Genomic DNA, 57,671 nt, shown 5'->3' with positions numbered 1-57,671 from the left:
TTGGCGTATTGTATTGCCTATGGCGAGCCCTGCAATCATCACTGGGCTGATCCTTGCAGTCGCGAGAGCCGCAGGAGAGGTTGCGCCTCTAATGTTGGTTGGGGTGGTAAAACTAGCATCAAGCTTGCCTATTGATTCGCAGTTTCCCTTTTTGCATCTAGAGCGTAAATTTATGCACCTTGGTTTTCATATCTATGACGTGGGCTTTCAAACCTCGAATATTGAAGCCGCACGACCGTTAGTCTATGCCACCTCTTTCTTGTTGGTAACGGTGGTCGTTGGGCTAAACTTAACAGCAATCGCCATACGAAATAACCTGCGCGAAAAATATCGAACATTAGGACAAGATTAATCATGTTTTCTATCAATCAAACGTTGGGCTATCCCACGCCTTTAGATGTTAACAATCTAAGTGATGAGCAAACCGCCATTGCGATAGAAAACTTGAATCTGTTTTATCGCGATAAACAAGCTCTAGACGACGTATCTATGCGGATTCCAAAAGGGCAAGTGACCGCATTTATCGGACCGTCTGGCTGTGGTAAATCGACTCTGCTTCGCTGTATCAACCGAATGAATGATCTAATTGAAGGTTGTACGGTGTCAGGTAAAGTGAAATTACATGGAGGTAATGTTTATCATCCGGATGTTGACGTCGCGACTTTGCGAAGACGAGTTGGGATGGTGTTTCAGCGTCCGAATCCATTTCCAAAGTCTATATATGAGAATGTGGTGTATGGATTGCGACTTCAAGGAATTAAGAACAGCCGTAATCTGGATGATGCGGTAGAGCGAGCATTGCGCTCAGCGGCGCTTTGGGATGAAGTGAAAGACAGGTTACACGAGAATGCATTTGGGCTTTCTGGTGGACAACAACAGCGGCTGGTGATTGCTCGAGCCATCGCCATCGAACCCGAAGTATTGCTGCTGGATGAGCCAACGTCGGCGCTTGATCCTATTTCAACATTAACCATCGAAGAACTTATTAATGATCTTAAAACCAAGTACACGGTTGTGATCGTAACGCATAACATGCAGCAGGCAGCGCGAGTTAGTGATCATACTGCCTTTATTCACCTCGGAAAATTGGTAGAGTATGCGGATACTGATACTATATTTACCTCACCGATTGAAAAACAAACCGAAGACTATATTACCGGTCGCTATGGTTAATTAAGGAAGTTGTTGGACATGCATTTTGGTCGTCATATCTCTGGTCAATTTAATGCCGAATTAGAATCGATACGTACTCACGTGTTAACAATGGGAGGACTGGTCGAGCAGCAGTTATCCTTTGCGATGCAGGCGTTGCACAAAGACGATCTTGAGTTAGCCAAAAAAGTGGTCAGGGACGATCACAAAGTGAATGCGATGGAAGTCTCCATTGACGAGGCATGTACGCGAATTATTGCTAAACGCCAGCCAACGGCTAAAGATCTCCGCTTAGTGATGGCAATCATCAAAACGATAACGGATCTTGAACGTATCGGCGATGTAGCGACTCGAATTGCTCGCGTGGCTATAGAGCAACCATCAACGAAACAACAGAAATTTCATGTCTCTTTAGAGCCGCTATGCCGACAAGCCATCACTATGTTGCATCAAGTGCTTGATGCATTTGCTCGTATGGATGTCGATGCTGCTGCCGAAGTCTATAAATTAGATGACAAGCTGGATGCAGAGTATGAAGCAGTGGTTCGTCAGTTGATGACTTATATGATGGAAGACCCGAAGAACATTCCTAACATTCTTCAGGTCATGTGGTCAGCTCGAGCCATTGAGCGGGTAGGTGATCGTTGCCAGAATATTTGTGAATACATCATTTATTTTGTGAAGGGTAAAGATGTTCGTCACCTAGACGAGAAAGCCATTAACGACATTCTTTAGTTGGGCAGTTTAAAAACGCCCAATCACACCGAAGTTTAAGGTCATATTCGAGCCTACTGGGATATAGGTGTCCTGTGAGTTGAATACGTCATAATCGAAACCTGTCTTTAAACCAAAGCTTGAGTTGAGCATATAAACATAACTTGCTCCAATGCTTAAGCCTAAGGAATTGCGACTGCTCGTTTCACTATCACGGCTATCACGACCGTAATAATCGGCTAGACCAAATTCAGCTTGCAAGCCATGGTCCTGTTTATGTCCAAACATGTGTTGCAAACCTAGGCGATAAGAGTCAATGCGCTCGTCGTAACGGTTAGTGTTATAGGTCTTGCGTCCATAGCTAAAAAACACAGCATCCATACCTAGTGTGTCCGCTACACCTAACTGAATACCAGCACCGTTGTATATGCCTATTTTCACATCAGGAGACACATGGAACGTTTGAGCTGATGTTGTGAAAGAAAGAGTAGCGATTAGAGGTAACAATAGCTTTTTCATCAAGCACCTTTATAGAACAGTAAAAGTGCGCTGATGTTAGCTGTCGCTAAGCCGTATGGCTAAGAAGAGTCGCTTATAGTTATCATTAGTCCTGATTATTGATATGTTGCAGTATCTTTTCGCGGAGTATTCCTTCTAGCCATTTGGCTTTTGGTGAATGGCGATTTTTATTATGGACATAGGCATACAGACCTTTGGTATAAGGCTGTTCGTTAAGTTCAACTCTTAATGCCCTTAGCTGCTTGCTGTGTTGACTTGGTAATAGGTTTGAATGTGGTAATAGCATATCTGTTGACGATACCACATCAATGATTGCTAACACGACCTCAGAACGAAAGCCTACTTTTGCTTCATATCCGTGCTGTTCTAGTATTTGAGCGGCAAAGCTAAAATTGTCATTCCACCCAGGAGAGATGAGTGATGCAATCTCATATTTAGCTGCATCATGAGGAGTTATGACAGTACTCTTGAGAGGGTGGTCTTGGCGCACATAAACCCGAGCTTCCATGTCGGCTAACTTCTCTCTAGCAATCTCTTTCGAGATACTATCTAAGTCATAGTGCATACCGAGAAACACATCACCATTACGAAGTTGCTCTGGGGTTTGCTGGGTCCAACTGGTGAGTTCTAAGTTTAGGTTTGGTGCTTGCTTTCTAAGTTCTATAAACAGAGAGCCCGCCAAACAAGATAATACTATCGGCGCCAAAGCGATTTTTATTGTTCCTTCAAGCTCACTTGGCGAAAAGTCGGAAAGCTGTTCTAAAGAGGCTTCGAGTCCATCTAAATAAGGGGCAATCTTTTCCTCTACTTGAAGAGCAAATGGTGTTGGCTCTAGCCCGCCATGTACTTTGACGAAGAGTTCATCATCTAAGTGAAATCGCAGCTTTTGCAGAGCTTGACTGATTGCAGGCTGAGTCACAAATAAGCGCTCGGCGGTTTTACGGGCATTGCGCTCTTGCAACAGAACTCGAAACGTTCTGAGTAGGTTCAAATCGAGCTTTTGAAATAAATTCGCTGACGTTTTCATAAATCCCTAGGAGAAAGTGGTGCGAGATTGAAAGAAGCCTGAAAACAGTCGGCTTCTTCTATGGAACTTTGGTTAAAAGCACAAGCTTTATAATGAGTTTAGCACTTTCGCTACCGCTCGAATTTTATCACTGCTTGTCACAGGAATGGCAAAGTCATCCACATCATCACTGCCCATTTTTGCATCGTCAGCAATGAAATGCATTTTGCTTTTTCTAGTTGATTTGCCTGAAAGGTGGACTTCAGAAACGTGACTGGTGGCGATGATCTTAGCGACATTATCAGCATTGACTCCAGCTCCGGCCATCAATTCTATGCGTCCATTTGCTAAAGCTGACAGCTTGGCGAGCATATTGCTACCGTCTGGTGCATTTGAGGCCAGCCCGGATGTGAGTATTCGCTCACACCCTAATGCGATCACATCCTCCAAAGCCTGTTCGGGATGTTTACATTGGTCGAACGCTCGATGGAAGGTGACGCCCAGCTGTAACTCATGAGCCAGTTTTACTAAGCGGATAGAACGAGGCATATCGATGTTGCCATCTTTATCAAGTAGACCTAAAACGATACCTTGAGCACCATATTTAGCGGCGGTGCGCACGTCTTCTGCCATGATTTCAACATCGTCACAATCATAGAGGAAATCACCTTGTCTAGGACGGATCATGACGTAGATAGGAATAGAAGAAGATTGGACAGCTTGTTTAATGAGGCCTGCGTTCGGGGTTAGTCCCCCTAACGCCAAAGATGAGCATAGCTCAATCCGCGTAGCACCACCTGCAATAGCCAGTGGCAGGGACTCGATATTGTCGATACAGACTTCAAGTTGGTAGTTCATAAGGTCTCTCAGTAACTATACTGGGTATCAATATATCTCTGCTTTTGAATTCTGAAAATAGAAAAAGCCCGAGTCGTGACTCGGGCTTTAATTTTTTGGCTAACTCGTTTCTTCTTCAATGATTGGCTGCGTTTTTCGCTTTATATTTATCCAACCATCAACCCTGATTGAGCGCAGGGTGAAGGCATCGAATTATTTAGACAGGTCGTCTGCGTGCTCAGATAGGAACGCTGCAACACCTTTTGGAGATGCGTCCATACCAGCTTTACCTTCTTCCCATTGTGCAGGACATACTTCGCCGTGCTTCTGGTGGAAGTTTAGAGCGTCAACCATACGTAGCATTTCGTCGATGTTACGGCCTAGAGGTAGGTCGTTAACTACTTGGTGACGTACAAGACCGTCTTCGTCGATTAGGAAAGAACCACGGAAAGCAACGCCTGCTTCTGGGTGTTCTACATCGTACGCTTGGCAGATTTCGTGTTTAACGTCTGCAACTAGAGGGTACTTAACTTGACCAATACCGCCATCTTCGATAGCAGTGTTACGCCATGCGTTGTGAGAGAACTGAGAATCGATAGAAACACCGATAACTTCACAACCTTTAGCTTGGAAATCAGCAAGACGGTTGTCGAATGCGATCAGTTCAGATGGGCAAACGAAAGTGAAGTCTAGTGGGTAGAAGAATACAACTGCTTTTTTACCTTTAGTGAACTCAGCAAAGTTAAAGTTCTCAACGATATCACCGTTACCTAGAACAGCTGCTGCAGTAAAGTCTGGGGCTTGACGACCAACTAGTACCATTTTTTTGCTCCTAAATAGAGTTTAATTCAAACCATTTTTGGTTTGGTCCGTGTTTGTGCGAGACAAACTATAGTACACATTGTAGTATTGAAAAAAGCGAAATTAATAGATTAATTCCATCGAAAAAAGCGATGAAGCAGTAATGCCGATTCCTTTTTTGATATTGGTCCAAAAACAGGCAGTTACCATGAATAAATGGCCCAGTTTAAAGCAGCTTCATTACTTGGTTACTCTGCATGAGACGCGACACTTTAGTGAAGCCGCAGAGCGCTGTTTCGTCAGTCAGTCTACGTTAAGCAAGGGGATTCAGAACCTAGAAGAACTGATAGGCTGTCCTCTCTATGAAAAGAAAGATAAGAAAAGTCCGTTAGTCTTTACCCAAGCTGGTGAAATGGTGGTTTCACAAGGACGAGAGCTCCTAGCAAAGGGACAAGACCTGATTGAGTTAGGCAACTTGTGTCAAGGTGATGCGATGCAGGGGCAGTTGAAGCTTGGTTGTATCCCTACAATAGCGCCATTCTTACTGTGTGATTTAGTTCAGGAAGTGAACGCGCGTTACCCTCAGCTTAATCTTTTACTCAGAGAAGATACTACCGCGAACTTACTCGCCGCGCTGAGACATGGTGAACTGGACGTTCTCATTTTGGCGCTCCCGATGGACATCGGCAATATGGACAGCTGCATTGTTGGACATGACCCGTTCAAGATGGTCATCAGCCGTAATCAAGCGGACAGAATTCGTGTCCCTATCAAATATGATGATCTACCGGATGAATCGGTTTTCTTGTTAGAAAATGAACACTGTTTAACAGAGCATGCGGTTTCTGCGTGCAAGCTGACTGAGAAAGAGAAAATCAATCCATTTAGCGCAACAAGCTTACATACTTTAGTTCAAATGGTTGCTAATGGATTGGGGACTACATTTATTCCTCAGATGGCGATCGAGCATGGTCTATTGGAGAATCAAAACCTTATTGTCGTTGAGCCTCCGGGGCAGCAAGCTTATCGTGATATTGGTTTAGTTTGGCGACCAAGTTCATCTCGACGTGACTCATTTCTTCAATTGGCGGATGTGGTTTCAGAATTACTTTAGTTTTCAAACTATTCTGCATAAAAGAGAACGGCTAGTGAAAGACACCACTTTTGGTGTCTTTTTTGTTAAATTACTCTAAATGCCTAGGTTAGTGTGTAAAAAAACACAGTTTAATTTTCACAAAATCTTTCAATCAAATCCTGCGCTTCACAGTGTCAATTTCACACTGTCAAATTGAAGAGGTGTGCGGTCGTTATCTAGACATCTTAATGATAACGAGGTGTACCTAGCAATGTTCCTACTTTCGCTATAACCATGTAAGAAACAATGGTTGCCATTTTATGTAATTAAATTACGTAATAAGCCACATTATTTGTACTTTATCAATGATTGTTATTAAGAGTACAAAGTGTCGAATTTTCGAAAAAGACATATTTAGAGTTGATACTCTAAGTTGGCTTAGGTATCGTATTTGTATGTTTTCAGTGGAAGATAAGACTTGGTAATGAATCATTTATTTGACTCATTTTGCCACAATGAACATAAAGTTTGTTGACCGTTTCTGTAACTACTTTTGTTTTAAACTTTCAAGTGAGATGAGAGTAAGTGCAGTCAGTGGCTTATCTTAGTGATAAAGAGCCCCAGCTGTGATCGTTTGATTGTCTCTCGTAGTGTTTAAGCGTTCTCATAATGAGTTATCACATCATTGAAAAACAGAAGCTTAACGCTTCGACTGGTTTTGAGCACTGCCTCAGTAGTTCAGTAATGGCTACTGAATGTCGGTAAGTTTGAGCGGCGCAAGCCGCTCCCTTTTTTTGACTGTTACGCGTCTAGTGCTTCCGAATCGCTACTCTCTTCAACTTCGTCCGGCTCGACTTCTTCTTGAAGTTCTAGCAAGTTAATCGCAATCGCGACAAAATCACTGTCAGTAATAATGCCAACGAGTTGTTTATTTTTCACAACAGGAAGGCATCCCACTTTGTGTTTTTGCATGTAGAGCGCACTTTCTTTTAATCCGGCTCTTGGTTCCACCGTCATAATATTGCTGTGCATGAGTTCACTCAATGGGGTGGATAATGTGTAAGACTGGTCGCTTGGGATTTTTTGTAGGATGGATTCTTGTGCCGCCAAAACATCACGTTGAGAAACAATGCCGAGTAAATGACGTTCTGCATCAACGATAGGTATATGCCTGATATCGAGTGCTTCCATCGTATGTTTAGCATCGGCTAGGGAGTGAGACCGCAATAGGGTGTGAGGGTTGCGAGTCATCATATCTTCGACCTTAATCATAGGGCCTCCAACTCGTTCTGATTGTGTACTTTAACTATAGAATTTTTCATGGATTAAGTCTGAGACAGGCGTCGTTTTTTGTAGCGCCAGTCACAAAATAAACTTACTGATATTAAGGTTAAATTGTGTGCCCTAAAAACACAGAGTTTACGTTGGACAATGACGGTTCAGCTTGCTATTCCAACGGGTCACTTTATACTATGCGGCTGCGAATTTTTTCGCCGTTTTTGTCGCTTAATATAGAAGATTGGTGTTATGCAAGTTTCAGATTTTCATTTTGATTTACCAGATGAGCTTATCGCTCGCTACCCTAAAGCCGAAAGAAGCTCAAGCCGACTGCTTCAGCTAACCGGAAATACTGGTGAAGTCGTAGATGGAAGCTTCACTGATATTGTTGACCAAGTACAGCCGGGCGATTTGCTCGTGTTCAATAATACTCGCGTGATTCCAGCACGAATGTTTGGACGTAAAGCGTCAGGCGGTAAAATTGAAGTACTTGTCGAACGTATGCTTGATGACAAGCGTGTCTTAGCTCATGTTCGATCTTCTAAAGCTCCAAAACCAGGTACAGAACTGTTCCTTGGAGAGAATGATGAATACCAAGCGTTGATGGTCGCTCGTCACGACGCACTTTTTGAGATTGAAATGCAGTCTGAGAAGACGGTTCTTGATATTCTTAATGATGTTGGCCACATGCCATTACCTCCTTATATCGATCGTCCAGATGAGGATGCCGATAAAGAACGTTACCAGACCGTTTACAACGAGAAACCTGGTGCGGTCGCAGCTCCTACCGCTGGTCTGCACTTTGATGATGCTGTACTTGAGAAAATCAAAGCCAAGGGCGTAAATTTTGCCTATGTGACTCTGCATGTTGGTGCAGGTACTTTCCAACCTGTGCGAGTTGAAAATATCAACGACCATCATATGCATGCGGAATACGTTGAAGTGCCGCAAGAGGTCGTAGACGCGATCAATGAAACCAAAGCAAACGGTGGCCGAATTATTGCGGTCGGTACAACATCCGTTCGTTCTCTAGAAAGCGCTGCGCAAGATGCGCTGAAAAACGGCACCGAGCTAGTGCCATTTTTTGGTGATACAGAAATCTTTATTTTCCCGGGATATGAGTATCAGCTGGTGGATTGCTTGGTAACAAATTTTCACCTTCCTGAGTCCACACTCATCATGCTGGTCAGTGCCTTTGCGGGTTACGATAATGTGATGAGTGCATACCACCATGCTGTAGAACAGAAGTACCGTTTCTTTAGCTACGGTGATGCGATGTTCATTACCAAAAAGACCGCTTAAGATTTTTATTTCACTCAAGGAGCCAGTGGAATACGGTAAGGATTACCAACTTCACTAGTCGCTTGGCTAGTGCATTCAAGTGCGACAAGCTACGCTTGTTAGTGCGTTTTAAGATTGAGTCAGACTGTGTCTCTGGCAATGTGGAGGCTTCGTGAAATTACAATACGAACTAAAAAAGAAAAATGGTCACGCTCGTCGTGGTCAATTGACGTTTGAACGCGGGACGGTACAAACGCCAGCGTTTATGCCTGTTGGTACTTACGGTACTGTGAAAGGTATGACACCAGAAGAAGTAAAAGGCACTGGAGCTGAAATTCTTCTAGGTAACACTTTCCACCTTTGGTTGCGCCCAGGTCAAGAAATCATGAAGATGCACGGCGACTTGCATGACTTCATGAACTGGCATGGCCCAATCCTTACCGATTCAGGCGGCTTCCAAGTATTTAGCCTTGGGGATATTCGCAAAATCACTGAAGAAGGTGTGCATTTCCGTAACCCAGTAAACGGTGACAAGATTTTCATGGATGCTGAAAAATCGATGGAAATCCAGAAAGATCTTGGCTCTGATGTGGTGATGATTTTTGACGAATGTACGCCATACCCAGCGACCCATGCTGAAGCGAAAAAATCGATGGAAATGTCATTGCGCTGGGCACAACGTTCTCGCGATCATTTCGACAAGCTTGAGAACCCTAACTCGTTGTTTGGTATTGTCCAAGGTAGTGTGTACGAAGATCTACGTGATGTGTCTGTTGAAGGCTTAACTAATATTGGCTTCGACGGTTATGCGGTTGGTGGTCTTGCTGTTGGTGAGCCAAAAGAAGACATGCATCGTGTATTAGAGCATACAACGCCTAAACTACCTGAAGACAAACCTCGCTATCTAATGGGTGTAGGTAAACCTGAAGATTTAGTTGAAGGTGTTCGCCGTGGTATCGATATGTTCGATTGCGTAATGCCGACTCGAAATGCACGTAATGGACATCTATTTGTAACCGGTGGCATTGTTAAGATCCGTAATGCAACGAACAAGACGGATACAGGTCCATTGGATGAGCATTGTGATTGCTACACCTGTAAAAATTACTCTAAAGCGTATCTGCATCATTTAGATCGCTGTAATGAGATCTTAGGCGCTCGCTTAAACACGATTCACAACCTACGCTACTACCAACGTCTGATGGAAAGCATCCGCACTGCGATTGATGAAGACCGTTTTGATGAGTTTGTAGAAGAGTTTTATGCACGACGCAATCGCGAAGTGCCGCCACTAGATATGAAATAGTTGGCTAAATAAACGGCTATCCCTGCAATTGGTACCAAATCCTAGCTCTCGGTCACATTTTTTATGTGTTTAAGTCGCTATGAAACATTGAGTTACCGTTTGCTTCTTGAAAAGATAGGGGGATAGCCCAATTTTGGATATGTATTTACATTAAAGAGGATGTTTTCCGATGAGTTTGATTTCTGCAGCTCACGCAGCTGAAGCGGCACCACAAGGTGGCGGTTTTGAAATGCTAATTATGCTTGGCATGTTTGCGGTAATTTTCTATTTCATGATTTACCGCCCACAAGCTAAGCGTGCTAAAGAGCATAAAAACCTAATGGCTTCTATGGGTAAGGGTGATGAAGTCCTAACTAATGGCGGTCTAATTGGTAAGATCACTAAAATTGCTGAAGACAACGACTACATTGCTATCGCTCTTAACGACAACAATGAAGTAGTTATTAAGAAAGACTTCGTTACTGCAGTGCTACCAAAAGGTACGCTAAAGTCTCTATAAAAACAGCTAAAGGATCCTCGCTGTGCTAAACCGTTATCCTTTGTGGAAGTACCTGATGGTGGTGTTTGCCATCGCCATTGCAGCTTTGTATGCACTTCCCAATCTATACGGTGAAGATCCGGCTATTCAAATTACAGGGGCGCGTGGCGCCTCTGTTGATATGTCGACGCTGGATACTGTCACCAAAGCTCTTGAAGAAGAGCAACTTTCTCGTAAGTCCATTGCTTTAGAAAATGGCTCCATTCTTGTTCGTTTCAACGATACTGATACTCAAATCAGTGCGCGTGACGTAATCAGCCAAGCTTTAGGTAAAGATTCCATTGTTGCATTGAACCTAGCGCCAGCTACGCCAAACTGGTTAGAGTCGATCGGTGCAAACCCAATGAAATTAGGCTTGGACCTTCGTGGTGGTGTTCATTTCTTGATGGAAGTGGATATGGACGCTGCGATGGAAAAGCTGGTGGGTCAGCAAGAAGAAGCATTTCGTAGTGAGCTTCGTGAAGACCGAATTCGCTACCGCTCCATTCGTCCATCGGGTAAAGATGGTGTTGAAGTACTACTTCGTGACGCTGAACAACTCGCGGAAGCAAAAGCGGTGCTAACCACGAAACACCCAGACATGGACTTCTTTGATTCTGACTCAAATGGTCGTTTCGCACTTGTAGCGCGTTTTAAAGAAACTCGTCTACAAGAGATTCGTAACTATGCTGTCGAGCAGAACATCACCATTTTACGTAACCGTGTAAACGAACTGGGTGTGGCTGAACCTCTGGTTCAACGTCAAGGTGCTAGCCGTATTGTAGTTGAACTTCCAGGTGTACAAGATACTGCTCGAGCTAAAGAGATTCTTGGTGCAACGGCAACGCTAGAGTTTCGTGAAGTAGACAGCTCAGCTGATCTTGCAGCGGCTGCTAATGGTCGAGCGCCAGCGGGTAGTGAAATCAAGCAAGACCGTGACGGTCGTCCTGTGGTGTTGAAGAAGCGCGTTATTCTCGGTGGTGCGAGCATTACCGATGCAAGTTCAAGTGCTGATGAATATGGTCGCCCACAAGTTAACATCTCGCTAGATAGCGAAGGTGGTAACAAAATGGCGGCGTTCTCACGTCAGAATATTGGTAAGCTGATGGCAACGGTTTTCGCTGAGTATAAAGACAGCGGCAAGCGCACACCGGAAGGCAAAGTTATTCTTGATAAGCATGAAGAAGTCATTAACCAAGCGACGATTCAATCGGCACTTGGTCGCAACTTCCGCATCACTGGTATCGATTCTGCTGCCGAAGCTCACAACTTAGCTCTGCTATTGCGTGCCGGTGCTCTGATTGCACCTATTTCGATCGTTGAAGAGCGTACCATCGGTCCATCAATGGGTCAGCAAAACATCGATATGGGCATTAAGGCATGTATTACAGGTATGATCGCCGTAATGCTATTTACCTTGGTCTATTACCGTCGATTTGGCCTATTTGCCAATATGGCACTAATGGCTAACATCGTATTGATCGTTGGTGTGATGTCCATGATACCGGGGGCAACGATGACGTTACCAGGTATTGCAGGTATCGTACTTACCGTAGGTATGGCGGTTGATGCAAACGTTCTGATATTTGAGCGGATACGTGAAGAGCTAAAAGAGGGACGTAATCCTCAACAAGCGATTCACCAAGGTTATGCCAATGCATTTAGTACCATCGCTGATGCGAACATTACCACGCTAATTACCGCGATTATTCTATTCGCAGTAGGTACCGGAGCAATCAAAGGCTTCGCGGTAACGCTGTCGATTGGTATTATCACTTCAATGTTTACTGCCATCATTGGTACACGATGCCTCGTGAACCTAGTGTACGGTGGTAAGCGTATCAACAAGTTGTCGATCTAAGGGTTAGTTATGTTTCAGATATTGAAAGCAGACAAAACGATCGACTTTATGCGTTGGTCTAAAGCGGCATTTGCCTTGTCGCTCGTGATGATAGGTGCTGCCATCTTTACTCTGTCAACCAAATGGTTGAACTGGGGTCTAGACTTTACTGGCGGTACGTTGATTGAAGTTGGCTTTGAGCAGCCGGCTAATCTTGAGCAAGTTCGTTCGGCTCTAGATGCGAAAGGCTTTGGTGATGCAACGGTTCAGAACTTTGGTTCATCTCGTGATGTCATGGTTCGTCTCCGTCCACGTGAAGATGTACAAGCGGAAGCACTAGGTAACCAGATTTTAGATGCGATTAAACAAGGTACGGGCGAAAGCGTTGAAATGCGCCGTATCGAGTTTGTTGGTCCGAACGTGGGTGATGAGCTGACCGAAGCGGGCGGTTTAGCGATCCTAGTATCGTTAATCTGTATCTTGATCTATGTATCTGTACGATTCGAATGGCGCTTAGCGGCAGGTGCGGTACTAGCACTCGCGCACGACGTTATAATTACGTTGGGTATTTTCTCTTTGATGCAAATCGAAGTCGACCTTACCATTGTTGCGGCACTGCTTACCGTAGTCGGTTACTCGCTCAATGATACGATCGTTGTTTTCGACCGTATTCGAGAAAACTTCCGTAAGATGCGTAATGGTGAGCCAGCTGACATTATGAACAGCTCAATCACTCAAACGTTAAGCCGTACTTTGATTACGTCTGGTACTACATTATTCGTAGTTATCGCACTCTTTACTCAAGGTGGTGCGATGATTCACGGGTTCGCAACAGCCTTGCTGTTAGGTATTACCGTTGGTACTTATTCTTCAATCTATGTTGCATCGGCTCTGGCTCTGAAACTGGGTATCCAGAAAGAGCACTTAATGCCACCGCAGATTGAGAAAGAAGGTGCAGAGTTTGATGAAATGCCTTAAGGCATCGAATTAGACTTCAAGTGCGTCGTCATCCCCACACAGGCGTGACTCACGGATGACGAAAGCATCGTCCTAAATTGCAAAAGCCACTCTATCGAGTGGCTTTTTTTGTCTGTCATAAATGGATGACAGTAACTGTCTCACTGCATCGAAAACGCTAAAAAAAATCCCGACCAATGGCCGGGATTTCAAATTCAGCTGTGACGGGCTGTGAGTCTTAAGCTAATTACTTAAGGATAGCTTCGTTACCATTCTCGCGAATGATTTTAAGCATGCTCTTAGCACCACGTGCACTTGCAGCAACAACGTTACCAGACTTCATGTACTCAGTACCGCCTGAAAAATCAGTCACGATAGCGCCAGCTTCACGTGCGATAAGTTCACCTGCAGCCATGTCCCATGGTTTTAGGCCTAGTTCGAAGAAGCCGTCTAGACGACCTGCACCTACGTAGCAAAGATCAAGAGCAGCAGAACCTGCGCGGCGGAAGTCTGCACATTCGACAAACATTGCTGACATGATCTTGAAATAGCTTTCAGAGTGCTGTTTCTGCTTCGAAGGAAAACCTGTACCGATAATAGTACCTTTTAGGTCTTTTAGTGTGTTAACACGGATTCGAGCGTTGTTTAATTGAGCGCCAGCACCGCGTTGTGCAGTGAATAGCTCGTTTAGCATTGGATCGTATACGCACGCAACTTCAGTTTTACCCTTAATGCGAACCGCAATAGATACTGAGAAGTGTGGAATACCTTTAACGAAGTTATTAGTGCCATCCAGTGGGTCGATGATCCATTGTACGTCGCTATCTTTACCTTCAATCATGCCACCTTCTTCAGCGATGATGCTGTGGTCAGGGTAAGATGTTTGAATAGTATGGATAATGAGTGCTTCAGCTTCTTTGTCTACGTTAGTAACAAAGTCATTAGTGCCTTTCTGTACCGACTCGATCTTGTCAGTGTTTTCTAGTGATTTAGCAATATGGTTGCCCGCTTTACGCGCAGCGCGTATAGCGATATTTAGCATTGGATGCATACGAATTTTCCCAACGGATGTTAAAGAACAAAAAGCGGCGGCGAGTATACCAAAGTTTTGGCAAAAAGGAAGTGGTTATTTTTTGTTCTGTCATTGGGGTGAATAAAAAGACCCTGACTATTTTAGTCGGGTTTATGTTATTATTCGTCGGTTTTGTAATCTCGGTGCAATTTGACAATGCTAGACAACGTGAAAATCGTCCTCGTCGGAACCTCTCACTCCGGTAATATCGGCTCAGCAGCAAGAGCGATGAAGGTGATGGGATTAAGCCAGATGGTCTTGGTTGACCCACAATGTGAGGTAGATGCTCAAGCGATTGCGCTTGCAGCGGGTGCTAGTGATATTGCGCTTGGTGCTCAAATTGTTGGTTCATTGCAAGATGCTATTGAAGATTGTGGTTTGGTTGTTGGCTCAAGTGCGCGGTCTCGTACATTGGATTGGCCTATGATTGAACCAAGAGAGTGTGGCGAGAAGTTTGCCATAGAAGGTGAGCAACACCCTGTTGCTTTGGTTTTTGGTCGTGAACGCACTGGCTTGACCAACGAAGAATTGCAGCTTTGCCATTTTCATACTTGTATTCCAGCAAACCCGGAATACAGCTCTCTTAACTTAGCGATGGCGGTTCAGACATTAAGTTATGAAGTACGTGTTGCACATTTGCAGCGTGTGGCCAACCAATTTCCTGAACAAGAGCAAGCTGAGTATCCACGTCACAAAGAGCTAGAATTATTCTACCAACACCTTGAAAAAGTCATCACCGATACCCAGTTTATCTCTAAGGATAAACCAGGGTTAGTAATGAACAAATTACGAAGAATGTTCAGCAGAGCTCGCCCTGAGTCACAGGAAATCAACACGTTGCGTGGTATTTTAACGTCAATAGAAAAAGGGCTAGGGGTTAAAAAATAACCACTTTTTCTGTTGGGTTAAATACCTGACTATTTTAGTCAAATAAATACTTGATTAAAATAGTCAGGTATGGAAAAATCGAAACCACATAATCAATGTGGAAACGTGTGATATGAGACTAACATCAAAAGGAAGATATGCAGTAACGGCGATGCTAGATGTCGCACTGCACTCACAGCAAAGCCCAGTACCTCTGGCAGATATCTCTGAACGTCAAGGGATCTCACTGTCATATTTAGAGCAACTGTTCTCAAAATTGCGCAAAGCTGGACTTGTAGCCAGTGTACGCGGTCCAGGTGGTGGTTACCGACTCGGCGCAGAAGCGTCTGATATTGCAATTGGAACGGTGATAGCTGCTGTTGATGAGTCTGTTGATGCAACCAAATGTGCTGGCAAAGGCGATTGCCAAGGTGGTACACGTTGCCTCACTCATACGCTTTGGAGAGATTTAAGCTCTCGCATTAGTGACTTCTTAAATAACATCACTCTCGGTGAGCTGATGGTAGATAATGAAGTATTAGAAATTTCAGACCGACAAGACGTAGATCTTGCGGTAAATCATGGGTTCTCAAGAAAAAGTACAAGCACCGCACCCATCGGAATTAATGTTCGCTCGTAAGTAGTGTTGCTTTTACATTGGAGTAAAGAATGAAACTGCCTATTTATCTAGACTACTCTGCCACATGTCCTGTTGACCCGAGGGTTGCAGAAAAGATGGTTCAATTTATGACGATGGACGGTACCTTTGGTAACCCAGCGTCACGATCACACCGTTTTGGTTGGCAAGCAGAAGAAGCAGTAGACAACGCGCGTGAGCAAATCGCCGATCTGTTGAACGCGGATCCTCGCGAAATTATTTTCACTTCGGGCGCGACAGAATCAGACAACCTTGCTATCAAGGGTGCTGCTCATTTTTACGCTAAAAAAGGTAAGCATGTTATTACCTGTAAAACAGAGCATAAAGCAGTACTTGACCCATGTCGTCAATTAGAGCGTGAAGGCTTTGAGGTAACGTATCTTGAGCCGGAAGCCAATGGTCTTATCGATTTAGCAAAGTTAGAAGCTGCAATGCGTGACGATACTGTGCTTGTTTCTATCATGCACGTAAACAACGAAATTGGTGTTGTTCAAGATATCGCCGCTATTGGTGAGCTATGCCGCAGCAAGAAAATCGTTTTCCACGTTGATGCTGCGCAATCGGCTGGCAAATTGCCAATTGATGTTCAAGAAATGAAAGTTGACTTAATTTCAATGTCAGCTCACAAAATTTATGGCCCTAAAGGTATCGGTGCACTTTACGTTCGTCGTAAACCACGTATCCGTTTAGAAGCACAAATGCACGGTGGTGGTCATGAGCGTGGTTTCCGTTCTGGTACGCTACCGACTCACCAAATTGTTGGTATGGGCGAGGCATTTGCTATTGCTAAGCAAGATATGCAAAAAGATTATGACCATGCAAAATCTCTGCGTGATCGCCTGTTAAACGGTGTTAAAGATCTTGAAGCCGTTACGATCAATGGTGACCTAGAGCAGCGTGTACCTCACAACCTAAACGTGAGCTTCGCATTTGTTGAAGGTGAATCGCTATTGATGTCATTGAAAGATCTTGCAGTATCATCCGGTTCAGCATGTACTTCAGCGAGCCTAGAACCATCTTATGTACTTCGTGCATTAGGTTTGAACGATGAACTGGCACACAGCTCTGTACGTTTCTCGTTTGGTCGCTTCACGACAGAAGAAGATATCGACTATGCGATTGAGCAAATTACAACAGCAGTGAACAAGTTACGTGACATGTCTCCTCTATGGGATATGTATAAAGAAGGGATTGACCTAGATACGGTCGAGTGGGCACACCACTAATCTCACGATAGTAGAGGATTCGAGGAATTTATTATGGCATATAGTGAAAAGGTTATTGACCACTATGAAAACCCACGTAATGTAGGGTCGTTTGATAAAAATGATCCAGCTGTGGGAAGTGGTATGGTAGGCGCGCCAGCTTGTGGCGACGTAATGAAGCTTCAGATTAAGGTAACACCAGAAGGTATTATCGAAGACGCGAAGTTCAAAACCTACGGTTGCGGTTCAGCTATCGCATCAAGCTCACTGGTTACAGAGTGGGTAAAAGGTAAATCAATTGAAGAAGCTGCGGCTATCAAAAATGCTGAAATTGCTGAAGAACTAGAGTTGCCGCCAGTGAAAGTTCACTGCTCAATTCTTGCGGAAGACGCAATTAAAGCCGCCGTAGCCGATTATAAGAAAAAGCACGACTAAATCGCTTGGATAACCAAGCCTTAATATATCATCAAGAGAAGCAAACAAAGGTTGTAGTATGGCCATCTCAATGACAGAAGCAGCAGCAAGCCGAGTAAGAACGTTTTTAGAAAACCGCGGTAAAGGTATTGGATTACGTTTAGGTGTAAAGACCACTGGGTGTTCTGGTATGGCCTATGTTCTTGAGTTTGTTGATGAACTTGATGATGGTGATGAAGTCTTTGAGCATGAAGGTGTGAAAGTCATCATCGATGCAAAGAGCTTGGTTTATCTCGATGGAACAGAGCTTGATTACGTGAAAGAGGGCTTGAACGAAGGGTTCGAATTCAACAACCCAAACGCAAAAGGCGAGTGCGGTTGTGGTGAGAGCTTTAATGTTTAACCTTTAATAGTCGTGGTGCAGTTGGTTTAGCCAGTTGCTCCACGATTCTTGTTTGCGAGTCTATGTTATGAACCATTTCGAACTATTTGGGCTACCTATTCAGTTTCAGCTGGACGGTAGCCTTCTTTCTTCTCAATTCAGAGAATTACAGCGACGCTTTCATCCCGATAACTTTGCTACCGCTTCCGAGCGTGACCGCATGCTTGCGGTTCAGAAAGCAGCGCAAATCAATGACGCATACGAAGTACTTCGTAAGCCAATTTCTCGAGCAGAGTATCTGCTGGCTGAGAATGGCGTAGATATTCGAGCTGAACAGCAAACCTTGCAAGACCCTATGTTCTTAATGGAACAGATGGAACTGCGTGAGACCCTCGAAGAAATAGAGACCTCAAGTGATGTTGAGTCAGAACTCTTTGACTTTGAGGCGAAGGTCAGCAAAATGTTCAAATCACAACTGCTTGAGTTACAACAGCTGCTCGAACAGAATCAGTGGCCACAAGCTGCAGATAGCGTCAGAAAACTAAAATTTATCGCCAAGTTGCAAAGTGAAATAGAACAGCTCGAAGATAAGCTGCTTGGTTAATGGAAGCTCCCAAGGATATTTGAATGGCATTACTTCAAATCGCAGAACCCGGTCAAAGCTCTGCGCCACACGAACATAAGTTGGCTGCAGGTATTGATCTAGGGACTACAAACTCTCTAGTTGCAACGGTAAGAAGTGGAGAAGCAGCCACGCTACCAGATTCGAATGGCAGAAATATCTTGCCTTCGGCCGTGCATTATACAGAAGAGTCGACCACGGTCGGTGTTGAGGCTCGTGATAACGCAGCTTCTGATCCAGTGAATACTATTATTTCGGTAAAACGCTTATTAGGTCGTTCACTTGCGGATGTTCAAAGCCGTTACCCATCTATGCCTTACTCTTTGACAGAAAGTGATAATGGTCTGCCAGTATTACAAACGCGTGGTGGGGCGAAGAATCCTATTCAAGTGTCCTCTGATATCTTAAAAGCACTTTCTCAACGTGCAGAAGAATCATTAGGTGGCGAATTAGCAGGGGTGGTTATCACGGTTCCTGCCTACTTTGATGATGCTCAGCGTCAAGGCACAAAGGACGCAGCGAGCTTAGCTGGTTTACATGTCTTACGACTACTCAATGAACCTACTGCGGCCGCGATTGCTTATGGTTTGGATAGTGGTCAAGAAGGTGTGATTGCTGTCTATGATCTTGGTGGCGGCACCTTTGATATATCTATTCTGCGATTATCTCGTGGCGTGTTTGAAGTACTCGCAACGGGCGGCGATTCAGCGCTGGGTGGCGATGACTTTGACCATTTGGTTGCAGAACATTTGCAGCAGCAAATTGGTAAGGCTGAACTAACGGTTCAAGAGCAGCGTGAATTACTGGACGCAGCAACGCAAGCTAAGATCGACTTGAGTCAATCTGATGTGGCAAGTGTGGATGTGCTAGGTTGGCAAGGCGAATTAGAGAAAGCTCAATTTGAAGATCTCATTCGTGCCCTAGTTAAGAAAACCCTTCTTTCTTGTCGCCGTGCTCTAAAAGATGCGGAAGTGGATGCTGAAGAGGTACTTGAAGTCGTCATGGTGGGTGGTTCAACCCGTACACCTTTGGTTCGCGACATGGTAGGCGAGTTCTTTGGGAAAACGCCTCTGACTAGCATTAACCCTGATGAAGTGGTTGCGATTGGTGCTGCCATTCAAGCGGATATTCTCGCAGGAAACAAACCAGACTCTGAAATGCTGCTACTCGACGTACTGCCTTTGTCTCTAGGTATTGAAACAATGGGTGGCCTAGTCGAGAAAATTGTTCCTCGAAATACAACCATCCCAGTCGCCCGTGCTCAAGAGTTTACCACTTTTAAAGACGGTCAAACGGCTATGTCGGTTCATATCGTTCAAGGTGAACGTGAAATGGTTGATGATTGTCGTTCTCTTGCTCGTTTTTCACTTAAAGGTATTCCTCCAATGGCGGCGGGTGCTGCGCATATTCGAGTCACCTATCAGGTTGATGCAGATGGTCTACTGTCTGTCACAGCGATGGAAAAGAGCACTGGTATTCAATCTGATATTCAAGTCAAACCATCATACGGACTAAGCGATGATGAAGTGACGAATATGCTCAAAGACTCGATGACTTACGCTAAAGACGACATGTTGGCTCGTGCCTTGGCTGAACAACGTGTGGAAGCCGATCGCGTTATCGAAGGGTTAATTGCAGCGATGCAAGCTGATGGCGATGCTTTACTAGATGAACAAGAAAAACAAACACTAGTAGAAGCCATTGAAGCACTAATTAAACTGCGCAATGGTGACGATGCCGACGCCATTGAACAAGGTATAAAAGATACTGATAAAGCGAGCCAAGAATTTGCTTCTCGTCGTATGGACAAGTCCATTCGCGAAGCTCTTGCCGGTCAATCAGTAGATAACATTTAAATTCGAGGACTAAGTAGTCATGCCAAAAATAGTTGTTCTGCCCCATGAAGATCTGTGCCCAGAAGGCGCAGTGTTAGAGGCTAACGAAGGCGAAACCGTATTAGATGTGGCACTAAAAAACGGTATTGGGATTGAGCACGCTTGTGAGAAATCGTGCGCTTGCACAACTTGTCACGTGATTATTCGTGAAGGTTTCGATTCACTTGAAGAGAGTGAAGAGCTTGAAGATGACATGCTAGATAAAGCGTGGGGCTTAGAACCAGAATCACGTTTGGGTTGCCAAGCCGTTGTTGCTGATGAAGACTTAGTGGTAGAAATTCCAAAATACACGTTAAACCACGCATCTGAAGATCACTAATAAGTGGAGGATACATGAGCTTAAAATGGACTGATTCTCGTGATATCGCTATTGAGTTGTGCGATCAATTTCCAGATATGGACCCTAAAACGGTTCGTTTTACCGACTTACATCAATGGATAACGGAACTAGAAGATTTTGACGATGATCCAAATCGTTCTAATGAGAAAATCCTTGAAGCAGTCATCTTATGCTGGATGGATGAGTACGATTGATAAATCGCTCTAACTTTACTTCTAAAAACGGACCTTTGGTCCGTTTTTTTGTCGCTACATGTTACATTGTTATTAATTCCCTTGGGCGGGTCATTGGTATTGTCTCTACATAGTGATAACATCATTTGAATCATAAGATACGACAACACAAAACAGAATTAAGACAAGGAGAGACCATGTCTAACACAATGTCGGTATTTCTTAGCCAAGAAGCGGCTGCTCCTCAATGGGGCGACAAAGCAATCATCTCTTTCACAGAAACTGGCGCGACAGTCCACTTAGGCGAGGGCCACGATTTAGGCGCTATTCAGCGCGCGGCTCGTAAATTAGACTCACAAGGTATTTCTAATGCAACACTGGCTGGTGAAGGCTGGGATCTAGAATCAACCTGGGCATTCTATCAAGGCTACCGTAACTCTAAGAAAAGCACGCAAGTAACGCTGCCGTCACTCGGTGAGCAAGATGAAAACGAGCTGAATGCACGTATCAAAGCCTCCAACTGGACTCGTGACATCATCAACAAGAGTGCGGAAGAAGTTGCGCCTCGTCAACTTGCGACTATGGCGGCTGAGTTCATTAAATCAACGGCACCTGAGCACGTTACTTACCGCATTGTAAAAGATAAAGATCTGCTGACTGAAGGATGGGAAGGTATTTTCGCTGTAGGTCGCGGTTCTGAACGTACATCGGCAATGCTGCAACTCGATTACAACCCAACTGGTGACGAAAATGCCCCAGTATTTGCGTGCCTAGTTGGTAAAGGCATCACATTCGATTCTGGTGGCTACAGCCTGAAGCCTTCTAACTTTATGTCGGCGATGAAAGCAGACATGGGTGGCGCTGGTACTATCACTGGCGGTTTGGGATTAGCGATCATGCGTGGTTTGAATAAACGTGTGAAGTTGATTCTCTGCTGTGCGGAAAACATGGTTTCTGGCCGAGCGCTTAAATTGGGTGACGTGATCACTTATAAAAATGGTAAGACGGTTGAGATCATGAATACCGATGCCGAGGGACGCTTGGTTCTAGCTGATGGTCTCATTTACGCGAGTGAACAAAACCCTGAGCTGATTATTGACTGTGCTACGCTCACCGGTGCAGCTAAGAATGCTCTAGGTAATGATTACCACGCTATCATGTCTTTTGATGATGAACTCACTCATCAAGCATTAACCAATGCAAACCAAGAAAAAGAAGGTTTGTGGCCACTACCGCTAGCAGATTTCCATCGAGGTATGCTGCCGTCAAACTTTGCTGATCTTTCAAATATCAGCAGTGGTGATTACTCACCAGGTGCAAGCACTGCAGCGGCATTTTTGTCTTACTTTGTTACCGATTATAAAAAAGGTTGGTTGCATTTCGATTGTGCCGGCACTTATCGCAAAGCGGGGACTGACAAGTGGTCTGCGGGGGCAACTGGCATGGGTATTCGTACTCTAGCTCGACTGCTTACTGAGCAAGCTCAAACCAAATAACAACAATATAAACAGAAAGATAAGGAACAATAATGGCCCTAGAAAGAACATTTTCAATCGTTAAGCCTGATGCTGTAGAACGTAATCTTATTGGTGAGATCTATCATCGTATTGAGAAAGCTGGTCTAAAAATTATCGCAGCTAAGATGGTTCACTTGACCGATGAGCAAGCGAAAGGGTTTTACGCTGAACACGAGGGTAAGCCATTCTTTGATGCACTGCGCGAGTTTATGACCTCTGGTCCTATCATGGTTCAAGTACTTGAAGGCGAAGATGCTATCGCTCGTTATCGTGAGCTTATGGGGAAGACTAACCCAGAAGAAGCTGCATGTGGAACCATTCGTGCAGATTACGCGTTAAGCATGCGTCATAACTCGGTACACGGCTCAGACAGTCCAGAGTCGGCAGCGCGTGAAATTGAATTTTTCTTCCCTACGTCGGAAATTTGTCCGCGATAATGATTGATACCGCTCAACACAAGGAGGCTTAAGCCTCCTTTTTTAATATTGAGTGTTTGTGCTGTTCAAAAAATGTTCACTTATAAATGAATACCTTATTATTTTAAGGTTTTGTAGCGCTTGTTGTAGTCGCCTAAAGGCTGTACAATTCGCGCCCTTAAGTAGAATCACCGTCATCGAAGAGGCAACATGACCGCACAAAAAGTCAATCTACTCGATTTTGATCGCAAAGGTATGCGTAAATTCTTCCAAGAGGAACTTGGCGAAAAAGCCTTCCGTGCAGATCAGGTTATGAAGTGGATCTATCATTTTGGTTGTGATGACTTTGAAAAGATGACCAACATCAACAAGAAGCTTCGTGAAAAGCTGATTCGTTTGGCTGAAATTAAAGCTCCGACAGTCTCTGAAGCGCAACACTCATCAGATGGCACCATTAAATGGGCGATGCGTGTAGGTGATCAAGATGTCGAAACGGTCTATATCCCAGATGATGACCGCGCAACGTTGTGTGTTTCATCTCAAGTAGGTTGTGCGTTGGAGTGTAAATTCTGTTCAACGGCACAGCAGGGCTTTAACCGTAACCTTAAAGTCTCGGAAATCATCGGTCAGGTTTGGCGCGCTGCGCGTGAAGTCGGCCTTGAAAAAGAGACTGGTCGTCGTCCAATAACAAACGTAGTGATGATGGGTATGGGCGAGCCTCTACTCAACATGAAAAATCTGATGCCTGCGTTAGAAATTATGCTAGACGATCTTGGCTTTGGTTTGTCCAAACGCCGCGTAACGGTATCGACTTCAGGTGTGGTGTCCGGTCTTGATCAAATGACGGGTGAAATTGATGTTGCATTGGCTATTTCTCTTCACGCTCCAAATGATAAGTTGCGTAGTGAAATCATGCCGATTAATGATCGTTGGGATATCGAAGATTTCTTAGCGTCAGTTCGTCGCTATATTGCGTCATCTAATGCTAATCGTGGCAAAGTAACGGTTGAATACGTACTTTTAGACCACGTCAACGATGATATGGATCATGCTCGTGAGCTTGCAGAATTGTTGAAAGACACGCCTGCGAAAATTAACTTGATTCCATTTAACCCTTATCCGGGCTCTCCTTACAAGAAACCGAGTAACTCGCGCATAGATCGTTTCATGAAGACGTTAATGCAGTATGACTACACTGTGACAGTCCGTAAGACTCGCGGTGACGACATTGATGCGGCGTGTGGCCAATTAGTCGGTGATGTAATTGACCGTACTAAACGCACCAAGCAGTTGGCTGAGCAAAAAGGTGAAGCCATTCCGGTAAAAACGGTATAAAACAGAAATAAATAAAGAAAAACCAAGTATTTGCTTGGTTTTTTTGTATCTATAGTGCTGTAATCGAAAATATCTGATCTTTGCCACAATTTACTGATAAAAAATTCAGTATTAATGGAACAAATATCGGTTTTGTTAATCAAATATTTCAAAACGTCGCTTGAACCTTATAGATAGTGTCAATTTTTTATCAAAAATGACTCTATTTACGTCGTTTTACGTTTGCCGATTTTAACTCGTGGTTAGAATCGACTATGATGGTCACATTCAGCCGCTGTCTTGGCCCATTATGGGGCGACATTGCGCGAAAATCATAATGAAATCGAGCACTTTGCACTAGATTGAGGTGCAGAAGTAGGCAATTTGGGACTATGCTGTAAATACAGTTAGTACGTACGATTTACCACACTAATGACGATATCACACCAATAAATAAAACGAACTAAGCGTGTAGCGTCATAGTCACAACCAGAAGAAGTACATGATAAATGAGTACTGAACAAAATACCGTAGTAGATAAAGTTGAACAGCAACCACAAGAGCCCGTTCTTGCCGGAACCATATTAAAAGAGAAGCGTGAAGCGCTAGGCCTCACACAGAAACAGATTGCGGACCGTTTACGCTTGCGTGTCGCTATCATTCAAAAAATCGAAGCCAATGATTTTGATGGTGAGCAAGTTGCAACCTTCACTCGAGGTTATCTACGTTCTTACGCTAAAGCAGTTGGCATAGATGAAAAAGAGATCCTTGGTGCTATTGAACACCACAGTGAGGCGCAACCTTCAGAACAACCAATGCAGAGCTTCTCTCAGAAAACCAATAAAGAAAAACACGATAGCCGCATAATGAAACTTACTTGGGGTATTTTCGTGGTGATTATTGGTATCTCCTCGGTTTGGTGGTTACAAAGTCAGCAAAAAGATACTCTTTCGGAAATCGCAGATACCAGCGATCCTGCCTTTCAAGTAGAAGAACCCGCTTCGCCAAAACTTACCGCTGAGCCTGAATTAGCACCAGCCGAAGATGAAGTAAAAACTATAGATGTGTCTGCTATCATCGATACGCCTGAGCAGACAGAGGAAGCAGCGACAGAATCGGTATCAAAGACTGCCAATCTTAACGCTGAAGAAGCGGCTTCGGAAGATGTTGCAGTAATTGAGGAACAGCCTCAAACTTCAAACGAGCAACCAAAGCCAGCTGATGGTCTGACTAATTTAACGATGGCTTTCACAGGTGACTGTTGGATCCAAGTAAAAGACGCGGACGGAAAAACCATCACTACCGGTATCAAAAAGCAGGGCGACAATGTCAATGTAAACGGAAAAGCACCATTTAAAGTGATTTTAGGTGCTCCTGAGAAAGTTTCTATGACATTAGCGAGTGAACCTGTCGACCTTTCTGGGTATACTTCAGGCAAAGTAGCTCGATTCACCTTACCTTAGATAATCAATATGCATCACGAATCACCAATTAAACGTCGCCCATCTACGCGTATTTATGTGGGCGATGTACCTATCGGCGATGGCGCTCCCATTGCTGTTCAGTCAATGACTAACACTCGCACGACGGACGTTGCTGCGACAGTTGCTCAGATTAAAGCGTTAGAAAATGTCGGTGCAGACATTGTTCGTGTATCTGTTCCTACTATGGATGCCGCTGAAGCTTTCCGAGAAATCAAACAGCAAGTTTCGATTCCTTTGGTTGCTGACATTCATTTCGACTATCGAATTGCATTGAAGGTTGCGGAGTATGGCGTAGATTGTTTACGTATCAACCCGGGTAATATTGGTAACGAAGCTCGCATTCGCTCTGTGGTAGATTGCGCACGCGACAAAAACATTCCAATTCGTATTGGCGTAAATGGCGGGTCGCTAGAAAAAGATATTCAGATGAAATATGGCGAGCCTACACCAGCTGCTTTGGTTGAGTCGGCGATGCGTCACGTGGATATCTTGGATCGTCTAAACTTCGACCAATTTAAAGTCAGTGTCAAAGCGTCGGATGTGTTTCTAGCTGTAGACTCTTATCGATTGCTGGCTCAAAAGATTGATCAGCCACTACACTTAGGTATCACTGAAGCTGGCGGCGCACGTGCGGGTGCTGTGAAGTCATCAGTTGGTCTTGGGATGCTGCTGGCGGAAGGTATTGGTGACACATTACGTATTTCTTTGGCAGCAGATCCTGTCGAAGAGATCAAAGTGGGCTTTGATATCTTAAAGTCATTGCGTATTCGCTCTCGTGGTATCAACTTTATTGCTTGCCCAAGTTGTTCACGTCAAGAATTCGATGTGATCGGCACAGTAAATGCGCTAGAGCAGCGCTTAGAAGATGTGATTACACCAATGGATGTGTCGATTATCGGCTGTGTGGTGAATGGACCCGGTGAAGCAGAAGTTTCACACTTAGGCTTAGCTGGTAGTAACAAGAAAAGTGCATTCTACGAGGACGGTAAACGTCAGAAAGAGCGCTTCGATAATGATGACCTAGTGAATAAGCTCGAAGCAAAAATTCGTGCTAAGGCGTCGATGTTAGATGAGTCAAATCGCATCGAAGTGAATCAAGTAGAAAATAAATAATTTCAACGATATAACGGTATTAAACTGTGGCAAAAACTATTCAAGCAATCCGAGGCATGAACGACTGCCTCCCAACACAATCTCCACTTTGGCAAAAAGTTGAGAATACAGTTAAGCATGTTGTTAGCGCATATGGCTACAACGAAGTACGTATGCCTATCGTTGAAATGACCCATCTATTTAGCCGCGCTATTGGTGAAGTGACTGATGTGGTCGAAAAGGAAATGTACACCTTCGAAGACCGTAATGGCGATAGCCTAACGCTTCGTCCTGAAGGCACGGCTGGTTGTGTCCGTTCTGGTATTGAAAACGGCTTGCTATATAACCAAGAACAACGTCTTTGGTATATGGGCCCAATGTTCCGCCATGAGCGCCCACAAAAGGGTCGTTACCGTCAATTCCATCAATGTGGTGTGGAAGTCTTTGGTCTAAATGGCCCTGACGTCGATGCTGAGCTTATCATGATGACTGCGCGTCTATGGCGTGAGTTGGGCATTGCTGAACACGTACGTTTGGAACTGAACTCTATCGGCTCTCTAGAAGCTCGCGCTGATTATCGTACAGCATTGATTGCTCACTTAGAGCAGCATATTGATGTTCTTGATGAAGATAGCAAGCGTCGTATGTACACCAATCCGCTACGTGTTCTAGATAGCAAGAACCCAGATGTACAAGCGATTTTGGTTGATGCTCCTGAACTGTCAGATTACCTCGATGCAGACTCAAAACAACATTTTGCAGGTCTTTGTGAACTTCTTGACGCAGCAGGAATCGAATATACGGTAAATCAACGCCTTGTTCGTGGGTTGGATTACTACAACCGCACGGTATTTGAGTGGATCACCGAAAGTTTAGGTGCTCAAGGCACGGTTTGTGGCGGTGGTCGTTATGACGGACTGGTTGAACAACTAGGTGGCAAAGCAACGCCAGCTGTCGGTTTTGCTATGGGCTTAGAGCGTTTGGTACTAATGATGGAAACGCTTGAGCTGACTGATGTTCGTCGTAGTGTTGATGCTTACGTAGTGACTGCGGGTGAAGGCACCATGATGGCAGGTATGAAGCTAGCCGAGTCTTTACGTGAAGCTATCCCTGGTATTCGTGTCATGAACCACTTTGGTGGTGGCAACTTCAAGAAACAATTTAAGCGTGCAGATAAAGTTGGCGCAGTATACGCTCTAGTGCTAGGCGAGAATGAAGTGGCCGAGAATACGGTCGTGGTCAAAGATTTGCAGGGTGGTGAGCAAGAAACTATTGCTCAAACTGAGTTAGCCGCTAAATTAGCAGATATTATCTAGTTTATAGACTGACGTTGATTGAACGTATTCGATAGATGAATCAATCAACGTTAGTGACGAATTCTTTTAAGAGGACAGGAAGTGGAACTCTACGATTCTGAAGAACAACAAGTAGAAGCAATCAAAGATTGGTGGAAAGAGAACGGCAAAGCAGTGGTTCTTGGTGTTGTTGTTGGTTTAGGTGGTTTATTTGGCTGGCGTTACTATCAAGACTCAGTAACGTCTGCGCAAGAAGCTGCTTCTGAACAGTATACCAAAGCGGTAGAAGCTATTGCCGCTAAAGGCACTGACGCAAGTGGTGACGTGCAAGCATTTATCGATGGTAGCAAAGACACTGAATACAGTGTTTTGGCTTCACTACAACTAGCGAAAGTTCAAGTAGAAGCTGGTGAGCTTGAAAAGGCTCTTGAGCAACTGCAATGGGCACAAAGCAAAACTAAAGATGCGGCGATCACTCCGCTAGTGACTTACCGTATTGCTCGTCTAATGGCGGAAACAGGTAACGTTGATGGTGCGCGTGCTGAACTTGCGAAAATTACCGATGACGCATGGGCAGGTCGAGTGGCCGAGCTGCGTGGTGATATCGCAATTCGTGACGGTGACCGTGATGCAGCTTACACTGCTTATACTGAAGCACAGCAAGCGCAGGACGCAAGCCAAGGGCTACAAATTAAACTGGACGATCTTGCCAAGTAAGGGCCATAGCCGATGAATAGAGTCGTAAAGAAAGTACTGCTTTCTATTTCGGTACTGGGAATTCTTGCAGGGTGTTCTAGTGAAGAAGATACCGTCATTATGGCACCACTGCCAAAAGTACAAAGTGAGTTCACGCCTCAGTCGGTATGGTCTGCAAGTATTGGTGATGGTGTTGGTCAGTTCTTCTCGAAGCTCTCTCCAATTTACGCCTATGACAACTTGTTTGTCGCTAGCCGAGACGGAGTGGTAAAAGCGCTTGATCCAGAAACGGGCAAGACGCTTTGGGAAGTCAATGTTGCTGGTGAGACATCGGCTCGACTTTCTGGCGGTATTGCCGCAGCGTATCAAAAGCTTTATATCGGTAGCGAAAACGGTGAGGTCATTGCGCTCGATGTCAAAACGGGCGAAGAAGTTTGGCGCGCTAAAGTGAATGGTGAGGTGCTTGCGAACCCGGTAGCGGATGCAAGTTTAATCATGGTTCATACCAGTCAAGGCTTGTTGGTTGCATTGGAACAAACGTCGGGAGAAGAGCGCTGGGCGATCAGTACCGATGTTCCAAACCTAACTTTACGCGGTGACAGTGCACCAGCTACCGTATCAGGTGGTGTTTTCTGGGGCACGGCCAATGGACGTTTAGCTGCTGCTATCGTCGAACGTGGACAGTTGATTTGGCAGCAACCTGTAGGTACGCCAAAAGGTGCTACAGAGATCGATCGCTTGGTTGATGTGGATTCATCTCCAATCATTTTAGGTGGCACACTGTTTACAGTGGGTTTCAATGGGCAGTTAATTTCTATCGATCTACGTTCTGGTAACCCTATTTGGAAACGTAACTACTCATCAGCAACGGATATGGCGACGGATAACCGTAGTTTATTCTTGGTGACAGATAATGATCATGTAGTAGCTGTTGATGCTCGCAGTGGTACTGAGCTGTGGGAAAACAACCAGTTGGAAAACCGACTGCTAACCGCTCCTGTTATTGTTGATGGTTACATCGTAGTAGGTGATAGCTTAGGTTACTTGCACTGGATTGATCGAGAGTCAGGTGAGTTTGTAGCACAGCAACTCATCAACGAAAGTGGCCTTTCTGTTGGACCAACTAAGGTACCTGAAGGCTATGTTTTAGTGACTCGTGATGGTGAAATAAAGAAACTCACTATCAACTAGAAAGCGTGATATAATTCACAAACGGCTCCTGGCTGATCTCAGTTAGGAGCCGTTTTATTGCTGCGAAGCAAAAGGATCTTTTCGAGCTCGGATAGATGGATTAATTTGTGGTTATAGGAAAACGTGAGAATTTTACCTATAACTACAATTAGAAGATAAGTGTAGAGGTTTATATGGTACCTGTTGTTGCCCTAGTTGGACGCCCGAATGTGGGTAAGTCGACCCTGTTCAATCGATTGACGCGTACGCGTGATGCTCTTGTTGCGGATTTTCCGGGGCTAACACGTGACCGTAAATACGGTCAGGCGAAACTGGGTGAGCATGAATTCATTGTTATTGATACCGGTGGTATTGATGGTACTGAAGAAGGTGTTGAAACAAAAATGGCGGAACAATCGCTAGCTGCGATTGATGAAGCGGATGTCGTGCTTTTCCTCGTGGATGGCCGTGCAGGTTTAACGTCGGCTGATGAAGCTATTGCTCAGCACCTGCGAAAAATTGAGAAGCCGTCATTCCTAGTGATTAACAAAGTTGATGGTATTGATGCTGATGCTGCCAGTGCTGAGTTTTGGCAACTTGGTGTAGAAGACATGTACCACATCGCAGCGGCACACGGTCGTGGCGTTACTGCACTTATCGAACGCGCACTTAACCCATTTGCAGAAAGCTTTGTTGAACAAGGTGAAATTGAAGATCTGACTGAGTTTGAAGACGAAGAAGAAGAGAAACTCGATTATACCGAAGAAGAAGCGGAAGAAGAGTTTAAGCGTCTTCAAGATCAACCAATTAAGTTGGCTATCATTGGTCGACCTAATGTGGGTAAATCAACGCTGACCAACCGTATTCTTGGTGAAGAGCGTGTCGTAGTTTATGACATGCCGGGTACCACTCGCGATTCTATTTATATTCCTATGCAGCGTGATGATCGTGAGTATGTGCTGATCGATACTGCTGGTGTACGTCGTCGTCGTCGTATCAACGAAACGGTTGAGAAGTTCTCAGTGGTTAAAACACTGAAAGCAGTAGAGGATGCAAACGTTGTATTGCTCGTTATCGATGCTCGTGAAAACATCTCAGATCAAGACTTAAGCCTCCTTGGTTTTGCGTTAAACTCTGGTCGCTCTATTGTGATCGCTGTGAACAAGTGGGATGGTTTAGATACTGACGTGAAAGAACACGTTAAGAAAGAGCTTGATCGTCGTCTTGGTTTCGTTGACTTTGCTCGTATCCACTTTATTTCAGCTCTTCATGGTACTGGTGTTGGCCACTTGTTTGAATCTGTTCAAGAAGCTTACAAGTCTGCGACTACCCGTGTGGGTACTTCGGTACTGACCCGTATCATGAAAATGGCGACGGAAGATCACCAGCCACCTATGGTTCGTGGACGTCGTGTTAAGTTGAAATATGCGCACGCTGGTGGCTACAACCCACCAATCGTTGTGGTTCACGGTAACCTAGTCAATGAACTACCAGATTCGTATAAGCGTTATTTAATGAACTATTATCGTCGTTCTTTGGAAATCATGGGTACGCCAATTCGTATTAACTTCCAAAGCAGCGATAACCCATTTGAAGGTAAGTCTAACAAGATGACTCTTTCACAAGAGCGTAAACGTAAACGCTTAATGACGATGATGAAAGGTCGTCCTAAAAAATAAATCGAAATTAAACAACGCCCTCTGAGTACAGCGGGCGTTTTTTGTTGCAAGGAATAATCATACCGTGTTTACCGCTAGTAAAATTCACTTTTGTCATCAAACTTGGCAGCTAGACAGCGCAATTCAATTGATCGATGAGCATTCTGATTACACCGATATTGTTGTAGACAGTACGCCATTTCACCCTGTAAGTCACATATGGCCTGATCATCCGGCAGACAAAGGTTATTTGCTAGCGGAAGGTCAACAACTTGAAGTCATAGATTGTCTTGTTGGTGCTATCGAACTGGATACCAAAACACTGTATGTCGGCAGCGCGATTCCCGTAAAACGAGACTGTGATGGATGGGTATTTGTTGTTGTTCATCGAATCGCGAAAGGACCAGAACTTTGTGTTGGCCAGGTCATTACATTGGAAGTGGACAAAGCCTATCAACAAAGTTTGAGCAGAGGACATAGTGCCGGACATATCGCCTCTCTTGCACTTAACAAAGTGCTAGCTGCGTCATACTGGAGAAAAGAAGCAGACCGAAAAGATGGTTTGGCCCACTATGATTTTAATAGTTATGCTCAGGAACAGAGTGTGGTATCGCCAAACCGATGTTTTGACCGATATCGCCTTGGGAAAACGCTAAAGAAACGTGGATTAAATACCGTAGAGGTGTTGACAGACTTACAGAGAATTGAAGATATGACTAATCAACAGTTAGCTGAGTGGTCACAAGAACCCTCTGAAGTTTCAATGCAACTTGAAGGTCCATTTTTGACCAGTTCAAGATATTGGCACTGCACTCTTGATGGCGTCGACGTCGTGATGCCTTGCGGTGGAACGCATATCAATCATATGGATGAACTGATTAACCTTAGAGTCGAGCTAAAAGCCGTAGATTCGTCTTATATCGAAATGCATACCCATGTAAGTGACTAATTCGAGAAATGATCGTTTTATTAAGTTCTGTATAGTGTCATTTATCAAGTCTTATGTGGAATAATAATCTAAATTAAATCCAAATGCAGAATATGTAACTTATGCTTTCGGTGTGTGGTTATATAAATGTTCTTTTAAGAGCAGATCGCTGATCAGATTAGATTAAGGGGAAGATCTAGGGAAGATCTAGAACAGCATCGTATTGTTGTTCGTCCCTTTGACCATACGACTAAATATTAAACTGGTCAATAGATCATCTATCCGTACGTTGTGTTATTATGTGTCGGTTACGCATACTCAATAAGAACGACAATTCTGCGGATTTATGACGAAAGATTTGCTGATAGATGCCCATAAGGGCATGAACTTACTCTTGAAAGAACTTGCTCTGGGGTTGCCAAAACCCCAATTGGAGGAGCGAATCATTAAGTTAACAGAGCGCCTGTTTAAGGATAAACGCGCCTCAATATTAACGTTAGATCAAGAGACACATCGACTGTACAGCACTTCAGCACCTAACTTGCCTGACTTTTACAACGATGCTATTGATGGGATCGAAATAGGAGAAGGAGTAGGTTCCTGCGGTGCGGCTGCCTATTTAAAACGTTCTGTTATCGTCTCTGATGTCAAAAGCCATAGTAATTGGCAGCCTTTTGTTGAACTTGCGACACAAGCAAATATTAGAGCATGCTGGTCTGTGCCAGTGATCTCGACACAAGAGCACGTATTGGGTACGTTTGCACTCTATAGCTCATTGCCCTCTGATCCCCATGCTATTGAACTGGAGATACTCGAGTCTATTGCCGCGGTTTATTCTGTGGCACTAGAGAAATATGCTTTAGAAGATAAACTCAACTACCAAGCTAAGTTTGATTCTCTGACTCAATGCCTGAATCGTCGAGCTCTATTAGAACGTGTCGAACAAAGTCATTGCTTTCAAGGCAATTTTCTTGGCTGTTTCTTCATAGATATCGATAAATTCAAACAGGTAAATGATGTATATGGACATCAATTTGGCGATAGGGTGTTGGTTGCTGTCGCGCAAAAATTACGTTTGCTATTACCTGACCAAGCTGTGTTAGGTCGATATGGTGGCGATGAGTTTCTTGCGTTTAGTTGCTTTCCTAGTCAGGAAGATTCCAGAACTTTTTACGAGACATTGCAGTCAGAATTGAATCAACCTGTCACTTTAGAAGAGACTAACATCGGTGTTAGCGTTGGGTTTGCAACTAAAGAATGTTGTTCAGACATGACGATTGACCAATTGATCCGTTTAGCGGATACCGAGATGTACAAAGTCAAACGTAAAGCTAAGTTAGAGAGTTTATTCCTATCTCGTGGCTAAACGTTTTCCTAACGTTAAAGAACGTCTTATGGCAGTTGCCTAGTATCCTTTAGGTGTTCGAGATAGAATATCAATATTAACATCTACTAATATTTAGGTGAGATATGAACTTCGCAGACAACGAGTGCCCAGATTGCAAGGTCGCTTTAGATTGGGACGGGCAGTATTTCTGTAAACAATGTACTAAACACTTTGTCAAAATTGGTTATTGCCCAGATTGCCAAGCTGAAATGGAAAAGCTTCAGGCGTGTGGTGCAGCTAACTATTTTTGTAACTCATGTAATGAACTAAAGTCCAAATCTCGAGCAAGGTTTGAATTCCAACCAATCAAAGCTTAGTGAGATTGTCTAGTTAGGTTTGATATCGGTAACGGTAGAGACAAGAGTGCCATGCTCTACTTGAGTCGTCATTGTCGAGCCTATCTCTACCGAATCTACATGAGAAATGACTTTCCCATCCTCATCTTGAGTAATAGAGTAACCGCGCTTCAAAGTAGCGAGTGGACTCACCGTATCAAGCTTACCTACTGTTAATGCAAATTTATGCTTAGTTGAAGAGAGTTGGCGTTGCATCGCTTGCTCTAGTCGGCTTTCTAATTGAGTCAATCGATGCGATTGTTGTGCCAGACGAGTAACAGGAGACTGTAACTTCAGGCGATGCAGCTTGTTGGTTAACCTTATAGTCTCTTGAGATAACCTTTGCTTCATTGCGGCATTAAGGCGGTACTCAAATTCATCCAGGCGTTGACTTTGGCGCTGCAAATGATGTTTAGGATGTTGATTGCTCAGGTCTTGCATCAACGAGGACAAGCGCTGCTTTTGCTCCGACAGATAAAGTCGAATGATGTTTCTCAGGCGCTGTTCTCTAGTGATCAGTGACTCACGTTTATGAGAGGTATCATTGCTGACCAGTTCTGCGGCTGCACTTGGTGTCGGGGCGCGCACATCAGCGACGTAGTCAGCGATAGTGACATCAATTTCATGTCCGATCGCACTGATAATTGGTATTTGGCTGGCGGCAATGGTCCTTGCGACGATTTCGTGGTTGAAGCACCATAAATCTTCAAGGGAGCCTCCGCCTCGTCCGACGATTAACACATCACACTCGTTTCGGCTGTTTGCTCTGCCAATCGCTTGAGCAATCTCAATCGCAGCGTTATCTCCTTGAACCGTCGTCGGATAAATAACCACAGGTAAGGAAGGATCACGCCTTTTCAAAACATCTAAAATATCAAATAAAGCAGCGCCCGTTTTGGAAGTAATGATACCTACACGTTTTGGGTGGCTGGGCAATGGTTGTTTTAGTGTTTGAGCAAACAAACCTTCTGCAGCAAGTGACATTTTCAGCTTCTCAAACTCTTGCTGAAGTCGACCATCCCCCTCGGGTTGCATTGACTCAATAATGAGCTGATAGTCACCTCGCGGCTCATAGAGTGATAGTCTTGCTTTAACTAGTACTTGATTTCCATTAGCAGGTTTGAACGTTACACGGCGGTTGTTACCACGAAACATCACGCATTTCACTTGAGCGCGAGAGTCCTTAAGAGTGAGGTACCAATGACCAGAGACAGGTGCAGAAAAGTTAGAAATTTCGCCGACTAACCACACAATCCCCATTTCATTTTCTAGCAACAAACGAACTTCAGAGTTCAGGCGTGACACCGTGTAAATGTTTTGATTACTAGACGTAGAATTAGAGCTTGATCGCGAGGATAGGGGCACAGCTAATCTCAAAGACGTGGGTATGGAAATTAGCGGCAATATAATACATATCAAGGGGGTAAATGCAAATAAAAAATATAAAAATGTGTAGCCAAGCGATTTCGTCGGGCGTATAATCCCACCGCAATATCTAATCCAAATGACCTTATTATGCGAAACGATAAGGGCGGATTATTCCTTCAACTCCTCTATTGTGAGATATTGCAAATGCTAAGAATTGCCAAAGAAGCGCTGACGTTCGATGATGTACTACTCGTTCCAGCTCACTCCACCGTTCTCCCAAACACAGCCGATCTTCGCACTCGGTTGACGAAGAATATCAGTCTGAATATTCCAATGATCTCTGCGTCTATGGACACAGTGACGGAAGCGCGTCTAGCGATCGCGCTTGCCCAAGAAGGTGGCATTGGCTTTATCCACAAAAACATGTCTATTGAGCAACAAGCTGAGCAAGTACGTCTTGTTAAGATCTTTGAAGCTGGTGTAGTAACAAATCCTGTTACTGTTCGTCCAGAAGCAACGATTGCTGATGTAATGGCGCTAACTGAAAAGCATGGCTTTGCTGGTTTCCCTGTTGTTACAGAAACGAATGAGCTTGTAGGCATCATCACTGGCCGTGATGTTCGCTTTGTTACTGATTTAAGTAAGAAAGTAGAAGTAGTAATGACGCCAAAAGCGCGTCTAGCATCAGTAAAAGAAGGCGCTTCTCGTGAAGAAGTGCAAGAAGAGATGCACCGTGCACGTGTTGAAAAAGTGTTGGTTGTGAACGATGAGTTCCAACTTACCGGTATGATCACTGCAAAAGACTTCCACAAAGCAGAACGTAAACCAAACGCATGTAAAGATGCGCAAGGTCGTCTGCGCGTAGGTGCTGCTGTCGGTGCGGGCGCGGGTAACGAAGAGCGCGTAAAAGCTCTAGTTGAAGCTGGTGTTGATGTGCTTTTGATTGACTCTTCACACGGTCATTCAGAAGGCGTTTTAACTCGCATTCGCGAAACACGTGAAGCGTACCCAGATCTCGATATCATTGGTGGCAACGTAGCTACGGCTGCTGGCGCGAAAGCATTGATTGAAGCGGGTGTTAGTGCCGTTAAAGTTGGTATTGGCCCTGGTTCTATTTGTACAACTCGTATCGTTACAGGTGTTGGTGTTCCTCAAGTTACAGCGATCGCTGATGCTGCTGGTGTTGCCAACGAATATGGTATTCCAGTCATCGCAGACGGTGGTATCCGCTTCTCTGGTGATATCTGTAAAGCAATCGTTGCTGGTGCATCATGCGTGATGGTTGGCTCTATGTTTGCTGGTACTGAAGAAGCACCTGGTGAAGTTATTCTTTATCAAGGCCGTTCTTATAAGGCTTACCGTGGAATGGGTTCTCTTGGCGCGATGTCTCAAGGTTCATCGGACCGTTATTTCCAATCAGATAATGCTGCGGACAAGCTTGTTCCAGAAGGTATCGAAGGTCGCATCGCCTACAAAGGTCGCCTAAAAGAAATCGTTCACCAACAAATGGGTGGTCTTCGTTCAAGCATGGGTCTAACAGGCTCTGCGACTATCGAAGATATGCGTACTAAAGCAGAGTTCGTACGTATCTCTGGTGCTGGCTTAAACGAGTCACACGTACACGACGTTCAAATCACTAAGGAAGCACCAAACTACCGTCTAGGTTAATTACCCATAGACTGTAGTGATAACGTTGAGGGTCACAATTGACCCAGGTAAGTCTAAATCTTACGTAAACGTTTGCTTTTTTCCTTGATGCATAGATGTGAGGCGGGTAAACTCGCCTCCGTTCTCAATACTTAGCTTATAAGATTGCCCAAAATGACGAAAAATATTCATGACCAACGAATTCTGATTTTAGACTTCGGCTCGCAGTACACACAATTAGTAGCACGTCGTGTACGTGAAATCGGCGTTTACTGTGAACTATGGAGCTGGGATGTAGAAGAAGCGGATATTCGTGAATTCAACCCAGACGGTATTATTCTATCTGGCGGCCCTGAGAGTGTAACAGAGGAAAATTCTCCTCGTGCTCCTCAATACGTATTTGATTCAGGCGTTCCTGTTCTTGGCGTTTGTTACGGCATGCAGACAATGGCTGAGCAGCTTGGTGGCCGAGTAGCAGGTTCAAACGAACGTGAATTTGGCTACGCACAAGTTAAAGTATCTGGTGACTCAGCGATTTTCAAAGATCTTGAAGCGACTCAAGACGTTTGGATGAGCCACGGCGATAAAGTTGTAGAAATTCCAGCAGATTTCGTAAAAGTTGGTGAAACGGACACTTGCCCGTACGCTGCTATGGCGAATGAAGAGAAGAAATACTATGGCGTTCAGTTCCACCCAGAAGTAACGCACACTAAACAAGGCCTGCAAATGCTAGAGAACTTTGTTCTTGGTGCATGTGGCTGTGAGCGTTTATGGACATCAGAATCCATCATCGAAGATGCTGTTGCTCGTATTAAAGAGCAAGTAGGCGATGATGAGGTTATTCTAGGTCTATCTGGTGGTGTTGATTCATCGGTAGTTGCAATGCTTGTTCACCGCGCAATTGGCGACAAGCTGACCTGTGTGTTCGTTGACAACGGCCTACTTCGTCTTAACGAAGGCCAGCAAGTGATGGAAATGTTTGGCGATAAGTTCGGCCTAAACATCATCAAAGTTGACGCAGAAGAGCGCTTCTTGACTGCACTTGAAGGCAAATCTGACCCAGAAGAGAAACGTAAAACAATTGGTCACGTGTTTGTTGACGTATTTGATGAAGAGTCTAAGAAGCTTAAAAATGCGAAATGGCTAGCACAGGGTACCATCTACCCAGATGTCATTGAGTCAGCTGCTTCTAAAACGGGTAAAGCTCACGTTATTAAATCACACCACAATGTGGGTGGCCTTCCTGATGATATGGAAATGGGGCTTGTTGAGCCGCTACGTGAATTGTTTAAAGATGAAGTGCGTAAGATCGGTCTAGAACTGGGTCTACCATACAATATGCTTTATCGTCACCCATTCCCAGGACCAGGCCTAGGTGTTCGTGTTCTTGGTGAAATCAAGAAAGAGTACTGTGACTTGCTGCGCCGTGCTGATGCTATCTTTATTGAAGAACTGCACGCCGCAGATCTGTATAACAAAATTTCTCAAGCATTTACCGTGTTCCTACCAGTTCGTTCTGTAGGTGTTATGGGTGATGGCCGTAAGTATGACTGGGTAGTATCACTGCGTGCTGTTGAAACCATCGACTTTATGACGGCTCATTGGGCACATTTACCATATGACTTCCTAGGTAAGGTCTCGAACCGTATTATCAACGAAGTTGACGGCATTTCACGTGTGGTTTACGACATTTCTGGTAAGCCACCAGCGACAATCGAGTGGGAATAATCTCCGCTTGTTGTCATTAAATTATAGAAACCGGCGCAAGCCGGTTTTTTTATGCATGCTAATTGATATCTGCAAATTATCAATCTTAGATTGCAAATAACGGATCTGCTCAATGTCACAAATATCGATTAAAATTTTTCTATAACTTTTACCACTAATTTTTAATCGAAGGCTCTTTTACATGTCGAACAAACTCGCAAACCCTGCGCCACTTGGCCTAATGGGTTTTGGTATGACTACCATTCTGCTTAACATCCACAATGCAGGTTTCTTTCCGATTGATTCAATGATTCTTGCTATGGGTATTTTTTATGGCGGTCTTAGCCAAGTGTTTGTTGGCATGATGTGCTTTAAGCGTGGTGACACTTTTGGCACTACGGCATTCACGTCGTACGGCTTATTCTGGTTAACGCTAGTGGGTATTATCGTAATGCCTTACATGGGTCTTCCTGCAAGCCCTGCGAAATTTATGGGTTGGTATTTACTGCTATGGGGTGTGTTCACTGGCTTCATGTTCATTGGTTCACTTTGCTACCCAGTGGCTAAGCAAGTGGTCTTTGGTTCTCTGACTATCCTATTTTTCTTGTTAGCAGCGCGTGATTTCTTCGGCAGCGAATTGATTGGCACTATTGCTGGCTTTGAAGGTATCTTCTGCGGCGCGAGCGCGATTTACTTCGCTATGGCTCAAGTACTTAACAACGAATATGGTCGCACTATTCTCCCTATCGGTGAGAAAAAAGCGCCAGCAATGAACACTCAAGAAGTGGCAGCATAATTTAAGTTTCATTCATTCGGGAACAGTGAATGAAAAAAGGGGTAGCTAAGCTACCCCTTTTTTTATGCGATGAGCATGTTTCATGTCATCCCTGCACAGGCAGATACCTACCCAAAGTGAACATCAATTCTTAATTAAGATGTCTGTGTCTGAGTGGATGCGGAGCCCGCCTCTTGAGGCGCTTCAGGCTTTTTACCTGTTTTACGTTCGTAGCGACCTTCCCAGTAGTCTGCACCTTTAATACCAAGTGCGACAGGGTTGAATGTGTACTCTTCTACACCTTGCTCTTGCTGTTTCTCATAATCTTTGAGCGCAATGATTGCTGGTTTGGCAATAAAGAAGATGATCAAAATGCCCACGATGTTTAACCATGCCATCAGACCAACACCCACATCACCCATTGCCCAAGCAAGGTTAGCCGCTTTCACTGTTCCATAAAACACAGATGTGATTAGCACAAGTTTCAAGATGAACATCAAGCCGTTGATTTTAAAAGTACGGCGAATGTAAGCGATATTTGTCTCTGCAATATAGTAGTACGCCAGAATGGTCGTAAATGCGAAGAAGAATAGTGCAAATGCGATAAACAGCTTACCAACACCAGGCATTGTGCTTTCGATAGCTAACTGAGTAAACGCAGGACCATTAGCCCCAACGGTTTCGGCAAGGTTTTGTACCAAGAACGTACTCTCTGGACCATGAACGTTGTACGCACCTGTGATAAGAATCATAAATGCTGTCGCAGAACACACTAGAAGCGTATCAATATAGATAGAGAAAGATTGCACTAAACCCTGCTGTGCTGGGTGATCAACGTTTGCTGCTGCAGCTGCATGTGGACCAGTACCTTGGCCTGCTTCGTTAGAGTAGACGCCACGTTTTACACCCCAGCCAATTGCCGCGCCGAAGCCTGCCATTGGGGTAAATGCATCGCCAATAATCATACTAACAATCCCCGGTACTTCACCGATGTTAAGCAGAATAATCACGAACGCGATGATGATGTACGCTAGAGCCATAAATGGCACAACGATTTGTGTGAAGTTTGCGATTCGTTTTACGCCACCAAAAATGATGAACGCAAGAATGACGGAAATAACTGCACCAGTGAAAATTTTAGCAAAACTGATGGTACCGATAGCAGTGTCAATCATAGCGCCTGTGCCGAATGCGGTTTCTACTGCATTACCAATGCTGTTCGATTGAACACCAGGTAGAAGAACACCACAAGCGAAAATAGTCGCAATAGCAAAGATCCATGCGTACCATTTTTGTCCCATCGCTTTTTCTATGTAATAAGCTGGGCCGCCACGAAATTGCCCTTCATCTTCTTCTTTATAGATTTGAGCGAGCGTGGATTCGATATAGGCTGTTGCTGCGCCAAAAAACGCAACCATCCACATCCAGAAAACTGCGCCTGGACCACCAAAACCAATAGCCGCAGCGACACCGGCAATATTACCCGTACCAACGCGACCAGAAAGTGAAACCGCTAAAGCTTGAAATGAGGAGATCCCTTTTTCTGAGCTTTTACCGGAAAGTAATAGACGCCACATTTCGAAGAAATGACGCACCTGTACAAAACGAGTGAGCACTGAATAAAAAAGGCCAGCACCAAGACACAAGTAAATTAGAGCGGGACTCCAGATTATCCCGTTTAAAAAATCAACCAAAGACTGCATAGTTCTTCCCTGTAAAGCTGGGGTAGCTTTTGAAGCTCAGCGACTGATGTTCTGATTGTTCAAAAGCTATTGTTGATACCCACCGTTTCCCAATCGTCCTTGCTTGCACGAAAAGCATGAGAAAGCTGAGCGCGAAGTGTTTGAATTTATAAAACACTTCGCGCATCCTACCTAAGTTTGTTGCAAATGTTAAGGTTGGATGTAAATATTGTGTTAACACGTGATGGCAGGCACAAAATTTTAAATGCGGGTTGTTTGTGTGATATTTGTTTGTTATTTGCTTTCTTTAAAGAGATAAAAAAAGCCGACCTAAATGGTCGGCTTTAGATTAGGCGACATCTAAGCCTTGTTGCCAAAAGGCAATTTCCATGCGAGTTGCCGTTTTAAACACATGTATGATCTCTTGTGCTCTCTGGCTTTGTAGGTCAATGTCTTTTAGTAGCGCGTCTAATCGTTTGATACTGGTGTGCACACCTGACTGGAATTCTTCGCTGCCATACAGTTCTATCCAACTACGATAGGGGTTATCTTCTAGCATGGTATCGGCGCTTTTGAGTAAGTTGTCACCGATAACGGCATAGCCGATGGCACAAGGTGCTAGTGCAGCATAAAGATCAACTAATTCGCCCGTCATTCCTGCATCTAGAACATACCGTGTGTACGCTACGGTACCAAAATCTTCGACTTCCGCTTCCATATCTGCTTCAGTGATTCCCCACTGCTGGCAATAAGTGACATGGTGGCCAATCTCAGAATTTAATAGTGCCTCAACACTTGGTACCGCTTCGCGCATTTGAGCAAGTGTTTTGGCTTTGTAGATGGCTAGTGCATAGGCACGAGCGTACTGCTTTAAGAATAGAAAATCCTGCTTTAAATAGTGTAAATACGCCTGCTGAGCGAGAGTCCCCACGGCTAATTGCTTGACGAAGTCATGTTCGGTGTAAGCCAACCACTCTTGTTGGCAAGCGTTAATTAAGTCTTGATGGTTCATGGTCACTCCTAAAGTACAGGTACGATGGTCTCTGCTTTTGGCTTAGCACTGATAATTTTGTGTTGATACATGAATTCGGTGAACGCGTCATATTTGGTCGCATCAACCGCAGATGGTCTAAGCGCAAATCGAGTCAATGTGTCACGCCACGCTCTTTTATTGAGTTCGTTGTTTAACGTGTCTGGTGCGTAGGCAACAAACTCATTCCAAGAAGCTGTTGGGTGATTCACTATGTAAGTGGTGGCCTTTTCAATCGCACGGTTGAATTTTACGATGGCATCTTTGTCATAACTGTTGGCATTGGCAACAAACACTAGTTCCTCATAAGTTGGAACACCGTGTTCTTCTGGGAAAAAGGCTTTTGGTTTATAACCTTCAAGTTCTAGCTGGTTGGTTTCAAAGTTTCTCAAACCACCCCAAATCGCGTCTACTTTTCCTGAAGCAAGGGAAGAGGAGAGAGCCCAACCAACATTAATGATCTGTACTTCGTCAAATGCCACTCCCTCGGTACTGAGCATGGTACCTATGGTCGCTTCTTCGTTACCTGCGATAGCAATACCAATTTTCTTACCTTTTAGGTCTGCTAGTGTGTTTATCTTGCCATTGTCCAATACCATCATGGTATTAAGCGGCGTTGCGATCAGAGTTGCGCTGCGGATCAGTGGCAGTCCGGCAGCTACGTCGATAGTAAGGCTAGTTTGATACGAAACCGCAAGGTCGACTTTCCCCGCAGCAACCAGTTTGGCTGGTGTGCTTGGGTCGGCTGGTTCTTGAATATCAACATCAAGCCCTTGCTCCTTGAAGTAACCTTTCTCTTGAGCAATGACGATAGGGCCATGATTTGGGTTAACAAACCAGTCGAGCATTAGCGTGAGTTTTTTTTCTGCAGCGTGAGCTGGCATGATGCTGGCTGTAGTTAGCAGCAGAGCCGCAGCGAGTTTGAGCATGGATTTCATGGTTTTTCCTTTTGATTGTTATTTATTTTCCCAAGGGATTAGGCGCTTGAGCCCCCAATCGGTAAAAAAGTAAAGCGCGACTGAGACGCTGGCTAAAATAAACAGCGCCGCAAACATTTCATCAATTAACATGCGAGCATTGGCTTGCAACATGAGATACCCCAAACCCTCACTTGAACCAACCCATTCGCCAGCGACAGCACCGATAGGAGCAACTACGACGGCGACTCGTATACCAGAGGCAAGGACAGGTAGCGAGGCTGGTAAACGTATGTGCCATAGTTGTCGGAAGCGGCTAGCCCCCATAGTCTGTGACAAATCCAAATAGCCCACAGGCGTATTACGTAGTCCGTCATAGCAACAAGTGGTAACGGGAAAGAAGATAATCAGTGCTGCCATGACCACTTTGGAAGCGATACCGTAGCCCAGCCACAGCATCAGAATTGGAGCGAGAGCGAACACTGGGATAGCCTGGCTGGTTATTAAAATCGGCAGGAGCCAACGTTTGACGGGCTGAAACAACAGCATCTGCAGTGCAAAGAACAGCCCCATTGATAAGCCAAGTAGGAGCCCGAGCAGGATCTCTTGTGTCGTAACCCAAGTGTGTTTAAGAAGTACATCTTGACGCTCGACCAGCTTAACGAGTACGGCCTCGGGTGCTGGTAAGATAAAACTGGGGAGCTCAAACAGCACCACGATAGCTTTCCAAAGCCCTAAGATAATCAGGAAGCTAACCAGTACTCGCAATAGTGTGCTTATCCCTTGTTTTTTCTGAGCAGCCGCCTGTCGACGGCTTTGTTCAGCGACTTGTGTTAAGACTGTCACGAGTGTCCCCCTAAATGTTCTAGGATGGATTGTTGGATGGTTGCGAATTCGCCATCGATATCTCTAGGAATAGCCGATTGTGGAGGGACGACTTTATTGAGCTGAGCGGGTTTCCCGTTCATGACCAATATTTGCTCGCCGAGCCTCAAGGCTTCTTGAGGATCGTGGGTGATCAATAATACTGTTTTATCACACAACAACTGAGCGGCAAGATTTTGCAATTTATGTCTAGTGACGGCATCAAGCGCAGAAAATGGCTCGTCCATCAACACTATCGATTTGTCTTGCATTAAAGTTCGAGCTAATGCAACGCGCTGTTTTTGTCCGCCAGATAGTTCGTTGGGCAGAACATTCGCTTTGCTATCGAGTCCAACCTGTTCCAATAACGCCATGGCTTTGGCTTTCGTATTGGCTTCGACACGCTGACCATTTAAACGTGTAGCTAAACACACATTATCAACAACGGTTAACCAAGGCATAAGTAAGTCTTGCTGCGCCATGTAGGCTACGTTGCTCGACAGCTGAGTAAGGCTAGGAACTACAGTTTTGGCGGTAAAGGTGACTTTTTCCGTTAGTAGCCCAGCGATATAGCGCAGCAATGTCGACTTCCCGCAGCCACTAGGTCCTAACAAAGCGGTCCAGCTTCCCGCTTCAAACTGTACGCTCAAGTCTGAGAATATCGGTTGAGCGTCACCTAAATAGGTGAGCGTGGCGTTTTCAATACGAATATCGTTCATCGGTTCAGCGCGTAAAAGTGGTGAACAGGACCGTGCCCCTTACCGATGTCGAGCTCATCGGCGTGGGCAATCGCTTGAGTAATGTAGCTTTTACCGTTGGAGATCGCTTGATGTAAGGAATTATTTTGAGCCAAGTAAGACGCGATGGCAGAGCTTAATGTGCAACCTGTACCATGAGTATTCTTGGTATTGATACGCGTTGTTTCAAAGATAGACACATCATTTTGAGTAATCAGTAAGTCATTACTGCTGGAGTCTGACTCAAGGTGACCACCTTTAAGCAAAATCGCTGACGTATTGAGTTCGCGTAACTGGTCAATCAACGCTTCCATGTCATTTTGGGATTGCGGAACTTGGGTGCCAAGTAGGGCTGCACCTTCAGGTAAATTAGGTGTGATCACTGTCGCTAAAGGGAGTAATTCCGTTTTTAACGCATCAATAGCGGAAGGTTCTAATAGCAGGTCGCCACTGGTAGCGACCATGACAGGGTCTAGAACCACATGCTTTGGCTGATATTGACGAATCTTTTCAGCCACAGCGCGAATTATACTCGCGTCAGCAAGCATACCGATCTTTACCGCCACTACATCTAAGTCGCTGAATACCGCGTCTAATTGCGCCTGCACAAATTGAGGATCAATACCGAGAATACCAGACACACCTTGCGTGTTTTGAGCGGTCAACGCAGTAATGACTGAGCACGCATAAGAACCTGTTGCTGAGATGGCTTTAATGTCAGCCTGAATTCCAGCGCCACCGCCAGAATCGGAGCCAGCGATTGTCAATACAATAGGAGTTTTAGAGGTTGATGATGTCATATCATGTTCCTTTTCAGGGTAGGAACACAAAATAGGCAGGGCAAAGATCCACTGCGGACGCAGAGTCTTAGTGCGGTGTCTATCAGTTCCCTACGCCAGTGCTAACTGAATCAGGTTCAACGGGTCTCACCACTTTGGTGATCTCAGCGAAAACGCTCCCCGACTAATGAGAAAGGACATTGTTATACAAGCGCTGGTTTTTTTCCAGAATTAAAACGTGAGCTCATCGACTTAAACGGAAAATACCTCCAAGTGCGCTTATTCTCTTGGTGAATGGGTTTGGTGTTTTTTAAGGAAGGAGGCGCCATCACAAGAATAAAATTCTGGGCACAAAGTAAAAATGTGAATGAAAATTCTTGTTACATATTGAGTATTTTTGAGTGGTGACTCGAAGTGAGTTTATTTTTTGAACACAAAATAAACCCCAAGTTCTATTAATTGTTCTCGATGTTCACACTTTTATAACAGGTGTGAGCAGCGTCATTAGACCTTTCAGGGAAAGAGAACAAATAATGAAAAATCTATTATTAGGGGTATCGGCGGTTGCTTTGGCGGTAAGCCAAAGTGTCAATGCTGCGCCAGCAAAACCCTCAATTGACGTCTGGGGCTCGAATAATCTTCAGTTTTCGAAAATCCAATTGGCTATGGAGACCACCTCTGGCTACGACCAGATGGTTCAATACAACGATCTAGCAGAGATCAAAATCACATTTAATCAGTGGAGTGGTACCACTGGAGATACTTATAACATCTACTTTGATGGCAATAAGGTGGCGACAGGGCCAATAACTGGTAGCCAAACAACCGCTACGTTTGGTTATGGTCAGGGTGGTTTGTATCAAATGCAAGTGGAAGCGTGTGATGCAACGGGATGTAGCAAAAGTGCGCCAATGGAGCTGGTGGTTGCTGATACTGATGGCTCTCATCTAGCCCCTTTGACAATGAATATTGACCCCAACAACAAGTCTTATAATACCGACCCTAATATGGTCGTCGGCACCTACTTTGTGGAATGGGGAATTTATGGGCGTGACTACACAGTAGACAACATTCCGGCAGACAACCTAACCCACATTATCTATGGTTTTATCCCGATTTGTGGTCCTAATGAATCGGTGAAATCTGTGGGGGGCAACAGCTTTAATGCCCTGCAGACCGCCTGTAAGGGCATGCAAGACTTTGAAGTAGTTATTCACGACCCTTGGGCTGCGTACCAGAAAAGCTTCACTCAAGCTGGTCATGACTACAACACGCCAATTAAAGGCAACTATGCCATGTTAATGGCACTAAAGCAGCGTAATCCCGATCTTAAAATTCTCCCTTCCATTGGTGGTTGGACTCTTTCAGACCCATTTTACAGTTTTACCGATAAAGCCAATCGAGACATATTCGTCGCGTCTGTGAAACGCTTTCTCAATACGTGGAAGTTCTATGATGGCGTGGATATCGATTGGGAGTATCCGGGTGGGGATGGTGCTGCACCAGATTTAGGTGACCCAGTAAATGATGGTCCGGCTTACATCGATTTGATGAGCGAACTGCGAGCTATGTTGGATGAGCTTGAAGCAGAAACAGGCAGAGAGTACGAACTGACTTCTGCGATAGGCGTTGGTCATGACAAGATTGAAGACGTGGATTATGGCAAAGCGATTCCATATATGGATTACATCTTTGCCATGACATATGACTTCTATGGCGGCTGGAATAATGTTCCTGGACACCAAGCCGCGTTGTATTGTGGCAACTTTATGCGTCCTGGGCAATGTGATGGAACGGGTGTTGATGCCGAAGGGATTCCATACAAAGGGCCTGCCTATACTGCGAACAACGGTATTCAGTTATTGTTAGCTCAAGGTGTACCTGCGAACAAGTTGGTATTGGGTGCCGCCATGTATGGCCGAGGTTGGACTGGGGTAACACCTGATACTTTAACTGACCCCACAGATCCTATGACTGGCGTTGCGACCGGCAAACTGAAGGGTTCAACAGCTCAAGGAGTATGGGAAGATGGTGTCATTGATTACAAAGGCATAAAAGAGTATATGCTTGGTCCAGACGACACTGGAGTCAACGGTTTTGAGTACGGTTACGATGCGATGGCTGAAGCGGCCTATGTCTGGAATCAAACAACTGGCGATTTGATTACTTTCGACGATGACCGTTCAGTGAAAGCGAAAGGTGCTTATGTTCAAAGCCTTGGACTTGCAGGCTTATTTTCATGGGAGATTGATGCTGATAATGGTGACATTCTTAATGCAATGCATGAGAGTTTAGCTGGCGGAACACCAAGCAATCGTGCACCCTTTGCCAGTGCTGGTGCAGACCAATCAGTTCAAGGCCCTGCGACAGTAACATTAGATGCTAGTGCATCACGTGATAGTGATGGCTCTATCGTAAGCTATAGCTGGGTGCAAACTGGTGGTGACGCGGTAGTTCTTGTTGGATCCGATACGGTTCAAGCGAGTTTTGATGCTCAAGAGGTCACTGCGACACAGACTTATCAGTTTACGGTGACGGTAACGGATAATGAAGGTGCAACGGCCACAGACGTGCTAAGGATTAATGTCACTCCAAAAGTGACGACTCCAGATAATACTGCGCCGAACGCGGTCATTACTGGACCGACTACTGCTAGCGCTAATGAAGCTGTGGTGTTGGATGCCAGTGCATCAACAGATGCAGAAAACGATATGTTGAGTTTCAGTTGGCAGACACCCAATGGTCTAGATGTATCTGTTCTAGGCAGTTCAGTGAGCTTTTCGGCACCTAGTGTTTCTGCCGATACGAGTTATACCTTCACTGTGACCATTAGTGATGGCTCACTAAGTACCAGTCAGACTCATACTGTTACGGTGAGTGCCGATGGACCAATTGGTGGTACTTGTGAAGATAATTGGGATGCGGCAGCGGTGTACACTGGTGGTGATCAAGTGATTTACCAAGGCCAGAACTACAAAGCCAAATGGTGGACGCAGGGTGAAGATCCTACGAAAACAGGCGAGTGGGGTGTCTGGGAAAATACCGGTGCATGCCAATAAGAAAGGCAAGAACTCAATAGCTAAATGCTAGAACCAAAATCGCCACCTAATATTAGGTGGCGATTTTCATTGAAGTAGGGGCTTAAGCTGACTGCTCTGCCGTTGCTAGGCGATATTGAACCATATCTTCAATCGTCAGCACTGGCATGTCATGAAGCTTACCAAATGCAACGATTTCTGGAGCTTTCGCCATTGTTCCGTCTGGGTTAGTGACTTCACAAAGTACACCAAATGGTGATAAGCCAGCCATTTGCATCAGGTCAATGGTTCCTTCAGTGTGACCACGACGAGTTAGTACTCCACCTTGCTTCGCACGTAGCGGGAAAACGTGCCCTGGACGAGCAAGATCTTCTGGTCGAGCACCAGTTTGACATGCTGTCTTGATAGTTGTGACACGATCAGCGGCAGAAACGCCAGTTGTCACTCCCACTTTTGCTTCGATAGAGACGGTAAATGCAGTTTGGTTAGCGCTGTTGTTGTTCTCAACCATAGGCGGTAAGTCAAGTTGCTTGGCTTGTTCATCAGTAATACACAGGCAAACAATACCACTGCACTCACGAATCATAAGCGCCATTTGCTGGTTAGTTAAGTGATCAACGGAATAGATGATATCGCCTTCGTTTTCACGATCTTCGTCATCGAGTAGCAATACACCGCGACCTTCTCGAAGGGCTTGTAATGCGATTTCAACGCGCTCTAGTGGGTTGCCAAATTCAGATAGCAATGAAGTTTGGTTCTGATTCATGGTAATACTCCTAAATAAAAATACCAGAATCAGGGCATAGGTATGGGGACCCTGTATGAAAATACACAGATCCAAAAGATAGATGAACGACACCCGCATCGCCGTAAAGCAAGGAGGTATCATTCTATATTTACAACGTGCGCAACAATACGCACAGCAAACTGTAGTGAGCACTCACTACAGTATCTGTAAATATCATTATCCTCTCCCATCCGGACTTTAACCGTCGGCTCTGGATTCTCACCAGATCTGCTGACCTTAACTCCATAAAGTTAAGCGCTCGCGGGCTTATCAAACATTGATTTACCGCCGGTGGGGAATTTCGCCCCGCCCTGAGAATAAAAGTTAATGTCTTAACGACTTGTAAATGGTAGCGATTTTTTTACAGCTTGAAAAGCAGCAAGGATCGCATTAATTACAATTACGACTCCAAATATCACCGCTTGTTCTACACTGAACCTTTTCGGTAGCCAAATAGCTACCTTCGTCACTCTATTGAGTTGATGAGTGTGATAAACATGCAGCCTTGCCAAAATTAGGCGGCAGATATGTGTGCCCGATTTAAAAAGAGAACAAAATGCAATTAACGCTAGAAACAGAACGACTTATTTTACGTGACTTTCAACTGGGTGATATCGAGGCATGGCTCACCATAACGTCTCATCCCAAGTATCAAACCTTCTATCCAAAAGAAGAGTGCTCGCCGGAGTTTAATGCGCATTTACTGGAAATGTTTGTCGAGCAATCAGAGCAGCTTCCACGCACCAAATTCCAGCTTGTGATTGAAGGAAAAGAGAGCCATCAAGTTATTGGCACTGTTGGGTTTCGCTTAGAAGCTGATAATCAAGCATCTATTGGCTTCGGTTTAGCGGTTGATAGGCAAGGACGAGGCATCGCGGTCGAAGCCATGTCTGCTTTAATTGAGTTTGGTATTGGTCAATTTGCTCCGACAACCATATTTGCTGAAACTAAAGCAGGGAATAAGGCTGCCATTGCCGTTTGTCGCCGTTTAGGGCTCAAACCGTCCATGGCAGAAGCCAGTCCAATCGATGATATGGATATATTACGACTAGAGTTAGCGGTGACAGTTGACTAATTTGTGCGTCGCTTTCTCGTCATAAGTGCGACGATGAGAGCGACAAATAAGCCGGCTGACACCAACCAAACGATCGCTCGGTGTTGATGATAAAACTGCTGGAATAACTGTAGGTGGTCAAAAGCAAAATGAGTGAGTAAACCAAATACAGCGACCCAAATCGTGGTCGCAAGAGCGTTCCCTAATAAGAACTCATTGCGCGGCATTTTTGCTACGCCACACGCCAGTGGCATAAACTGCTTCATTCCTTCAACGAAACGGCTGATGACTAAGCATGCAGGGCCATAGCGTTTTATCATCGATTGAAGCTTTTGCATTTTAGGGCCTGATACATAACCCTTCTTATCTAGCCACCCCTCAAAATAGTAGCCAATCATATAGCCACAAGTATTACCCAAAAAGCAGCTTAACCAGGATATTGAGAGGACCAAGCTTAGATTCATAACCTGCTGTGAAGAGAGTATTGAAGCTGCAATCATCAAAGATTGTCCTGGCATGGGAATACCAATACCTTCTAAAAAGATACTGACAATAAGAGCGAAGTAGCCGTACTGCTCAAGTAACGGTTTCATTGCGAGCAAAAGGTCGTTGATATGTTGCAAGCGCGGTATCCAAATAATGAAGATCTATTGATAGATACTCCTGTTATTCCTGTTCGTCAATCAAAGTCCCGACAAAACCTACACCTCACTGCTGAGCAATCGATTAACAATCTTCTCTTTACTAAACAACTGACAGGTGACATGGTTGACGCACGTTGTATATGAGAAAGGAAGATAAGATGCAGGATAAGTGTCAAGTTGTATTGCCTGGAAATCGGGCAATTACACCCGCAGAGATGTTTTCGCAAATGGCTGCCTGGTGTGAGCAAAATGGTGTAAAGCACGACAAATATGGTGACGGGGAATTGATACAATCCTTTGAGCGCCAAGTTGCAGAACTCCTCGGGTTTGAAGCCGGACTGTTTGTAATTACTGGCACTATGACACAGCCCACTGCGCTGCAAATTGCCTGCGAACAGCGAGGCAGTAACAATGTGGCAATGCATCCTTCCTGTCATATATATATACATGAAAACCAAGGCTATCAGTTACAAAATCGTTTTAATGCATTGCCCGTTGGCAAACCTTATGAACCTTGGAATGTGTCATCGCTTTTGCAAATTCCAGACACGCTTGGTGCGGTTGTCTATGAATTACCAATGCGAGAAATTGGTGGGCAGTTACCTAGCTTTGGTGAATTAGAGGCGATTAAAAACCACTGTCAAACCAACAACATTCACTTACACATGGATGGAGCTCGGCTTTGGGAGAGTGCCGCGTACTACCAGAAATCTTATCAAGAGATCGCTAATGGCTTTGATTCAGTTTACGTCTCTCTTTATAAAGGTATCGGAGGCTTAGCTGGCGCGATGTTACTTGGTGATAAAACCTTCATTGATAAAGCGAGTGTTTGGATGCACAGACAAGGTGGCAGTGTTTATCAGCGTTCTCCATATGTTGTCGCAGCGGCGATGCAATTTGAATCACGTATTCAAGCACTTCCTTCCTTATTCGAGCGTACACTTGAGCTCTACCAAATGTTGGCAGATTACCCCTCTCTCACTCCGAATCCAGAAGCTCCGCAAGCTAATATGCTACATATCCATTTGCCAATTAGTCAGAAGAAAGCCATTGCCCTTCGCGATACCTTAGCGCAGCAGCACAGTGTGTGGATTGGCAATCCCCAACAAGGGCTACTCGCACAGCAGAGCTATATTGAGTGGTATGTTGGTGACACATTGCTGCAGATGCCAGACGATGAGTTGAAAGGATATCTCGAGCTCATTGAGCAAGGTTGCCAGTAGTACGAGTAAAACCTGCAACCTTTTGACCACCAGTAAGCTTTTGGGCTATGGGTGGTTAAAAGCAAATAACCGACATTAAGAATAAGCAGCTTACTGAAACCGCAAGAGCGATAACTAGCGTAGTTGTCGCTCTTTTTTCTTATGTCTCTCGCGCAGTTAGCTACTAAGGTTGCGCCTGACTAAATCGTGCATCTGTTTAATGGTCATTAATGCTAACCATATGATCTCTTCTACCGAGCGTTGACCTGATGTAGAGCTGAGTGCCTTGTCTGCGGTTTTATTACTCAAAGCAGGTAGTTCGTGAACTTGTTGGTCGCGCAGACTAAATATTAAGGCATCCATTGCGCTGTTGATTAAATACTCTACCTGCTTGGAACCTTGATACGAGATGCCAGCTCGCACCAAAGGCAAAAGCAAACAGAGGTAATGATTGAGCAGTCGGTAATGGCTTAGCATATCGTCATAATAATGTGGGTCACTGCGAGTGTGGCGTGGTTCTTGTTGCATCTCACTATATACCAACTCAAGGTCACTCTCGGCAGTAAGCATTGCGGCTCTTTGCTTAGTGAGATCTATGTGGCTTCTTTGAGCCGGCTCCGCTTGCAGTTGAGTGTAGCAATACACAAAAAGGCTTTTTGAGCTGTCCAATGCCTTTAGTGCTTGAGAGTGAATTTCTTTACCGCGCCACTGTGGCCATAAAACGCTATAGCCTAACAGCACTATTGCTCCACCAAGAAGATTATCGATCAATCGTGGTGCAGCAAAGTTAAGCCCTTGATGAGCCATAGCATGGTAAACCAGAATTAATAAAGCGGTGATGCATCCAATAGCAAGCGAATAACGGCGCATAATATTAAGCATAGCGACGGGCAGTAATACAATTATCAATGTGTATATAGCTGTGGGCGGCACTCCAGTTTTAATGACAGTTGTTGCAAACAAGACGCCCAAGGCGGTGCCTAAACAGCGCTGCCATGTCTTACTGCGTGTGGCTAAGAAGCTAGGTTGGATCACCATTAACATGGAAATAAGCACCCAATCAGGACGAATCAATTCGAAATACTCAGCAGTGCCTGCGCCAAGGGCAAACATTAGCCCCACACGAGCGACATGTCGCCAAATTGGATTGTCTTTACTTGGCCAGCGCAAGGAAAGCTCGAAGGGTTGTACTTCAAAAGAGCGTTCGTAGGCGGGTTCGTTTAACTCAATGCGATGAGAGATGTGTTTAATTGCATAGGCCCAGTAGCGGAAACGCGGTTGATCTTCAAGCTTTACCGCTTCAATGAGGTCGTGAGCTTCTTGCTCGAGTGAACTTAAATGGCCAGCCTTCTCATGCGTGTTGTACAGCAACTGTCTCGCTTTGTGTCTGAGCCTTTGCTGACAATGTTGGCTCCATACCAATAGTAGGTCACGTTTCGACTTACTGGATTGGAACTGTGATAACAGATCTGGGTTATTAGTGTGACTGCTCAGAATAACTTCAAAAGTATCCAGAGCGAGAAATAACGCCTGTCTAAGATCGTTAACGTCCTCATGTTTTGAGCGAAATGACTCAGATTGAAGGGCTTGTTGAAAAAGCTCAATAAGCTGGTATTTGATAAGACGCTTAGGAGCTTCACTTTCACTCCCTAACAAAAAAGCTTGTCGATATTGAATGTAGTCTGCCAGTTTCTCGTAGATCGCCGAGAGGCAAACTCGCAGCGCATAATGTTTCCATAAGGCAAACCATAGCCAACTGAAGAGCGCAAAAGTGAGCGGTCCAAGCACTAACATTGGATACAAAAGGGTGCTGGAGTGTGAATGATAAAGCGATAAAGTCACCGCGGCGATAAGCAAACTCGACATACCCAGCCGCCCCCAGAATGGTCCATTAACGGCAAAACTTGCCATTACGGCACCAATAGCACCGTAGGTAAGCCACAAGGGTAATTCGCTCAAAAGCAATACGTAGCTAGCAACGAGAGTAAGACTCCACGTCATTGCAGTAATAGCAAAGCGAGTCCAACGTCTAGGCCCCGCAGTGTCTAATCCGCTGATCAATGCTGCAGGCATTGTCATCAAAGCGGTCATCGCAATATTAACTTGATGGAATAACACACCTAAGCCAATAAAAATCACAATGGCGCTGGTGGCTCGCAGCCCTAAGTTGATGGATGGTGAGTACCAAACCTTACGTAAAATGGCAGGAGAAATGGTCATAAACCCTCGACACTTATTGTTATCCATTCAGTGTAACTCGAATTATTACAGTTGTTTCGGTATCAACTACAGATTACTAAATTGTCGAGCTGAGAGGGCTCATTTGACCGCAAAGTGAATTGGCGTCGTCTGGGGAAGGTCATAAGAAACAAAAAGGGCGATAACTCTAGGAGTTATCGCCCTTTCCAAACGTTTGGTGGAGCTGGCGGGAGTTGAACCCGCGTCCAGAAACCATTCATCATTGGTACTACATGCTTAGTCGATCTTTAATTTCACCACCAACCTGCGAACCGACACGCTAGTTAATGGCTAACCTGAATTATAATTCGCCGTTCATCTCTCAGGTGGGAAAATCCGGGCTAGCGCGTTTGGGTTTGATCTCTCGTTATTCCCCGTCTTACGTGCGGAAGCTAGGGCGAGAGAGCTCTGAGCAGGTTATTAAGCTGCTAGTGCGTAGTTTTCGTCGTTTGCGACTATTTTTTTGCGGCTTTTTACGTGGCCAACCGCCCCACGGCATGCACCTCAGACTGCAAAATTCCTGTCGAATCCTAAATCAGCCCCAAAGTGTTCCTTGCATAGTACCAGAAAAGCTTACGCTGTCTAGCTTTGCAAGTTTAAGTGGTCACTATTAACGCAAATTACTCTTCATAATTCGTGCTTTATCGCGAGCCCAATCTTTTTCTTTAAGATCAGCACGTTTGTCGTGAAGCTTTTTACCTTTCGCAACACCGACTTTGAGTTTCGCCCAAGAGCGAGACCAATAAAGTGCAGTAGCTACTAATGTCATACCGTCACGGTTAACCAAACCAATAAGTTTGTCTAGTTCACGACGGTGCATCAGTAGTTTACGAACGCGAGTCGGTTCAGCCACGATGTGTGTAGATGCTTGGTTAAGTGGAATGATAGACATGCCACTGATGTACGCCTGACCATCACGGATATAGACGTAACTTTCTGCGATATTAGCTTTGCCTTGGCGAAGTGATTTTACTTCCCATCCTTGCAGCTCAATTCCAGATTCAATTTCGTCTTCGATGTGATATTCGTGGCGAACTTTTTTGTTCTGAGCGATGGTATTGCTACCCGCTTTTTTCTTTGAATTCTTCTTTACCATAATGGGGTCATTATAAGGTCTGTTTTTGGATTAAGGAAAGGCTTTTATGTGCTTGATTGATAAATTAGCAACAAGGGTACGTGCTTGATTATGACGAAACGTAAGGTCGAGTAACTTGAGCTAACTCAAGGTAAACAGTAGAATCGGAGGCAGCCTTTTATTTTGAGGAAATTTTATGCAACAAGTGACGCGTTCAGCATTGGTGATGTTTAGTGCTGATCAAATGTTTAACTTGGTCAATGATGTTGACAGTTACCATGAGTTTTTGCCTGGTTGTTCTGGCTCTCGAGTTTTGGAGTTATCGAACTCAGGTATGGTGGCGTCGGTCGATGTATCAAAGGCCGGGATCAGTAAAACCTTTACGACAGCGAATACCTTGGTGCATGGCAGCGAAATTTTCATGGAATTGGTCGATGGTCCATTTAAGATGTTAAAAGGCGTTTGGTCCTTTATTCCTCTTGATGATCAGGCCTGTAAAGTGGAGTTGAAGCTAGAATTTGAATTTTCGAGCAAAATGATTGAATTGGCGTTTGGTAAGATTTTCCACGATGTGACCAGTAATATGGTCAATGCATTTACCAAGCGTGCCAAAGAGGTGTACACCTATGAGTGCTGATAGTCAGCTTATCCATGTCGAAGTGGTGTATGCACTACCTCACGAGCAGCGCGTGTTTCAACTGGTTGTAAATCACGAGTCAACGGTTGAAGAGATCATTCAAAAGTCAGGCGTTTTAGCGGTTTACCCTGAGATTGATCTTGAAAGCAATAAAGTGGGTGTGTTTAGTCGTAATGTTAAGCTGGACGCGACAGTACGAGATAAAGACCGTATTGAAATCTATCGTGCTTTGCTAGCTGACCCGAAAGAAATTCGACGTAAGAGAGCAGAGCAGGCCAAAATGGCTGGAACCGCTGACCCAGTTACTGGTGGAAAACCTGCTGCGCAGAGAAAGTCTGAATCTACATCCAGTTAGTGGTGACGTTTAAAAGACTCAAATAGAAAAGCTCGCTAAATGCGAGCTTTTTTGATGTCTAGTTTAGGCTTTCGTAGAACTGGTCACTGGCTTCATAATCGCCTGAGATACTGGTGAGAGTGCCTGTTGCATCGAAGTTGGCAACCAGATTACGTTGCACTGGATCATCGTGACCTTTCGTTGCATGGTAAATGTAATACCAAGTATTTGGGTAGCCATTTTCAATCAGCATAGGTGAGCCAAGTACGAAACGAACTTGTTCTTTTGTCATGCCGAAACGTAGCTGTTCAACAGCCGTTTGCTCAACAAAGTTACCTTGGTTGATATCGATACGATAAACGATTTTTTCGATCACTGAACATCCTGTCAGCATCGTGAGCGCGAGTGGTAATGCGATCAACCACTTTTTTAATTGCATAGCTTTAATTTACGACTTTGATTTTTGAGACTGCAAAGATAATAAACAAGGATGAAGCAGAAGTAAAAACTTGTCTGTCTTAGATTGTAACTAGAGACGCTATTTTATGAGTTAGCTTACAATCCTTGTTTAAAAAAACAATCCAATGGAACTATCGTGAAGTCCCGCAATCACGCCGCAATTAATAGCTCTTTCGCATTGGCCAGTGTGCTATCGGTAATCTGGCTACCGCCCAGTAACCGCGCTAATTCACTGATGCGTTGTTGTTCGTTTAGCGTCAACATACTGGTCTCTGTTTTGTTGGCTTTGGTAGTTTTCGTAACAAACAGCTGTTGATGGCCATGGCCCGCAACTTGAGGTAAGTGGGTAACGCACAGTACCTGAGTTGATTCTCCGAGCTTACGTAACATTTTGCCTACGACTGCTGCTGTTGGACCACTGATACCCACATCTACTTCGTCAAAGATGAGGCTAGGTGTGTCAACTTTTTGTGCGGTAATGACTTGAATCGCGA

At 44.7% G+C, this 57,671-nt stretch carries 58 protein-coding genes, 1 other RNA gene and 2 riboswitches (2 of these 61 cut by a window edge); of the genes, 39 read left to right on the top strand and 20 right to left on the bottom strand.

Translation table 11 applies throughout. The annotated features are described in order from the left end of the window. The 3 genes in view from pstA to phoU are tightly spaced (at most 18 nt apart) and all read left to right on the top strand, a layout consistent with a single transcriptional unit that may run on beyond the window. Nucleotides 1-352, top strand: the final stretch of a protein-coding gene (pstA, locus tag OH456_RS19945; RefSeq protein WP_124940210.1) for a phosphate ABC transporter permease PstA. Its footprint begins 1,295 nt before the window's first position; only the last 352 of its 1,647 coding nucleotides appear in the window; its start codon lies beyond the left edge, outside the window; the stop codon is at nt 350-352. A 2-nt stretch (nt 353-354) separates the two neighbouring features. Next, nucleotides 355-1,173 (top strand): phosphate ABC transporter ATP-binding protein PstB, encoded by an 819-nt coding sequence (pstB, locus tag OH456_RS19940; RefSeq protein ID WP_038227979.1) that lies wholly within the window; start codon nt 355-357, stop codon nt 1,171-1,173. 18 nt (nt 1,174-1,191) lie between these two features. Then, a complete protein-coding gene (phoU, locus tag OH456_RS19935) occupies nt 1,192-1,887 on the top strand; it encodes a phosphate signaling complex protein PhoU (RefSeq protein WP_006074790.1) in 696 nt (231 codons plus the stop codon). A 9-nt stretch (nt 1,888-1,896) separates the two neighbouring features. Here the strand turns inward: phoU and OH456_RS19930 are convergent, their stop codons facing one another. From OH456_RS19930 to OH456_RS19915, 4 genes are all read right to left on the bottom strand, one after another. Beyond that, a complete protein-coding gene (locus OH456_RS19930) occupies nt 1,897-2,385 on the bottom strand; it encodes a DUF481 domain-containing protein (protein ID WP_031495834.1) in 489 nt (162 codons plus the stop codon). Nucleotides 2,386-2,470: 85 nt separating this feature from the next. Further along, complete coding sequence (locus tag OH456_RS19925) at nt 2,471-3,412, bottom strand: LysR family transcriptional regulator (protein ID WP_270034094.1); 942 nt, start codon at nt 3,410-3,412, stop codon at nt 2,471-2,473. 87 nt (nt 3,413-3,499) lie between these two features. Further along, nucleotides 3,500-4,249 (bottom strand): copper homeostasis protein CutC, encoded by a 750-nt coding sequence (locus tag OH456_RS19920; protein WP_270034093.1) that lies wholly within the window; start codon nt 4,247-4,249, stop codon nt 3,500-3,502. Nucleotides 4,250-4,441: 192 nt separating this feature from the next. Continuing rightward, nucleotides 4,442-5,050 (bottom strand): peroxiredoxin, encoded by a 609-nt coding sequence (locus OH456_RS19915; protein ID WP_006074794.1) that lies wholly within the window; start codon nt 5,048-5,050, stop codon nt 4,442-4,444. A 187-nt stretch (nt 5,051-5,237) separates the two neighbouring features. Between OH456_RS19915 and OH456_RS19910 the strand changes: the two genes are divergently transcribed. Then, nucleotides 5,238-6,143 (top strand): hydrogen peroxide-inducible genes activator, encoded by a 906-nt coding sequence (locus OH456_RS19910; RefSeq protein WP_006074795.1) that lies wholly within the window; start codon nt 5,238-5,240, stop codon nt 6,141-6,143. 762 nt (nt 6,144-6,905) lie between these two features. Here OH456_RS19910 and OH456_RS19905 read toward each other — a convergent pair. After that, on the bottom strand, nt 6,906-7,376 hold the full coding sequence (locus tag OH456_RS19905; RefSeq protein ID WP_038227972.1) for a CBS domain-containing protein: 471 nt from the start codon (nt 7,374-7,376) through the stop codon (nt 6,906-6,908). Between the two features lie 255 nt (nt 7,377-7,631). On the opposite strand from OH456_RS19905, the gene queA reads away from it, so the two are divergent. The 5 genes from queA to secF all read left to right on the top strand — a co-directional run bounded on the left by queA (nt 7,632) and on the right by secF (nt 13,304). Continuing rightward, entirely contained in the window at nt 7,632-8,684 is a 1,053-nt protein-coding gene (gene queA / locus OH456_RS19900; RefSeq protein ID WP_171393219.1) for a tRNA preQ1(34) S-adenosylmethionine ribosyltransferase-isomerase QueA, read from the top strand. Nucleotides 8,685-8,835: 151 nt separating this feature from the next. Beyond that, nucleotides 8,836-9,969 (top strand): tRNA guanosine(34) transglycosylase Tgt, encoded by a 1,134-nt coding sequence (gene tgt, locus OH456_RS19895; RefSeq protein WP_006074798.1) that lies wholly within the window; start codon nt 8,836-8,838, stop codon nt 9,967-9,969. Between the two features lie 169 nt (nt 9,970-10,138). Beyond that, on the top strand, nt 10,139-10,468 hold the full coding sequence (gene yajC, locus OH456_RS19890; RefSeq protein ID WP_006074799.1) for a preprotein translocase subunit YajC: 330 nt from the start codon (nt 10,139-10,141) through the stop codon (nt 10,466-10,468). Between the two features lie 22 nt (nt 10,469-10,490). Continuing rightward, complete coding sequence (secD, locus tag OH456_RS19885; protein ID WP_006074800.1) at nt 10,491-12,347, top strand: protein translocase subunit SecD; 1,857 nt, start codon at nt 10,491-10,493, stop codon at nt 12,345-12,347. A 9-nt stretch (nt 12,348-12,356) separates the two neighbouring features. Beyond that, nucleotides 12,357-13,304 (top strand): protein translocase subunit SecF, encoded by a 948-nt coding sequence (gene secF, locus OH456_RS19880; RefSeq protein ID WP_038227970.1) that lies wholly within the window; start codon nt 12,357-12,359, stop codon nt 13,302-13,304. A 226-nt stretch (nt 13,305-13,530) separates the two neighbouring features. Here secF and suhB read toward each other — a convergent pair whose 3' ends face one another. Further along, the gene (gene suhB / locus OH456_RS19875; RefSeq protein WP_031493748.1) at nt 13,531-14,334 is read right to left on the bottom strand and encodes an inositol-1-monophosphatase; all 804 of its coding nucleotides are present in this window, start codon (nt 14,332-14,334) and stop codon (nt 13,531-13,533) included. A 177-nt stretch (nt 14,335-14,511) separates the two neighbouring features. On the opposite strand from suhB, the gene trmJ reads away from it, so the two are divergent. From trmJ to OH456_RS19770, 21 genes are all read left to right on the top strand, one after another. Next, complete coding sequence (gene trmJ / locus OH456_RS19870) at nt 14,512-15,243, top strand: tRNA (cytosine(32)/uridine(32)-2'-O)-methyltransferase TrmJ (RefSeq protein WP_038227966.1); 732 nt, start codon at nt 14,512-14,514, stop codon at nt 15,241-15,243. A 112-nt stretch (nt 15,244-15,355) separates the two neighbouring features. Beyond that, nucleotides 15,356-15,862 (top strand): Fe-S cluster assembly transcriptional regulator IscR, encoded by a 507-nt coding sequence (gene iscR / locus OH456_RS19865; protein WP_006072585.1) that lies wholly within the window; start codon nt 15,356-15,358, stop codon nt 15,860-15,862. Nucleotides 15,863-15,891: 29 nt separating this feature from the next. Next, the gene (locus OH456_RS19860) at nt 15,892-17,106 is read left to right on the top strand and encodes an IscS subfamily cysteine desulfurase (protein ID WP_006072583.1); all 1,215 of its coding nucleotides are present in this window, start codon (nt 15,892-15,894) and stop codon (nt 17,104-17,106) included. 33 nt (nt 17,107-17,139) lie between these two features. Continuing rightward, nucleotides 17,140-17,520: a Fe-S cluster assembly scaffold IscU gene (gene iscU / locus OH456_RS19855; protein WP_006072582.1), complete on the top strand. Its 381-nt coding sequence runs from the start codon at nt 17,140-17,142 to the stop codon at nt 17,518-17,520. 58 nt (nt 17,521-17,578) lie between these two features. Then, nucleotides 17,579-17,902, top strand: coding sequence for an iron-sulfur cluster assembly protein IscA (gene iscA, locus OH456_RS19850; RefSeq protein ID WP_006072581.1), 324 nt, complete (start codon nt 17,579-17,581; stop codon nt 17,900-17,902). Nucleotides 17,903-17,969: 67 nt separating this feature from the next. After that, a complete protein-coding gene (gene hscB, locus OH456_RS19845) occupies nt 17,970-18,485 on the top strand; it encodes a co-chaperone HscB (RefSeq protein WP_006072580.1) in 516 nt (171 codons plus the stop codon). A 23-nt stretch (nt 18,486-18,508) separates the two neighbouring features. Further along, on the top strand, nt 18,509-20,359 hold the full coding sequence (gene hscA / locus OH456_RS19840) for a Fe-S protein assembly chaperone HscA (protein WP_006072578.1): 1,851 nt from the start codon (nt 18,509-18,511) through the stop codon (nt 20,357-20,359). 19 nt (nt 20,360-20,378) lie between these two features. After that, on the top strand, nt 20,379-20,717 hold the full coding sequence (gene fdx, locus OH456_RS19835; RefSeq protein WP_006072576.1) for an ISC system 2Fe-2S type ferredoxin: 339 nt from the start codon (nt 20,379-20,381) through the stop codon (nt 20,715-20,717). A 14-nt stretch (nt 20,718-20,731) separates the two neighbouring features. Further along, nucleotides 20,732-20,932: a Fe-S cluster assembly protein IscX gene (gene iscX, locus OH456_RS19830; RefSeq protein WP_006072574.1), complete on the top strand. Its 201-nt coding sequence runs from the start codon at nt 20,732-20,734 to the stop codon at nt 20,930-20,932. 176 nt (nt 20,933-21,108) lie between these two features. Then, entirely contained in the window at nt 21,109-22,407 is a 1,299-nt protein-coding gene (pepB, locus tag OH456_RS19825; RefSeq protein WP_088876171.1) for an aminopeptidase PepB, read from the top strand. A gap of 32 nt (nt 22,408-22,439) precedes the next feature. Next, nucleotides 22,440-22,865 carry a nucleoside-diphosphate kinase gene (ndk, locus tag OH456_RS19820; RefSeq protein ID WP_006072571.1) on the top strand — a complete coding sequence of 142 codons (426 nt, stop codon included), beginning with the start codon at nt 22,440-22,442 and terminating at the stop codon, nt 22,863-22,865. Nucleotides 22,866-23,054: 189 nt separating this feature from the next. Next, the gene (locus OH456_RS19815; RefSeq protein WP_006072569.1) at nt 23,055-24,179 is read left to right on the top strand and encodes a bifunctional tRNA (adenosine(37)-C2)-methyltransferase TrmG/ribosomal RNA large subunit methyltransferase RlmN; all 1,125 of its coding nucleotides are present in this window, start codon (nt 23,055-23,057) and stop codon (nt 24,177-24,179) included. Between the two features lie 488 nt (nt 24,180-24,667). Further along, the gene (gene rodZ, locus OH456_RS19810; protein WP_006072568.1) at nt 24,668-25,621 is read left to right on the top strand and encodes a cytoskeleton protein RodZ; all 954 of its coding nucleotides are present in this window, start codon (nt 24,668-24,670) and stop codon (nt 25,619-25,621) included. A gap of 9 nt (nt 25,622-25,630) precedes the next feature. After that, nucleotides 25,631-26,755 carry a flavodoxin-dependent (E)-4-hydroxy-3-methylbut-2-enyl-diphosphate synthase gene (ispG, locus tag OH456_RS19805; RefSeq protein WP_124940205.1) on the top strand — a complete coding sequence of 375 codons (1,125 nt, stop codon included), beginning with the start codon at nt 25,631-25,633 and terminating at the stop codon, nt 26,753-26,755. A gap of 26 nt (nt 26,756-26,781) precedes the next feature. Next, the gene (hisS, locus tag OH456_RS19800; protein WP_006072564.1) at nt 26,782-28,050 is read left to right on the top strand and encodes a histidine--tRNA ligase; all 1,269 of its coding nucleotides are present in this window, start codon (nt 26,782-26,784) and stop codon (nt 28,048-28,050) included. A gap of 81 nt (nt 28,051-28,131) precedes the next feature. Then, nucleotides 28,132-28,746 (top strand): YfgM family protein, encoded by a 615-nt coding sequence (locus OH456_RS19795; RefSeq protein WP_006072562.1) that lies wholly within the window; start codon nt 28,132-28,134, stop codon nt 28,744-28,746. A gap of 12 nt (nt 28,747-28,758) precedes the next feature. Continuing rightward, nucleotides 28,759-29,916 carry an outer membrane protein assembly factor BamB gene (gene bamB / locus OH456_RS19790; RefSeq protein WP_006072561.1) on the top strand — a complete coding sequence of 386 codons (1,158 nt, stop codon included), beginning with the start codon at nt 28,759-28,761 and terminating at the stop codon, nt 29,914-29,916. 173 nt (nt 29,917-30,089) lie between these two features. Then, entirely contained in the window at nt 30,090-31,574 is a 1,485-nt protein-coding gene (gene der / locus OH456_RS19785; RefSeq protein ID WP_006072560.1) for a ribosome biogenesis GTPase Der, read from the top strand. Nucleotides 31,575-31,638: 64 nt separating this feature from the next. After that, nucleotides 31,639-32,502, top strand: coding sequence for a hypothetical protein (locus OH456_RS19780; protein ID WP_006072558.1), 864 nt, complete (start codon nt 31,639-31,641; stop codon nt 32,500-32,502). A 325-nt stretch (nt 32,503-32,827) separates the two neighbouring features. After that, entirely contained in the window at nt 32,828-33,847 is a 1,020-nt protein-coding gene (locus tag OH456_RS19775) for a sensor domain-containing diguanylate cyclase (protein ID WP_270034092.1), read from the top strand. Between the two features lie 104 nt (nt 33,848-33,951). Then, entirely contained in the window at nt 33,952-34,185 is a 234-nt protein-coding gene (locus OH456_RS19770; protein ID WP_006072556.1) for a zinc ribbon domain-containing protein, read from the top strand. Between the two features lie 9 nt (nt 34,186-34,194). Here OH456_RS19770 and xseA read toward each other — a convergent pair whose 3' ends face one another. Further along, nucleotides 34,195-35,568: an exodeoxyribonuclease VII large subunit gene (xseA, locus tag OH456_RS19765; protein WP_443088641.1), complete on the bottom strand. Its 1,374-nt coding sequence runs from the start codon at nt 35,566-35,568 to the stop codon at nt 34,195-34,197. 207 nt (nt 35,569-35,775) lie between these two features. Here xseA and guaB point away from each other — a divergent pair, with 207 nt between their 5' ends. The 3 genes from guaB to OH456_RS19750 all read left to right on the top strand — a co-directional run bounded on the left by guaB (nt 35,776) and on the right by OH456_RS19750 (nt 39,721). After that, nucleotides 35,776-37,239 carry an IMP dehydrogenase gene (guaB, locus tag OH456_RS19760; protein ID WP_006072553.1) on the top strand — a complete coding sequence of 488 codons (1,464 nt, stop codon included), beginning with the start codon at nt 35,776-35,778 and terminating at the stop codon, nt 37,237-37,239. A gap of 153 nt (nt 37,240-37,392) precedes the next feature. Next, complete coding sequence (gene guaA / locus OH456_RS19755) at nt 37,393-38,946, top strand: glutamine-hydrolyzing GMP synthase (RefSeq protein WP_270034090.1); 1,554 nt, start codon at nt 37,393-37,395, stop codon at nt 38,944-38,946. A 181-nt stretch (nt 38,947-39,127) separates the two neighbouring features. Then, a complete protein-coding gene (locus OH456_RS19750; RefSeq protein WP_006072549.1) occupies nt 39,128-39,721 on the top strand; it encodes an acetate uptake transporter in 594 nt (197 codons plus the stop codon). A 134-nt stretch (nt 39,722-39,855) separates the two neighbouring features. Here the strand turns inward: OH456_RS19750 and OH456_RS19745 are convergent, their stop codons facing one another. From OH456_RS19745 to thiD, 6 genes are all read right to left on the bottom strand, one after another. Beyond that, nucleotides 39,856-41,403, bottom strand: coding sequence for an alanine/glycine:cation symporter family protein (locus OH456_RS19745; RefSeq protein WP_240207470.1), 1,548 nt, complete (start codon nt 41,401-41,403; stop codon nt 39,856-39,858). A gap of 328 nt (nt 41,404-41,731) precedes the next feature. Next, nucleotides 41,732-42,394 (bottom strand): thiaminase II, encoded by a 663-nt coding sequence (tenA, locus tag OH456_RS19740; protein WP_006072547.1) that lies wholly within the window; start codon nt 42,392-42,394, stop codon nt 41,732-41,734. 8 nt (nt 42,395-42,402) lie between these two features. Beyond that, on the bottom strand, nt 42,403-43,350 hold the full coding sequence (locus OH456_RS19735) for an ABC transporter substrate-binding protein (RefSeq protein ID WP_198558211.1): 948 nt from the start codon (nt 43,348-43,350) through the stop codon (nt 42,403-42,405). An 18-nt stretch (nt 43,351-43,368) separates the two neighbouring features. Continuing rightward, nucleotides 43,369-44,109, bottom strand: coding sequence for an ABC transporter permease (locus OH456_RS19730; protein ID WP_373455219.1), 741 nt, complete (start codon nt 44,107-44,109; stop codon nt 43,369-43,371). Between the two features lie 62 nt (nt 44,110-44,171). Beyond that, complete coding sequence (locus OH456_RS19725) at nt 44,172-44,912, bottom strand: ABC transporter ATP-binding protein (RefSeq protein ID WP_031493799.1); 741 nt, start codon at nt 44,910-44,912, stop codon at nt 44,172-44,174. Further along, on the bottom strand, nt 44,909-45,730 hold the full coding sequence (thiD, locus tag OH456_RS19720; RefSeq protein ID WP_270034089.1) for a bifunctional hydroxymethylpyrimidine kinase/phosphomethylpyrimidine kinase: 822 nt from the start codon (nt 45,728-45,730) through the stop codon (nt 44,909-44,911). Before thiD ends, OH456_RS19725 begins: the two co-directional genes overlap by 4 nt. A gap of 70 nt (nt 45,731-45,800) precedes the next feature. After that, a riboswitch (TPP riboswitch) is annotated at nt 45,801-45,902 on the bottom strand. Nucleotides 45,903-46,242: 340 nt separating this feature from the next. Between thiD and OH456_RS19715 the strand changes: the two genes are divergently transcribed. Further along, nucleotides 46,243-48,768 carry a glycosyl hydrolase family 18 protein gene (locus OH456_RS19715; RefSeq protein ID WP_270034088.1) on the top strand — a complete coding sequence of 842 codons (2,526 nt, stop codon included), beginning with the start codon at nt 46,243-46,245 and terminating at the stop codon, nt 48,766-48,768. Between the two features lie 82 nt (nt 48,769-48,850). Here the strand turns inward: OH456_RS19715 and ribB are convergent, their stop codons facing one another. After that, nucleotides 48,851-49,513, bottom strand: coding sequence for a 3,4-dihydroxy-2-butanone-4-phosphate synthase (gene ribB, locus OH456_RS19710; RefSeq protein WP_006072538.1), 663 nt, complete (start codon nt 49,511-49,513; stop codon nt 48,851-48,853). Between the two features lie 196 nt (nt 49,514-49,709). Next, nucleotides 49,710-49,857: riboswitch (FMN riboswitch) on the bottom strand. 233 nt (nt 49,858-50,090) lie between these two features. On the opposite strand from ribB, the gene OH456_RS19705 reads away from it, so the two are divergent. Then, on the top strand, nt 50,091-50,609 hold the full coding sequence (locus OH456_RS19705; RefSeq protein WP_124940197.1) for a GNAT family N-acetyltransferase: 519 nt from the start codon (nt 50,091-50,093) through the stop codon (nt 50,607-50,609). On the opposite strand, the gene OH456_RS19700 is transcribed toward OH456_RS19705, so the two are convergent. Next, on the bottom strand, nt 50,606-51,181 hold the full coding sequence (locus OH456_RS19700; protein ID WP_038167581.1) for a DedA family protein: 576 nt from the start codon (nt 51,179-51,181) through the stop codon (nt 50,606-50,608). The genes OH456_RS19705 and OH456_RS19700 overlap by 4 nt on opposite strands. 21 nt (nt 51,182-51,202) lie before the next feature. Between OH456_RS19700 and OH456_RS19695 the strand changes: the two genes are divergently transcribed. Both OH456_RS19695 and OH456_RS19690 read left to right on the top strand, forming a co-directional pair. Beyond that, nucleotides 51,203-51,376, top strand: coding sequence for a hypothetical protein (locus tag OH456_RS19695; RefSeq protein WP_156020474.1), 174 nt, complete (start codon nt 51,203-51,205; stop codon nt 51,374-51,376). 14 nt (nt 51,377-51,390) lie between these two features. After that, a complete protein-coding gene (locus tag OH456_RS19690; protein ID WP_270034087.1) occupies nt 51,391-52,455 on the top strand; it encodes a threonine aldolase family protein in 1,065 nt (354 codons plus the stop codon). A 156-nt stretch (nt 52,456-52,611) separates the two neighbouring features. Here OH456_RS19690 and OH456_RS19685 read toward each other — a convergent pair whose 3' ends face one another. From OH456_RS19685 to smpB, 3 genes are all read right to left on the bottom strand, one after another. After that, complete coding sequence (locus OH456_RS19685; RefSeq protein WP_270034101.1) at nt 52,612-54,654, bottom strand: FUSC family protein; 2,043 nt, start codon at nt 54,652-54,654, stop codon at nt 52,612-52,614. A gap of 194 nt (nt 54,655-54,848) precedes the next feature. Continuing rightward, nucleotides 54,849-55,215: a transfer-messenger RNA gene (gene ssrA / locus OH456_RS19680) on the bottom strand. A gap of 67 nt (nt 55,216-55,282) precedes the next feature. Then, the gene (gene smpB / locus OH456_RS19675; RefSeq protein WP_006072527.1) at nt 55,283-55,768 is read right to left on the bottom strand and encodes an SsrA-binding protein SmpB; all 486 of its coding nucleotides are present in this window, start codon (nt 55,766-55,768) and stop codon (nt 55,283-55,285) included. 175 nt (nt 55,769-55,943) lie between these two features. Here smpB and OH456_RS19670 point away from each other — a divergent pair, with 175 nt between their 5' ends. Both OH456_RS19670 and OH456_RS19665 read left to right on the top strand, forming a co-directional pair. After that, a complete protein-coding gene (locus OH456_RS19670) occupies nt 55,944-56,384 on the top strand; it encodes an SRPBCC family protein (RefSeq protein ID WP_006072526.1) in 441 nt (146 codons plus the stop codon). Continuing rightward, nucleotides 56,374-56,739, top strand: a complete 366-nt coding sequence (locus tag OH456_RS19665) for an RnfH family protein (RefSeq protein ID WP_038227934.1) — start codon at nt 56,374-56,376, stop codon at nt 56,737-56,739. Before OH456_RS19670 ends, OH456_RS19665 begins: the two co-directional genes overlap by 11 nt. A gap of 58 nt (nt 56,740-56,797) precedes the next feature. On the opposite strand, the gene bamE is transcribed toward OH456_RS19665, so the two are convergent. Together bamE and recN are read right to left on the bottom strand one after the other, a co-directional pair. After that, complete coding sequence (gene bamE / locus OH456_RS19660) at nt 56,798-57,157, bottom strand: outer membrane protein assembly factor BamE (RefSeq protein WP_006072521.1); 360 nt, start codon at nt 57,155-57,157, stop codon at nt 56,798-56,800. A gap of 170 nt (nt 57,158-57,327) precedes the next feature. Further along, a protein-coding gene (gene recN, locus OH456_RS19655; RefSeq protein ID WP_006072519.1) for a DNA repair protein RecN crosses the window boundary here: on the bottom strand, nt 57,328-57,671 show its final stretch. The gene runs 1,321 nt beyond the window's last position; the window shows 344 of its 1,665 coding nt (coding positions 1,322-1,665); its start codon lies beyond the right edge, outside the window — the gene reads right to left on this strand; it ends in the stop codon at nt 57,328-57,330.

The sequence above is a fragment of the Vibrio sp. La 4.2.2 genome (assembly GCF_027586995.1).
Taxonomy (GTDB): domain Bacteria; phylum Pseudomonadota; class Gammaproteobacteria; order Enterobacterales; family Vibrionaceae; genus Vibrio; species Vibrio mediterranei.
The sequence above is the reverse complement of the archived record's forward strand: the minus strand, read 5'-3'. Positions and strand labels throughout refer to the sequence as shown.

Excerpts from the sequence above, each read along its gene's own strand:
- pstB (WP_038227979.1), top strand. The coding sequence starts at position 355 with ATGTTTTCTATCAATCAAACGTTGGGCTATCCCACGCCTTTAGATGTT.
- phoU (WP_006074790.1), top strand. The coding sequence starts at position 1,192 with ATGCATTTTGGTCGTCATATCTCTGGTCAATTTAATGCCGAATTAGAA.
- OH456_RS19930 (WP_031495834.1), bottom strand. The coding sequence starts at position 2,385 with ATGAAAAAGCTATTGTTACCTCTAATCGCTACTCTTTCTTTCACAACA.
- OH456_RS19925 (WP_270034094.1), bottom strand. The coding sequence starts at position 3,412 with ATGAAAACGTCAGCGAATTTATTTCAAAAGCTCGATTTGAACCTACTC.
- OH456_RS19920 (WP_270034093.1), bottom strand. The coding sequence starts at position 4,249 with ATGAACTACCAACTTGAAGTCTGTATCGACAATATCGAGTCCCTGCCA.
- OH456_RS19915 (WP_006074794.1), bottom strand. The coding sequence starts at position 5,050 with ATGGTACTAGTTGGTCGTCAAGCCCCAGACTTTACTGCAGCAGCTGTT.
- OH456_RS19910 (WP_006074795.1), top strand. The coding sequence starts at position 5,238 with ATGAATAAATGGCCCAGTTTAAAGCAGCTTCATTACTTGGTTACTCTG.
- OH456_RS19905 (WP_038227972.1), bottom strand. The coding sequence starts at position 7,376 with ATGATTAAGGTCGAAGATATGATGACTCGCAACCCTCACACCCTATTG.
- queA (WP_171393219.1), top strand. The coding sequence starts at position 7,632 with ATGCAAGTTTCAGATTTTCATTTTGATTTACCAGATGAGCTTATCGCT.
- yajC (WP_006074799.1), top strand. The coding sequence starts at position 10,139 with ATGAGTTTGATTTCTGCAGCTCACGCAGCTGAAGCGGCACCACAAGGT.
- secF (WP_038227970.1), top strand. The coding sequence starts at position 12,357 with ATGTTTCAGATATTGAAAGCAGACAAAACGATCGACTTTATGCGTTGG.
- suhB (WP_031493748.1), bottom strand. The coding sequence starts at position 14,334 with ATGCATCCAATGCTAAATATCGCTATACGCGCTGCGCGTAAAGCGGGC.
- trmJ (WP_038227966.1), top strand. The coding sequence starts at position 14,512 with ATGCTAGACAACGTGAAAATCGTCCTCGTCGGAACCTCTCACTCCGGT.
- iscR (WP_006072585.1), top strand. The coding sequence starts at position 15,356 with ATGAGACTAACATCAAAAGGAAGATATGCAGTAACGGCGATGCTAGAT.
- OH456_RS19860 (WP_006072583.1), top strand. The coding sequence starts at position 15,892 with ATGAAACTGCCTATTTATCTAGACTACTCTGCCACATGTCCTGTTGAC.
- iscU (WP_006072582.1), top strand. The coding sequence starts at position 17,140 with ATGGCATATAGTGAAAAGGTTATTGACCACTATGAAAACCCACGTAAT.
- iscA (WP_006072581.1), top strand. The coding sequence starts at position 17,579 with ATGGCCATCTCAATGACAGAAGCAGCAGCAAGCCGAGTAAGAACGTTT.
- hscB (WP_006072580.1), top strand. The coding sequence starts at position 17,970 with ATGAACCATTTCGAACTATTTGGGCTACCTATTCAGTTTCAGCTGGAC.
- hscA (WP_006072578.1), top strand. The coding sequence starts at position 18,509 with ATGGCATTACTTCAAATCGCAGAACCCGGTCAAAGCTCTGCGCCACAC.
- fdx (WP_006072576.1), top strand. The coding sequence starts at position 20,379 with ATGCCAAAAATAGTTGTTCTGCCCCATGAAGATCTGTGCCCAGAAGGC.
- iscX (WP_006072574.1), top strand. The coding sequence starts at position 20,732 with ATGAGCTTAAAATGGACTGATTCTCGTGATATCGCTATTGAGTTGTGC.
- pepB (WP_088876171.1), top strand. The coding sequence starts at position 21,109 with ATGTCTAACACAATGTCGGTATTTCTTAGCCAAGAAGCGGCTGCTCCT.
- ndk (WP_006072571.1), top strand. The coding sequence starts at position 22,440 with ATGGCCCTAGAAAGAACATTTTCAATCGTTAAGCCTGATGCTGTAGAA.
- OH456_RS19815 (WP_006072569.1), top strand. The coding sequence starts at position 23,055 with ATGACCGCACAAAAAGTCAATCTACTCGATTTTGATCGCAAAGGTATG.
- rodZ (WP_006072568.1), top strand. The coding sequence starts at position 24,668 with ATGAGTACTGAACAAAATACCGTAGTAGATAAAGTTGAACAGCAACCA.
- ispG (WP_124940205.1), top strand. The coding sequence starts at position 25,631 with ATGCATCACGAATCACCAATTAAACGTCGCCCATCTACGCGTATTTAT.
- bamB (WP_006072561.1), top strand. The coding sequence starts at position 28,759 with ATGAATAGAGTCGTAAAGAAAGTACTGCTTTCTATTTCGGTACTGGGA.
- der (WP_006072560.1), top strand. The coding sequence starts at position 30,090 with ATGGTACCTGTTGTTGCCCTAGTTGGACGCCCGAATGTGGGTAAGTCG.
- OH456_RS19775 (WP_270034092.1), top strand. The coding sequence starts at position 32,828 with ATGACGAAAGATTTGCTGATAGATGCCCATAAGGGCATGAACTTACTC.
- OH456_RS19770 (WP_006072556.1), top strand. The coding sequence starts at position 33,952 with ATGAACTTCGCAGACAACGAGTGCCCAGATTGCAAGGTCGCTTTAGAT.
- guaB (WP_006072553.1), top strand. The coding sequence starts at position 35,776 with ATGCTAAGAATTGCCAAAGAAGCGCTGACGTTCGATGATGTACTACTC.
- guaA (WP_270034090.1), top strand. The coding sequence starts at position 37,393 with ATGACGAAAAATATTCATGACCAACGAATTCTGATTTTAGACTTCGGC.
- OH456_RS19750 (WP_006072549.1), top strand. The coding sequence starts at position 39,128 with ATGTCGAACAAACTCGCAAACCCTGCGCCACTTGGCCTAATGGGTTTT.
- OH456_RS19745 (WP_240207470.1), bottom strand. The coding sequence starts at position 41,403 with ATGCAGTCTTTGGTTGATTTTTTAAACGGGATAATCTGGAGTCCCGCT.
- tenA (WP_006072547.1), bottom strand. The coding sequence starts at position 42,394 with ATGAACCATCAAGACTTAATTAACGCTTGCCAACAAGAGTGGTTGGCT.
- OH456_RS19735 (WP_198558211.1), bottom strand. The coding sequence starts at position 43,350 with ATGAAATCCATGCTCAAACTCGCTGCGGCTCTGCTGCTAACTACAGCC.
- OH456_RS19725 (WP_031493799.1), bottom strand. The coding sequence starts at position 44,912 with ATGAACGATATTCGTATTGAAAACGCCACGCTCACCTATTTAGGTGAC.
- thiD (WP_270034089.1), bottom strand. The coding sequence starts at position 45,730 with ATGACATCATCAACCTCTAAAACTCCTATTGTATTGACAATCGCTGGC.
- OH456_RS19715 (WP_270034088.1), top strand. The coding sequence starts at position 46,243 with ATGAAAAATCTATTATTAGGGGTATCGGCGGTTGCTTTGGCGGTAAGC.
- ribB (WP_006072538.1), bottom strand. The coding sequence starts at position 49,513 with ATGAATCAGAACCAAACTTCATTGCTATCTGAATTTGGCAACCCACTA.
- OH456_RS19705 (WP_124940197.1), top strand. The coding sequence starts at position 50,091 with ATGCAATTAACGCTAGAAACAGAACGACTTATTTTACGTGACTTTCAA.
- OH456_RS19700 (WP_038167581.1), bottom strand. The coding sequence starts at position 51,181 with ATGAAACCGTTACTTGAGCAGTACGGCTACTTCGCTCTTATTGTCAGT.
- OH456_RS19695 (WP_156020474.1), top strand. The coding sequence starts at position 51,203 with ATGTTGCAAGCGCGGTATCCAAATAATGAAGATCTATTGATAGATACT.
- OH456_RS19690 (WP_270034087.1), top strand. The coding sequence starts at position 51,391 with ATGCAGGATAAGTGTCAAGTTGTATTGCCTGGAAATCGGGCAATTACA.
- OH456_RS19685 (WP_270034101.1), bottom strand. The coding sequence starts at position 54,654 with ATGACCATTTCTCCTGCCATTTTACGTAAGGTTTGGTACTCACCATCC.
- smpB (WP_006072527.1), bottom strand. The coding sequence starts at position 55,768 with ATGGTAAAGAAGAATTCAAAGAAAAAAGCGGGTAGCAATACCATCGCT.
- OH456_RS19670 (WP_006072526.1), top strand. The coding sequence starts at position 55,944 with ATGCAACAAGTGACGCGTTCAGCATTGGTGATGTTTAGTGCTGATCAA.
- OH456_RS19665 (WP_038227934.1), top strand. The coding sequence starts at position 56,374 with ATGAGTGCTGATAGTCAGCTTATCCATGTCGAAGTGGTGTATGCACTA.
- bamE (WP_006072521.1), bottom strand. The coding sequence starts at position 57,157 with ATGCAATTAAAAAAGTGGTTGATCGCATTACCACTCGCGCTCACGATG.